Below are 50,795 nucleotides of genomic sequence, written 5' to 3'. Positions count from 1 at the left end.
ACCATCGCCCTGTTCCTTTGTTTTGGCGTCACGGCCGCCGATTTGCGGCACGCCATGCGCGAAGCCAGCCGCGCGGGCGATCGCGCCCGCGGGGCAGCGGAAGCCATTTCCAGCCAGTTCGCCACTGAAGACGATGAAAGCGAAGCGCCCGAGCAGGGGCGCGCAGTGCGCCGCCCCGGCGGCGCGGCGGCCAAGCCGGCTCCCGAAAAGCCCGCGCGCAAGACCACGGTCAAGACGAAGATCAAGAAACCCGCGCCCTCGAAACGCGAGGAACGCGAGGCGCAACCTGTCCTTCCGCTTGTGGAGGGCGGCGATTTTGAACTGCCCCGCCTGGATTATCTGACCCGGCCCGCCGCGCGCAGCCATTCGGTCGACGAGCGATCCCTGAGCCAGAACGCCGAGCTGCTGGAGAACGTGCTGTCCGATTTCGGCGTGGACGGCCAGGTGGGCGAGGTGCGCCCCGGCCCGGTCGTGACGCTTTACGAGTTCGAGCCCGCGCCGGGCGTCAAATCCTCCCGCGTTATCAATCTGGCCGACGACGTGGCCCGCTCCATGAGCGCTACTTCCGCACGGATCGCCGTTATTCCCGGGCGCAACGCCATCGGCATCGAGTTGCCCAACCGCAAGCGCGAAACGGTCTTCCTGCGCGCGCTGATGGCGTCCAGCGAATATGAGAAAACCAAGTGCGACCTTCCGCTGGCGCTGGGCGAGACCATCGAAGGCGAACCGTTTGTCGCTGATCTGGCGCGCATGCCGCATTTGCTGATCGCGGGCACCACCGGGTCGGGCAAGTCGGTCGGGATCAACTCCATGATCCTGTCCCTGCTGTACCGCCTGTCGCCGGAACAGTGCCGTTTCATCATGATCGACCCCAAGATGCTGGAGCTGTCTGTCTATGACGGCATCCCGCATCTCCTCTCGCCGGTCGTAACGGACCCGAAGAAGGCCGTGACCGCGCTGAAATGGACGGTGCGGGAGATGGAAAACCGCTACCGCAAGATGGCCAAGCTGGGCGTGCGCAGCATTGATGGATTCAATGCCCGCGTGGCCGAGGCGATGGAGAGCGGCGAGACGCTGGAGCGTACGGTTCAGACCGGCTATGACCGCGAAACCGGCCAGCCGATTTACGAGACCGAGGCCATAGAACCCGAACCCATGCCTTTCATCGTCGTGGTTATCGACGAAATGGCGGACCTGATGCTGGTGGCGGGCAAGGATATCGAAGGGGCCGTACAGCGCCTGGCGCAAATGGCGAGAGCCGCGGGGATCCACATGATCACCGCCACGCAGCGCCCTTCCACCGATGTCATCACCGGCGTCATCAAGGCAAACTTCCCCTCGCGGATTTCTTTCTCCGTCAGCTCCAAGATCGATTCTCGGGTCATTCTGGGCGAACAGGGGGCGGAGCAGCTTCTGGGGCAGGGCGACTTATTGTTCATGCCGGGCGGCGGGCGCCTGCGCCGTCTGCACGGGCCGTTCGTTTCCGACCGCGAGGTGGAGCGCATTGCCAAGCACCTGAAATCACAGGCCGCGCCCGACTATCTGGAAGAAGTCACCGAGGAATCGGAGGACGGCGCCGGCGGCGGCATGTTCGGCCTGGACGAGGACACGGGCGACGAGCTTTACGATAAGGCCGTGGCGGTGGTGGCGCGCGACGGCAAGGCCTCGACCTCCTATATCCAGCGCCGCCTTTCCATCGGCTATAATCGCGCGGCGACCCTGATCGAACAGATGGAAGAGCAGGGCGTCATCGGACCGGCAGATCACGCCGGACGCCGCGAAATCTTTGTCGGCGATCACGCCGCCGATTAACAAAGTTTCACCCCGCGGCGCCTGTTCGCCCTGACATCACCGCCATAAGCTTCGCCTTCAACGGAATGGAGGCGGCCATGTTTGTTCGCGCAATCCTGTCCACGCTTGCCATCTCGCTGGCCGCCAGTCCGGCGGCGGCGCAGGATGAAACCCCGGTTCACAAATGGAATGTGGTCGGGTTTTCCAATCCTGAAAGCGTTTATGTGCCGGAAGGGTGGGACCGGGCCGTGGTTTCGAGCATCTCCGGTGAGGCGCTGGAGAAGGACGGCGACGGCTTCCTCTCGCTTCTCACGCTGGATGGAGAGATTGAAACGCTGCGCTGGGTCGAAGGCCTGAACGCGCCCAAGGGCATGCGCGCGCATGACGGCGTCCTTTATGTCGCCGATATCGACGAAGTGGTTTCCATCGACCTGGAGAGCGGCGAAATCATCGGCCGCGTGACCGCGTCCGGGGCCGAGTTCCTCAATGACGTCGCCGTTGCCGAAGACGGGACAATCTATGTCTCCGACATGTTGCGGGGCGGCGTCTATCGCATCGAGAGCGGCGAGGCTGAGTTCTGGGCAAGCGGAGACATCTTTACCCGGGCCAACGGCTTGCTGGCCGAGCCGGACCGGCTTCTGGTCCTGACCATACGCGCAGGCGCGGTGCTATCCGTGGATTACGAAACCGGGGACGCAAGCGTGCTCGCAGACGGGCTGGGCGCGCTGGACGGGATCGAGAAAGCCCGTGAGGGCGGATATTTCCTGAGTGATATCAGCGGCGCGCTGCACCATCTTTCCGACGATGGAGCGGTGATCACCTTTGCTGACAGCCGCGAGGCGGGCATCGGCGCCAATGATCTGGGCTATCACGCCGCCACCGGAACAATTCTTCTGGCGCGTTATGGCATGAATGCGGTCAGCGCTTACGGACCGCCCGAAGAATAGGCTAGAACACCTTTAAATTCGCGCCGATCAAGGATGCTCCATGACGATGCTGCTTTCGCTTCTCGCCGCCCTCACGCTCGCCCAGGCGGGCGCTGAAACCGCCCCGCCGCCGGGTCAGACCGATCTGGTTACCCTGGGGGAGGCGGACGCCCCGGTCATCGTGCACGCCTATATGTCGCCCACCTGCCCGCATTGCGCCGATTTCTATCGCGACGCCCTGCCGCTGATCGAGAAGGACCTGATCGAGCCGGGCAAGATGCAGCTGATCATCCGCGGCCTGCCCAGCCAGCCTGTCGGCATGTCCGTCGCCGGAATGATGGTGATCGAATGCGCGCCGGATTCCCGCGCCGCGGCCGACCGTATCTTCAACCAGCAGCATGAATGGATCGAACAGGCCAAGGCCGGCGACCCCAAGCCCTTCCTTGAGGAAACGGCCGCCGAGGCGGGCCTGTCCGCCGAAGAAACCGAAATCTGCATGACCGACCAGGCGCTGGCCGAAAGCCTTTATAATGGCGGCGGCGCGGCGGCCGACGCCTATGGCTTTACCGGCGTGCCGAGCTTCCTGGTCAATGGCGAGCCGGTGGGCGGCGACAAGCTGACGACCATTGATGACTGGCGCGCTGTGGTCGAGGCGGCCTCGGACGAGTGAACCGCATCTGAACGCGGCGGCCACGAATCGGTCATTCCCGATTCGTATATTCCCCGGTGAAATCACTGCGAGGTATCGCCATGCTTATCAAAGCCCTTCTGGCCGCCACGGTCCTGAGCGCCGCGCCCGCCGCGGCCGGTCTGGACGCCGCCGCTGAAACACCTGAAGCCGCGCCGCACCAAACCGCGGCGGACGCCCTGCCCGAACCCTCGGGCGAGGTGGATTCGGAAGTTGTCGAGCGCGTGAACGCCTATCTGGATAATCTGAACGCGGTTCAGGGCCGCTTCGTGCAGATCAATCCGGACGGATCCGCCTATGAGGGCGAAATCTATCTGGACCGCCCGGGCAAGGCGCGTTTCGACTATGACAATTATCCGCTTCTGATCGTGGCCGACGGCATGACCGTGGCGCAGCGGGATGAGGAGCTGGAGACCACGGATCGCGTCTCGCTGAAGTCCACGCCGCTTTATTATCTGCTGAAATCGGATGTGAACCTGACCGAGGACGCGCAGGTCGAAGCCGCCGGGACGTCCGGGGATTCCACCTTTGTGACTCTCAGCGATCCCGAAGGTGAATTCGAGGGCGTGCTGACCTTGTATTTCAGCAGCCCCTCCCTGGAATTGCGCGAATGGATCGCCACCGACGCGCTGGGACAGGAGACCCGCTTCGCCCTGACCGATGTCCGCCGCGCCTCCAGTCTCGACCCGCGCCTGTTTACACTGGACGGGGATCAGGCGGACGACCGGCGTGGGCGGCGCTAAGTCACTGAAATGACGATGCCTTAAATCATATTCCGCGGAACGGGGGCGGGTGATTCGTTCGCCCCATGTGGCCCGGATGATACAGGCAACAGACATTTCAGAATTTTCATTTGATTTTCTATTGCGCTGTTGTTCTAATGCAACGGCTGAACCATGTGGAGGCAAACAAGGCCGGATCGTCCCCCCCGTAACTCGGCCTTGATCGCTTCATGCCCCCGCGCCGGATTCCCCTCCTGCGGGAAGATGGACAGCACTGGTGTCGCGCCCCGGCTCTCCCCCTGGAGACCGGGGCGCTTTTTTTCGGCCCTATCCATGCTAGGACGGGCGGACCAACCCGCCCCGCCCGTTACCATTTCAGCCAGCGGAAACTCATCGTGCCCGATTTCAAAGTCGCTTCCTGGAACATCAATTCTGTCCGCCTGCGCGCGCCCAGCGTGCAGAAATACGCCGCCGAATCCCCGGCGGACGTTCTGATGCTGCAGGAGATCAAGTGCCGGAACGGCGAGTTTCCCGAGAAGGCGCTGAAAGACGCCGGCTTTCCTCACTTGATGGTGCGTGGCCAGAAAGGCTGGCACGGCGTCGCCATTGCTTCGAAACACCCGATCGAGGAACTGGATTGCGACCCGTTCTGCCGCAATGACGAGGCGCGACACGCCGGCGCGCGCATCAACGGCATCGAGTTTCACAATTTCTATGTTCCGGCCGGCGGCGACGAGCCGGATCCCGAGATCAATCCGCGTTTCGCGCACAAGCTGGATTTCCTTGAGCGCATGACCGCCTATTTCGCCAAACGGAAGGCGGAAAACCCGGATACGCCCATCGTGATCGGCGGCGACCTGAACATTGCCCCGCATGAAAACGACGTCTGGTCGCACAAGCAGCTCCTGAAAGTCGTCTCCCATACCCCGGTCGAGACAGAGGGCATGGCGAAGCTTCAGGATTCGTTCGATTTCATTGACGTCGCACGGGCGGTCTATCCCGAAGACGAAAAGCTCTATTCCTGGTGGAGCTACCGGAATCGGGACTGGAAGAAATCAAACCGCGGCCGCCGCCTCGACCATCTCTGGGTCACGCCCGCGCTGAAAGACGCCGCCACAGCGCATGGCCGCGACGCCCTGGTCATCCACCGCCATGCCCGGGACTGGGAAAAGCCCTCGGACCACGCGCCGGTCCAGCTGACGATGAAACTCTAGGGCACCAAGTTGTTCATCAACGCTGCCATGTGGTTTCTCTATATGCTTGCTGGCTCTCTATTCTTTTATGGGGTTTGGCGTCAGCTAGAATCAGAGATACACGATGGGTTGACATGGTCCTTGGGGTTTCCGCCGCTTAAATTGATTTTGTCTAGATTGGCGCTTCTTGTTGGCGCGGGGGTTGCGGTTTGGATTTTATTCAGAACTCAAATCTCGGAGAAAATTCAAGGTGGGCTACTAGCGTTAATAGGCGGCCTATTTTTCTTTGTTCATGGCCTTACCTACCCGAAGCTCCATCGAGAATATCAAGCAGCTCGAAGACGTTGGAAAGACTCTCAGGGCGACAGCCTATAGCCGCCGCTTTCGGTCAATAGCAGGCGCGCATTGCCGGGATCGGGTTCGATCTTCTGGCGCAGGCGATAGATATGGGTCTCCAGCGTGTGTGTGGTGACCCCGGCATTATAGCCCCAGACCTCGTGCAACAGCTCTTCCCGCGGCACTGCTTTGGCGCCGGCGCGGTAGAGATATTTCAGGATCGAGGTTTCTTTTTCCGTCAGGCGGATGCGCTTGTCCGCCTCGGTCACCAGCATCTTTACGGCGGGACGAAATTCGTACGGCCCCACCCTGAAGACCGCGTCTTCGCTCTGTTCATGGCTGCGCAGATGCGCCCGGACCCGGGCCAGCAGGACCCCGAACTTGAACGGTTTGGCGATATAGTCATTGGCGCCGGACTCAAGCCCCAGAATCTGGTCCGCGTCAGAGGTCTCGCCTGTCAGCATCAGGATCGGCGCGCTGACCTCCGCCTTGCGCATCAGGCGGCAGACCTCCCGCCCGTCCATGTCCGGCAGGTTTACGTCCAGAATGACCAGGTCAGGGCGCGTGTCCCGCGCAATGGCAAGACCTTCACTGCCGTCCGCGCCTTCCAGCGTGTCGAATTCCTCGTGCAGCTGGAATTGCTCGGCCAGCGCCTCGCGCATATCCTCGTCGTCTTCGACGATCAGGATGGTTTTTTTGGGTGTCATTGATTCGCGATCATGCCGCCGGAGACGCGTTCCGGCAATTGCTTGTAACCTGTTTCGGAAATCAGCGGGGTCAACACGGCGTGAGACTTCAGGCCTTCAGCGATAACCGTTTTGTGATCGGCGAACGCGAAACCCGCTGCGCGCTGGGCAAGGGCGGCGTTATCGCGGCCGAAGACAAACGTGAAGGCGATGGCGCGACGCCGCTGGGCGTCTGGCGCCTGCGCCGGGTTCTGTATCGCGCCGACCGGCTGGAGCGGCCTCAAACGGCGCTGCCCTGCCGCGCGACCCGGGCCGATGACGGCTGGTGCGACGCGGCCTCCGACCCGGCCTATAATCGCCCGATCCGCCTGCCCTATCCGGCCAGCGCGGAGACTTTGACAAGAGAAGACCCGCTCTACGACATTATCGTGGTGCTGGCGCATAACGACGCCCCGCCTCAACCAGAGCGGGGCAGCGCCATTTTCTTTCATCTGGAAAAAGAGAGTTACAAGCCGACGCTGGGCTGCGTCGCCATTGCCCGCGATGACATGTTTGAGGTTCTTCGCCGGGCCGATGCGGCCACGACGCTGGAAGTCTTCAAGGCCTAGGGCCGCTCCCCGAACAGGGCGGAGCCGACGCGCACGCTGGTCGCGCCATAGCGGATCGCGGTCTCGTAATCTCCGCTCATGCCCATTGAGAGTTTATCCAGACCGTTTCGTCTGGCGATCTTCGCCAGAAGCGCAAAATGCATGGCCGGCGCCTCGCCCACCGGCGGAATGCACATCAGTCCCTCCACCGGCAAGCCGTGCGTCTCGCGCACCGTCTCCAGGAAAGCATCGGCGTCTGCGGGCGATATCCCGGCTTTCTGGTCTTCCTCGCCGGTATTGATCTGCACATACAGGCGCGGCATCCGGCCCTGCTTGTCGGCTTCTTTCACAATCGTTTTCGCCAACTTCTCCCGATCCAGCGTCTCGATCACATCGAACAGGGCCACCGCATCGCCCGTCTTGTTGGATTGCAGCGGCCCGACCAGCCGCAATTCCAGATCCGGGTAGTCCGCCCGGCGGTCAGCCCAGCGTTCCTGCGCTTCCTGAACGCGGTTCTCGCCGAACAGGCGATGGCCGTATTCCAGCGCGGCCGCGATGCGCGGCTCCGGTTGCTTCTTGGAGATGGCGACAAGACTGGTATCGTTCATGGCGCGGCCGGCGCTTTTAGCGGCCTCATCCATACGGGCGCGAACGGCGTCGAAATTTTCAGCGATTGAAGGATCGGTCATGCAGGCGAGATATGGTCCGGCGGATGCGCTGGCAAGCCTGACCGCCCGTATGAAAGGCGCAGGAACAGCGCCGGCGCTGTTCCTGTTCACCGATCCGCAACGCACGCCCGACCCGGCGGCGGCGGCCCGCGCCCTGCCACCGGGCAGCGGGGTCATTTATCGTCATTTCGGCAAGGCGGGGCGGGCGGAGGAGGCCGCCGCGCTGGCCGAGACCGCGCGGGATCATGGATTGACCCTGTTGATTGCAGCCGATCCGGAACTGGCAAACACGGTCGGGGCGACCGGGGTTCACTGGCCGGAATGGGCCTTGCCGCGCGCACGGCGGGTTGTAACGAACCGGTTTGCGGTCAATAGCGCCGCCGCGCATACGCCCCTAGCCCTCAGGCGCGCCGCTGCGGCGGGCATGGATTTCGCCTTCATTTCGCCGGTGTTTGAGACGCGCAGCGCCAGCGCGCGCAGATCGCTGGGGGTTTTTCGCGTGCGCGCGCTTGCCAGGGAATCGTCGATCCCGCTCTACGCGCTCGGGGGATTGAATCCGCACAACGCCAAGCGGCTGGAAAATTCCGGATTGTCGGGGATCGGGGCGATGGACGCCCTGAACGAAGCCTAGAAGCGCAGGGCCGTTTCGACCTTCACCTGCGGCGCGTCTTCCTCGCGCTGGTTCAGGATCGGGTTTTCGTCGCGGGAGACATAGCCCAGCTCGCCGCCAACCCGCATGCGCGGAGTGATGCTGAAGAACGCCCCGGCGCGCACGCCGTCCAGCCGCTGTTCCGCATCAATAGCTTCACGGGAATCCAGTCCGAAGCGGAAATCCCAGCGCGAGCCCGTAGACCAGATCACTTCCGACCCGGAGCCCCGCAGCGCGCGGCCCGTCACGTCGTAGGCGTCGGAATCCTGAGTGAAATTCTGATACCAGGGAAGGCCGGAGTCCGGCGACGCCGCCGTGTCTTCCGCCGCCGCAACCACCGCCGATTCCTCATTTTCCTGCGCATGCGCAACGCCTGCGGCCCCGAAAAGGGCGGCGGCCAGCGCAGCGGAGGATATGAAGCGCGACATGGTCATGACGGTTAGACAATAAACTCCCTTCGAACGCTCATCATATAGTCAAACGCATCTGGATTTACAGAGTCATTTCAATGACATTTCAGATTCGCGCGTCAGCTGTGGCGAAAATGCCGCGACTCGCGCCTCAGGCGCGCTATGCACAAAAGCCATGCGGCCCCGCTGGCGTATGATTGTTGAGATGCTATACAGCCTCTCTGCCATGCGATTTCAACCGTGATCGGGAGATCATACCTCCATGAACAAGACTGCCCGCCACATTCTACTCGCCGCCGCCGGAGCCATTCTGGTCTCCGGGTGCGCGCTCAACCCGTTCAACGGCGACGATGAAAGCGAAGCCGCGGCCTCCAATACGCGGGGCGGTCTGTTCGGCGGCGGTAATGACGAAGCCTCCATCGGCGTCAACGCCTATCTGTGGCGCGCCAGCCTGGACACGCTGGACTTCATGCCGCTCAGCGAAGTCGATCCGTTCGGCGGCGTCATCATCACGGAGTGGTACTCCAACCCCGACCAGCCGCAGGAACGCTTCAAGGCGACGGTCTATATTCTCGACCGCACGCTGCGCGCCGACGCGCTGAAGGTTTCCATCTTCAAGCAGGCCCGTCAGGGCGGCGCCTGGGTGGATGCCGATGTCGACCCCGCCACGCCGCGCCAGATCGAGAACGCTATCCTGACGCGCGCGCGCCAGTTGCGCATTTCCCGCTTCGAATAGACGATCTGACCCCCAAAGGCTGACCCGGCCGAAAATTTCCGGAGGCTCTTTCCGTTGAGCCGGTACGATCCATCCAAGTCCGAACCCAAATGGCAGGCCGCGTGGGAAAAGCGCGGCCTGTTTAACGCCAAGCCCCCCGCGGAGGCCGGCGGCGCCGACAGCTATTACGTGCTGGAGATGTTTCCCTATCCGTCCGGGCGCATCCATGTCGGTCATTCGCGCAACTACACGATGGGCGACGTTGTGGCGCGCTATAAATCGGCGCGCGGGTTCAATGTGTTGCACCCGATGGGCTGGGACGCGTTCGGCCTGCCGGCGGAAAACGCCGCCCGCGACCGCAAGGTGCATCCGCGCGACTGGACCTGGAAGAATATCGAGGTAATGCGCGGCCAGCTGCAGAAGCTGGGCCTTGCCATCGACTGGGACCGCGAATTCGCCACCTGCGACCCCGAATATTACCGCCACCAGCAGGAACTTTTCCTGGCGTTTCTCGAAAAGGGTCTCGCCTATCGCCGCACCGCCAAGGTGAACTGGGACCCGGTGGACCACACGGTTCTGGCCAATGAACAGGTCGTCGACGGCAAGGGCTGGCGCTCCGGCGCCCCGGTCGAGACGCGCGAGCTGGAGCAGTGGTTCTTCAAGATCACCGAATATGCGGACGACCTTCTGGACGCGATCGACACGCTGGACCGCTGGCCGGACAAGGTCCGCACCATGCAGGCCAACTGGATCGGCCGCTCCCGCGGCGCGCATGTCGATTTTCCGCTGAGCGGCAATGCGCCGGACGGCGCGCCGGAAGCCCTGCGCGTCTTCACCACGCGCCCCGATACGATGTTCGGCGCCAGCTTCCTGGCTTTGGCCCCCGATCACCCGCTGACGCGCGAGATCGCCAGAACAAATCCGAAAGTCGCCGAATTCGCGAAAGAATGCGCCGCCCTTGGCACTTCGGAAGAAGCGATCGAACGTGCGGAGAAAAAGGGCGTCGATCTTGGCCTGACCGTGCGTCACCCGTTCGATCCGGACTGGGAGCTGCCGGTCTGGACGGCGAATTTCGTCCTCTCGACCTACGGCACCGGCGCGATCTTCGGTTCGCCCGCCGGCGACCAGCGCGATCTGGACTTTGCGCGCAAGTATGACCTGCCCGTAACGCCGGTCGTGCTCCCCCCCGACGCGAATGCAGAAACCCATGAAATCACGGACGAAGCCTATACCGGCCACGGTGTGATTTATAATTCACGTTTTCTCGATGGCCTTTCCACGGAAGCGGCCATAGAGAAAGCCATTGAAAAGCTTGAGGGTCTGGGCCTCGGCGAAGGCGCGACGACCTATCGTCTGCGCGACTGGGGCGTCTCCCGTCAGCGCTACTGGGGGTGCCCGATTCCGGTCATACGCTGTGAGTCCTGCGGCGTGGTCCCGGTGCCGAAGAAAGATTTGCCGGTCGAGCTTCCCGAAGATGTAAATTTTGATTCCCCGTCAAACCCGCTGGAACGGCATCCGACCTGGAAGCACACGGCCTGTCCGCAATGCGGCGGCGAGGCGCTGCGTGAAACCGATACCCTGGACACATTCGTGGACAGCGCCTGGTATTTTGCGCGCTTTTGCTCGCCCAAGGCCGAAGACACGCCGGTCGAGCGTGAAAAGGCCGATTACTGGCTTCCGGTCGATCAATATGTCGGCGGCGTGGAGCACGCCGTCCTGCACCTTCTCTATGCCCGCTTCTTCACCCGCGCGATGCGCGATTGCGGCTATCTGGGACTGGAAAGCGGCGAGCCGTTTGCCGGGCTGTTCACCCAGGGCATGGTCACGCATGAGACCTATCGAGCCGGCGACGGTCGCTGGCTGACGCCTGACGAGGTAGAGCGCCGCGAAGGCGGATGGGTCGAGACCGCCAGTGGCGAGACCGTGACTGCCGGCGCTATCGAAAAGATGTCCAAATCGAAGAAGAATGTCGTCGATCTGGACGAATTCGTCGACGCCTATGGCGCGGACGTCGCCCGCTGGTTCGTGCTGTCTGACTCACCGCCGGAACGCGATGTCGAATATACCGAACAGGGCGTTGAAGGCGCGGCGCGTTTCATCCAGCGCGTCTGGGCGCTGGCCGACGCGACCCCGGAGGACGCGCCCGGTCCGCTGACCGTGGCCGAAGACGCAGAGGGAGACGCGCTGGAGATCCGCCGCGCGGCCCACAAGGCCGCCGCCGCCGTGACCGAGGCGATCGAGACTTTCCGTTTCAACGTCGCCGTCGCCCAGCTCTATGAATTTGTGAACACTTTGCGGAAGATTGGCGGTGATCATGGCGAGGCGCGCGCCGAGGCGCTGGGCATCCTGATCCGCCTGATCGCGCCGTTCGCGCCGCACCTGGCGGAAGAATGCTGGGCGCGCGCAGGCGGCCAAGGCCTGGCCAGCGAGGCGGCCTGGCCGGAACATGATCCGGCGCTTGCCGCCGAGGACGTGATTGTCATGCCGGTGCAGGTGAATGGCAAAAGGCGCTCGGAAATCGAAGCGCCTAAAGGGCTGGCGCGGGAAGAGGCCGAAAAGCGCGCCATGGCCGATCCGAAGATCGCGCGCACGCTGGAAGGCCTCACAGTCAGAAAAGTGATCGTCGTGCCGGATAAAATCGTTAATATCGTCGCATCATGACTCGGATAGCCGTTATTCTCGCTTCTCTCGCCGCCCTCGGCCTTTCGGCCTGCGGTTTCCAGCCGCTCTATGCCGAACGCACAGGCGTCGCCTCCGGCCTTTCCGGCATCGCGGTTTCGACCGGCGAAGGCCGGCCCGCCTATTCGCTGAACCTCGCGCTTCGCGATTCCCTCGGCAATTGGGACGCCGACCCGCGTTATCGTCTGGAAACCCGGATCGACATGCAGCGCCGCGCGCAGAGCGTGACCATCGCCGATATCGCGACGCGCTATGAAATCCTCATGGATGTCGATTACGCCCTATTCGACGCCCGCACGGGCGAACGCCTGACCCGCGGCAATGTCATCGGCGATTCCGCCTTTGATGTGCCGTCCGACCCCTATGGCGCCATTCGCGCCGAACAGGACAGCGAGGAGCGCGCCGCCCGCGACGCCGCCAGCCTGATCACCATGGAGCTGGCGCGCTGGTTCCGGGAGAATGAGGCGCCGTGAAGCTCTCCGGCGCAGCCGCCGAGCGTTTTCTGAAAAAGCCTGATGACGGCGTGGTCGCCGTCCTGCTCTTTGGCCCGGATAATGGCCTGGTGCGGGAGCGCGCGCAGGATCTCGCCAAACTCTGGGGCGGCGCGTCAGATGACCCCTTTGCCGTGGCCACCCTCACCGAATCCGACCTGAAATCCGATCCGGCCAAACTGGCGGACGAGGCCGCGGCCATGTCTCTCACCGGCGGCGCCCGGCTAGTTCGCGTACGCCTGACCACCGAGGCCGGCGCCGGGTCCGTGAGCGACCTGATCGCCGACGCCGACAAGGGCGCGGCGCAAATTGAAGCAAAAATCATCGTCGAAGCGGGCGATCTGACGCCCCGGTCGAAAATCCGCAAGGCTTTCGAAGCCGCCAAGACATCGGCGGCCATCGGCTGTTATTCGGACAGCGCGGCTGACGCCCTCAGCCTTGCCGAAACCGCGCTTCAGAAGGAAGGCCTGTCGCTGTCCCGCGATGCCCGCGAGCCCCTGTCCCGCACCCTTTCCCAGGATCGCGGCCTCGCGCGGCAGGAAATAGAAAAGCTGATACTTTACAAAGGCTTGAAAGACACGCGCCCTGACGGAGAGGATGAGGTTACAGCCGCCGATATCGCCGCCACGCTGGGCGCCATGCAGGATTCCAGCATGGACGACATCATTGAATCCGCCGCCCTGGGCGATGCCCGGTCGGCCGATGCGGCGCTGCGGCGGGCGCTGGCCGCGGGCGGCTCGCCCGTGGGCGTCATTCGCGCCGCCTCCCGGCATATCTCCCGTTTGCATCAGGCCCGGGCCATGATGGATGGCGGGCGCAGCGCGGGCGACGCCATGAAGGCGCTTCGGCCGCCGGTCTTCTTCATGCGCCAACGCGCCTTCGGACAGGCGCTCAATAACTGGCGCAGCGATGCGCTGGAGCGCGCAGCGCAAGCGGTCTATGCGGCCGAGAAACAGGCCAAGACCAGCGGTCTTCCCGATGACGCGGTGGCGGGAGAGCTGGTCCTGGCGATTGCCAAGCTGGCGCGCTTCAGGCGGTGAGCCGGCGGCACAGATCGTCCAGCTGTTCCAGCGATTTATAGCTGAGGCGCAATTCGCCCGCTTCGCCCTTGTGGCGAATATCCACCGAAAGGCCCAGCGCCGAGGCAATATCGGCTTCCAGCGCCGCGGTATCGGCGTCCTTGCTTTTAGTTGCCGGCTTTTTCTTCTTCGCGGTCTCCGGTTTTCGCGCCAGGTCCTCGACCGCGCGAACCGAAAGCCCTTCCTTCACAACGCGGCGGGCCAGCGCTTCCGGATTATCGGCATTGGCCAGCGCGCGGGCATGGCCCGCGCTCAACGCCCCGTCGGACAGCAGCTTGCGAACCGGCGCCGGAAGCTTCAGCAGGCGCAGCATGTTGGCGACATGAGCGCGTGATTTGCCCACCACATCGGCCACTTCCGCCTGCGTGCGGGAGAAATCCTTCATCAGGCGGTCATAGGCGTCCGCCTCTTCCAGCGGATTGAGGTCCGCCCGCTGGACGTTCTCGATGATCGCAATTTCCAGCGTTTCGGCGTCGGTCAGGCGCCGGATGACCGCTGGAACCTCATGCAGGCCCGCCTTCTGAGCCGCGCGCCAGCGCCGCTCGCCCGCGACAATCTCGAATTCCTCGTCCTCGGTCGGCCGCAGCAGCAACGGCTGCAGCACCCCGCGCTCCTTGATCGAGGCGGACAGGTCCGCCAGATCCTCGGCGTCAAAGGTGCGGCGGGGCTGCGCCGGGTTGGGCCGTATCAGCTCAATCGGAATCTGCCGCGCGCCCTCGAGAATCTCGCGGCTTTCTTTCGGCAATTCCTCACGTTCGGCTTCCGGCTCGCTCAACAGCGCCGAGAGGCCCCGGCCGAGACCGCGCGTGCGTTGTTTCTCGCTCATGCCGCCTCCGCTTCGCTGGGCTGCCGGCGCAACAGCTCGCGCGCCATGCGCAAATAGGCGCGGCTGCCGGCGCATTCATAATCATAGACAATGGCCGGTTTGCCGAAGGACGGCGCTTCGGACACGCGGACATTGCGCGGAATTACCGTCTCGAAGACCTTTTCGCCGAAATAGTCGCGCACATCGTCCGCCACCTGGTCGGACAGGCGGTTGCGGCGGTCATGCATGGTCAGCACCACGCCCTCGATTTCCAGATCCGGATTCAGGCTGGACCGCACCAGCTCGATCGTCCGCATCAGCTGGGTCAGCCCCTCCAGCGCGAAAAACTCGCATTGCAGCGGCACCAGAACGGAATCGGCGGCCGTCATCGCGTTCACGGTCAGCAGGTTCAGCGAAGGCGGGCAGTCGATCAGGATGAAATCATAGCGTTCGGCTTCTTCCCGGGCGACCATGCGGTCGCGCCGGTCTATTGCATGCTTCAAACGGTAGGAACGCCGCGGTGTGGAGGCCAGCTCCAGCTCCGCTCCGGAAAGCTCTACGTCAGAGGGCAAAAGGTCGAGATCCGGGATGGAGGATGGCTGAATCGCCTTTTCCAGATCGTATTCGGAAACGACCACGTCATAGGCGGTGATCTTGCGCTTGGCTTTTTCCAGGCCCAGCCCGGTCGAGGCGTTGCCCTGCGGGTCCAGGTCGATCAGCAGAACCTTGCGGCCCGAAGCTGCCAGCGCCGTGCCCAGATTAATGGCCGTAGTGGTTTTCCCCACCCCGCCCTTCTGGTTCGCGATGGCGATGACCTTTGTCCCGTCACTCACGGCGCAGCTCCGTTACGACCAAAATCGCCCCGTCTCCGGTGATACTCGGGATAGGCTTCGCGTCAAAGCGCCAATCCCTGCTGGCGGCCTGCATTTCCTCGCGCCAGCCTTTTCCCTTGGGGAAAACTCCGATCGTGCCGTCGCCCCAGAATGCGAACGCCGCTTCCAGCAAGTCCGGCATTGGCGCGAAGGCGCGGGCCGTCACCACATCGAAACGCTCGGCCGGGACCTGCTGCCAACGCTTTGCGTGCACGCTGGCCCGCGCGCCCGTTTCCCTCACAGCCTCTCTCAGGAAAGCGGATTTTTTGCCATTGGTTTCAACAAGATGGGTCTCTCCCGCCATGGCCGCCGCTTGCATGATTCCAACAGCGATCCCGGGAAACCCGGCCCCGGCGCCGATATCGATCCAGCGCCCCGGCTCAGGCGCGCACTGAAATACCTGAATGGAATCAAGGGCATGGCGGATCCAAAAATCATCCAGCGTTGACCGGCCCACCAGATTCACCCGGCTATTCCAGCGCGTCAGCGCTTCATGCCACGCCTCAAAAGCGTTCAGCGTCTCATCTGAAACGCCGGCTTTCTCCGCAAAGATCTGTTTCTGATCCAAAGTCCCGCTCAGGCCTGCTTGCGGTCATCGCCGCGCTTGCGGACATGCGCCAGCAACGCCGTCAATGCACCCGGCGTCACGCCTTCAATACGCCCCGCCTGACCCAGCGTTACAGGACGCGCGCGCTCCAGCTTCTCGCGAACCTCATTGGACAGGCCGCCGACACGCCCATAATCCAGATCGGCCGGAATTTGCAGCGACTCGTCACGCTTGAGAGCCACGATGTCGGCCTCCTGGCGCTCCATGTATCCGGCATAGACCGACTCGATCTCGATCTGCTCCGCCACATCGGACCGCCATTCGGCGATTTCAGGCCAGACCCGCGCCAGATCGCTTAGCGCGACATCGGGATAAGCCAGCAGGTCCAGCAGATTGCGGCGCTGCCCGTCCTGATTGACGCCCAGCCCGTGCCGCCGCGCCTGATTGGGTGTCAGCGATTTTTCCTTCGCGAAAGCCCGCGCGGCTTCAAGCGCGGTTTGTTTCACGTGAAACATGCGCGCCCGCTCTTGCCCGACACAGCCGATCGCTTCGCCCAGTCCCGTCAGCCGCTGGTCTGCATTATCAGCGCGCAGGCGCAGCCGGTATTCGGCGCGGGAGGTGAACATACGATAGGGCTCGGTAACGCCGCGGGTGACCAGATCATCGATCATCACCCCCAGATAGGCTTCCGAGCGGTCAAAGATGACCGCGTCACCGCCAGACGCCTTGCGCGCCGCGTTCAATCCGGCCGCGAGGCCTTGCGCGCCGGCCTCTTCATACCCGGTCGTGCCGTTGATCTGCCCGGCCAGGAACAGACCCGCCAAACGCTTCACCTCCAACGAGGGGTAAAGCTCGCGCGGATCGACATAGTCATACTCGATGGCATAGCCGTGGCGCTTTACTTTTGCATTCTCGAGCCCCGGAATCGTTCTCAGGAAGGCGCCCTGAACATCTTCGGGCAGCGAGGTGGAAATGCCGTTCGGATAGACGGTGTCATCATCCAGTCCTTCCGGCTCCAGAAAGATCTGGTGGCGCGAGCGATCGGCAAATTTGACGACCTTGTCTTCGATCGAGGGGCAATAGCGCGGCCCGCGGCCCGCGACGCTGCCGCTATAAACCGCTGATTTTCCTATGTTTTCATCGATAATGCGATGTGTTTCCGCATTCGTATAGGTAATCCCGCAAGCAATCTGCGGCACGGTGATCCGTTCGGTCATAAAGGAGAACGGAACCGGATCCGCGTCGGCTTCCTGACGCTCCAGACTGTCCCAGTCTATGGTGGATCCATCCAGCCGCGCGGGCGTGCCGGTTTTAAGGCGGCCCATATCCAAGCCCAGCGCATATAGCCGCTCGCCCAGCGTTACCGCCGGCTTCTCGCCCGCCCGGCCCGCAGGAATCCGCCGCTCGCCGATATGGATCATGCCGCGGAGGAACGTTCCGGTGGTCAGGACAACCGCGCCCGAGCGATATTCCGCCCCGCTCTCGCAGATCACGCCGGCCGTGCGGCCGCCCTCAACGATCAAGTCGTCCACCGCGTCGGCGATCACGGTCAGATTCTCTGTCCCGGCGATCTCCTTCTGCATGGCGCTGCGGTAAAGGGCGCGGTCCGACTGGGTGCGCGGGCCGCGCACGGCCGGGCCTTTGGAGCGGTTCAAAAGCCGGAACTGTATGCCCGATACATCCGCCACCCGCCCCATGAGTCCGTCCAGCGCATCGATCTCGCGCACCAGATGGCCTTTGCCGAGCCCGCCAATGGCCGGGTTGCAGGACATTTCACCGATTGTCTCAAGCTTGTGCGTCAGCAAAAGCGTCGCCGCGCCCATCCGCGCAGACGCCGCCGCAGCTTCGCAGCCGGCATGGCCGCCGCCGATTATTATGACGTCGTATGAATTAGGCGCGCTCATCAGGCGCTTGATATACGTCGAGGGGTTTTCCGCGCAAGGCAAAGGCGCCGCGCAATCTTCAGTCCCGCGCCAGCTTGCCGGCCGGTGTTTCACGTGAAACGCTCGGCCGATCCATCAACAGGGGTAAATCATGGTCCAGACCGCTCTTGCTTTTCTTGCCCTCGCAGCCTCCGGTACCGCCGCGCAGGCAATACAGAATCCGGCCTTCCATCCCGGTCCCCTGTTCCCCCAATACAGCCAGGTCGCAACCGTGGAGACGGCGCGACCGCTTCCCGACAACGCCGCCTTCAAAGTGGCCTTCGATATTGCCGAACGCGCGGACCCTGGCGAGCTTAATCGCGCGCTGGTCAGCGCAACGCGATTTATCGATATGCATGTCGAGAACGGCGTCCCTGAAGCGAATATCCAGCTCGCGCTCGTCATTCATGGCGGCGCGGTGAAAGATTTGACCCGTACGGATGTTTACGAGGCCGGGGCCGGCGAACCCAATGCTAACGCCGAGCTTGTCGCCGCTCTGCTGGATTATGGCGTCAGCATTGAGGTTTGCGGCCAGAGCGCGGCGGCTCAGGGCGTTTCGGCCAATGATCTGCTTCCCGGCGTTGAAATGGCTCTATCGGCAATGACGGCCCACGCATTGCTGCAACAGGACGGATATACGCTCAATCCGTTTTGACGGCCCTTTTGTTTCACGTGAAACATTCTGGACTGCCTCAGACCGGATGTTTCACGTGAAACACTCTATTTCCCGATACAAAAGCGGCCGAAGATCTCGCCCAGAACGTCTTCCACGTCCACGCGCCCGGTAATCTCTTCCAGTGCGCGCGCGGCAAGCCTCAAATCTTCCCCAGCCAGTTCCGGCGCATCCGAGAGACGCATCCGTCCGCGCTCAAGTGCCTCAAGCGCCCGCAGCACGCCGCGCCTGTGCCGTTGCCGCGTCAGACTTGGCGCGCCGGCGCCGCCCAGAACGCTTGTCACCCGCCGGGTCAGGTCCGCCTCCAGCGCCTCGACCCCCTCGCCCGTCAGGGCGGATATGTGGATTGACTCGTCCTGGCGCGCGGGGGCCGCGTCGCACTTGTTCCAGACCAGTATGTCATCGGACTTCAAGCGTGATCGGACGGCCTCTGCCGTTTGCGGATCCGCCGCATCGGCCACGCCTATGCGCAAATCGGCATTCTCCGCGCGCTCCAGCGCCCGCCGCACGCCTTCAGCTTCAATCCGGTCCGCGGTTTCGCGCAGCCCCGCCGTATCGGCGACGATGACAGGATAGCCGCCGAGATTGAGATGAACTTCGACAATATCGCGCGTCGTGCCGGGAATTTCGGTGACAATCGCCGCCTCCCGCCGCGAAAGCCGGTTGAGCAAGCTTGATTTCCCGGCATTGGGCGGACCAATCAGCGCAATGCGGTAGCCGTCCCGCACCCGTTCGCCGCGATGGGCGTCGTCCAGGTGCGCCTTGAGTGCGTTGACCAACGCGTCCAGCTCCGGCCCGGCCCGGCCGGCGAGCGCGTCCGGAACGTCGCTCTCGTCAGGAAAATCGATTTCCGCTTCGACCTGCGCCGTCACGGCCAGCAACCGGTCCCGCCAGTCGGAATAGATGTCCTTCAATGCGCCGGACATCTGACGCAGCGCCTGATCGCGTTGAGCCGCGGTCTCCGCATTGACCAGGTCGGCCAGTCCTTCGGCCTCCGTCAGGTCCATCTTCCCGTGCTCGAAAGCCCGGCGCGTGAATTCCCCCGGCCCGGCCTGCCGCAAGCCAATGGCTTCAAAGGCTTCCGCCATCGCCTCGATTACCGCCGGGCCGCCATGCACGTGAAACTCGGCGACATCTTCTCCGGTAAAACTCCCGGGCGCGGGAAACCAGAGCGTCAGCCCCCGATCAATCAGCCCGGCCTGACCTTCAATTCTGGTCAACCGCGCGGCGCGCGGCGCGCCCCGTTCTCCGGTCAGACGCTCCAGCGCCGGCCCGGCTTCCGGGCCGCTGACACGCATCACGGCAACACCGGCGCGGCCGGGCGCCGTGGCCAGAGCATAGATCGTGGGCCGCGTCACTTCCTGGAAGAGGCTCCGCCGGAAGCGGCCCGCATGAGATCCAGGAACTGGTCCGACATCTGCCCGCCAAAACTCATCCAGTGCCGCATCAGAGCTTCCGGCTCCATCATTTCCATATTGGCGCCCATGCGTTTGCTCATCTCTTCGACCAGTTGCTTGTTCAGCGGCTCCACATCGGGCAGACCGAAGAAACTGCGGGCCTCCTGGGGCGTACAGTCGATATCGACAGTGACTTTCATCGCGGCGCCATCCTTTCGCGCTAGTGCTCGGCAGACCTTATGTAGCCTGTTCGGCGGGAGAATGAACCATATGCGCGCTGCCTGCCTCATCGCCATCACGATATTTATCGCCGCCTGCGGCCGTCCTTCGGACCCGCGCATATCGCTTGGAGCGGCGGCCGATGATGCGGGCGGCCCGGCCTTTTTTGCATGCCTGCGCGAAAATAACGTTACCCTGCTGGCGGCTCATCGAGGCGGGCCATCGTCCGCATATCCCGAAAATGCGCTGGAAACTTTCGCCGCGGTCACGGCCAGCGCGCCCGTTCTGCTGGAAATTGATATTCGGCAAGGCCCCGATGAGACGCTTTATCTTCTCCATGACGCCACGCTGGACCGGACGACCACCGGCGCCGGACCATTGCAGCGTGTTTCACGTGAAACACTCGACGCCATAAAGCTCCGTGACAACGACGGGCGCGCGACCGGCTTTTCCGTCCCGGCCTTGTCTGATGCTTTGGACTGGGCGGACGGAACCGCCATCCTGGAGCTGGACATAAAGGATACGCCGCTGGAACCCGTTCTTGAAGCGATCGCCCAAGCCGGCGCGCGTGAGGAGGTTGTCATCATCGCAGACGATCTGGAAGAGGCGCGCAGAATCCACGCGCTGGACTCCGCGCTTATGATTTCCGCCCCGATATATAGTCAGAGCGATCTGGACGACGTGCTCGAATATGGACCCCCCGCGAGCAATCTCCTGGCCTGGACCGGAACCCGCGCGCCAGACTTCACGCTTTGGAAAAATATAAAAAGCCACGATATTTCAATCATTTACGGCGCATTAGGACGTTTCGACGCCGCGCAATTGCAACGCGCGCGCAACGCCGGCGCGAGCCTCATTGTGACCGATCACTGGCGCCGCGCGGCGCGAACGCTCTATGGCGCAGACATGCAGCCCGATTCTTTTTCCTGCGCCGCGCCCTAGTCCGCCGCTGCGGCTTTCCATCCCTCGCGCGCCGTCAGACGCTCCCAGTAATCCATGATCGCCGGGGTCGCCGTCGGCTCCAGCTTGCCGATCAGCTTGAGCAGGAACAGCATATAGCCGACCGATATGTCCGCCGCCGTGAAGCGGTCCGCGGCCAGCCAGTCATGGCCCTTCAGCCCGTGATCGATCACGCCCAGGCATTTGCGCGTTTCCGCTTCCGCCCATTTTGCGATGCCCGGAACCCGCTGCTCCTCCGGCAGAAGCGCGGTGTGTCCCAGTAGCATCGACACATAGATATTCATGCCGGATTCGCCGAAATGCAGATATTGCAGATAATCCGGATAGGCCGCATCCTCCGCCATAGGCGCAAGCTCGGTTGGTCCGTAACGCCTTGTAATATATTGTAAAATTGCAATAGACTCGACCATCACGACATCGCCGTCCTTGATGGCGGGCACTTTCTGGAGCGGCGTGATCTTCCGATAGTCCTCGCCGCCAACATCGCCGCGCGTGAACTCCACACGGTGAAGGTCATAATCCAGGCCCATCTCCTCCAGAAGCCAGCGGACGCGGATCGAGCGGGTGCGGGGCGCATGGAAAATCGTGATTGTCATGACGGCGAACCTTTCTTGGTGCTGGCCTTGGCATCGCCTATAGGACGCTCCGCGCCGCCGGTTCAAGTCGGACCGGTTCGATACCGATGACCAGAAGAGGCCGGAAACCCGTGGAAACGACAACAGACCAGACCGACATCGAAGAGGATGACGGCCAGTCCTGGTATTACCGGATCGAGCTTGAGCCCGGAGACATGACCCCCGGAAAACCGCGCATGACCCTGGCCATGCTGCGCGAAACCCTGAAACGGATTGATCTTTCCGGCGCGCGCTGCCTCGATATCGGAACCCAGGAAGCCGCCGGCGCGGTGTCGATGATGCGCCTCGGCGCCGAAGAAGTCGTCGCCTATGACCGGTTGGACCTGGCAGACCGGATCAGCGCCGTCTCCCGGGCCTATGAAACGCCCGTCACCTATCTGGGCGGGCATTTCTTTCAGGACCTCAAGCGCGTGATGGGCGATCGCAATGTCGCCCCGGTGTTTGATTTCGTGAATTTTGCCGGCGTGCTTTATCACATGATGGATCCGCTGGCCGGCATCGCCATGGCGCGGTCCTTCCTGCGCGAAAATGGCGTCATGCTGATCGAGACTTCGGTCTCCGTGACCAATAATTTCAATATGAAATTCAATTACCGCGGCCAGCTTTATCCCGGCTCGAACTATTTCCAGGTCAGCGCCCGCACCCTCGATTACTGGGTGCGCATGTTCCGCATGCGGATTGAGGACGTCATATGGCGCGGCGCGGATGATGTCTGCCGCGTCGTCCTTGTCTGCCGGGCCACGAATGAGCCCGTCATCGGCTATGAGGATACCTGGGCGCTCAAACGCTTTCACGAGATGGACGCCGCCGCCTACGGTCTGGATTACGACGCCCTGAAAAGCAGCGCGGCCGGTCCGGCCTTCGATCTGTTCGACCACGACCGGCACGACAAGCAGAACCTTGTCGACCGCGAGGCGCGCTCAGCGATGATTTTCGGAACGATCAAGCGAACCGGCGCCTATCAGCATGACCCGGCGCTGGAGGAGTTGCGGCTGGATCACGCCTGGTAGCGCGCGCCAGCCGCCGAAAGGCCCCCGCCCTTATCAGGTATTCATGCTCTCGAAGAAATCGTCGTTGGTCTTCGAGCTCTTGAGCTTGTCGATGAGGAATTCGATGGCGTCCATCGTGCCCATCGGATTGAGGATCCGCCGCAGGATATACATCTTCTGCAGGTGCTCCTTGGGAACCAGGAGCTCCTCTTTCCGGGTCCCGGACTTGGTCAGGTCGATGGCCGGGAAGACTCGCTTGTCCGCGACCTTGCGGTCCAGAACCAGCTCGGAGTTGCCGGTGCCTTTGAACTCTTCGAAGATCACCTCGTCCATGCGCGAACCGGTATCGATCAGCGCCGTGGCGATGATGGTCAGCGAGCCGCCTTCCTCGATGTTCCGCGCCGCGCCGAAGAAGCGTTTCGGACGCTGCAGGGCGTTGGCGTCCACGCCGCCCGTCAGCACCTTGCCGGAGCTCGGAACCACGGTGTTATAGGCGCGGCCAAGGCGCGTGATGGAGTCCAGAAGGATCACCACGTCGCGGCCATGCTCGACCAGGCGCTTGGCCTTCTCGATCACCATTTCGGCGACCGCCACGTGCCGCGTCGCCGGCTCGTCAAAGGTGGAGGACACGACCTCGCCCTTCACCGTGCGCTGCATGTCGGTCACTTCTTCCGGCCGCTCGTCGATCAGCAGCACGATCAGGAAGCATTCGGGGTGATTTTCCGCGATGGATTTGGCGATGTTCTGCAGCATCACCGTCTTACCGGTGCGCGGCGGGGCCACGACCAGGCAACGCTGACCCTTGCCCAGCGGCGCGGCGATATCAATCACGCGCGCGGACTTGTCCTTCACCGTCGGATCGTTGGATTCCAGATGGAATCGCTCATCCGGGTAAAGCGGCGTCAGATTGTCGAAATTGACCTTGTGACGGGCCTTTTCCGGCTCTTGGAAATTGATCTTGTGGATCTTGAGCAGCGCGAAATAGCGTTCGCCGTCGCGCGGCGAGCGGATGGACCCTTCCACCGTGTCACCGGTGCGAAGCGCAAAACGCCGGATCTGCGCCGGGGAGACATAGATATCGTCCGGTCCGGGAAGATAATTGGCTTCCGGCGAGCGCAGGAAGCCGAAGCCGTCCTGCAGCACTTCCAGAACGCCCTCGCCATGGATGTGGACATCGCGTTCGGCCAGTTCCTTCAGGATGGCGAACATCATGTCCTGCCGGCGCATATTGGAGGCGTTCTCGACCTCCAGACGCTCGGCGAATGTCAGCAGCTCGGTGGGAGATTTCTCTTTCAGCTCGTTGAGCTGGATCATCTCCGGAAGATCCGCGTCGCGAATCTTCTTCGGCCGGTCTATCGGCTCGTCTTCACCGTCAAAATCCTCGTCTTCATCGTCCCCGTCGAAGTCGTCTTCGTCATCCAGGACGGAGTCGTCGGTATCGTCTTTGCTCATTGTCTCTTGAGGCTAGCTGTCTTTGGAGTCAGCGCATCGGGACCCGTCGGGCCGCCGATTATTATTATGAGGGCGGCCTTCTTCACGAACCGGATTGTTCGCAGACCGTCTGTTTTTTTCAGATTGTGGGCAGGGATTCGATTATCCCCCGCACCGATTGGAACGCCATCATAAAGGCTAGGGCTTTGCTCAAACCACGACTTGGCGTCTGCGTCAAGACGTTAGCGAAGCCAGACCACCGCAACCAGCACGATAGCAATTGTCATAAGCGCCGGAATCTCGTTCAGCATGCGCCAGCGCCGCTCGCTCAGCGGCCGTTCGCCGCGCGCGAATTTCTTCTGCGCGCCGGCATAGAAACCATGAACGCCCGACATGGCGAGAACCAGAAGGAATTTCGCGCTCCACCAGGGCGAGGCAAAAATGGACCAGCCATTCGCCCGCTCCGCATTGGCGAAGATCAGCAGAATCCCGAACGTCCAGGTCGCGATCATCGCCGGGTTGATGATCACTTTCAGCAGCTTTCGCTCCTGCGTCAGAAGCGAGGATTCCAGCTCCCCACCTTTTTGCGCCGTATGGTGATACACAAAAAGGCGCGGCAGATAGAGCATCCCCGCCATCCAGAAAATCACGCTGATAATGTGCAGCGCCCGAAGCGGGTCGTAGAACAGGCCGGTCCAACTCATGCGCTCATCCTACACGGACAATGGCCGGCGTCAGCCGGGCAAATGCGCGCGCCGCCCGGCGGTTTAAGGCCGGCTTCGCCTTCCAGTGCGCGAAGCGTCAGGGCAGATAGCGCCTCTATAAATTCTGCGTCGTCGCCCAGCGCCGGCACGCGATGATAGGCCTTGGCGCCGTGCTCTTCGGCCAGTTCGCGATATTCCACGTCCAGCTCCACCAGCGTCTCGATATGTTCGGACACAAATGCAATCGGCGTAAGGATGATCGCCTTGCCATCCGCCGCAGCGCGCGCAACTTCATCATCGGTTGACGGGCCAATCCATTCCAGCGGCCCGACACGGCTTTGGTAGCAGATCGCCCAGTCCCGTATTTCCGGCAGTTTTCCGGCAATCGCGTGAACCGTCTGTTCAACCTGCCAGGGATAGGGATCGCCCTTGTCGACCGTCTTCCTGGGCAGGCCGTGCGCGGAAAACAGAAGCCGGGCATTTTCCGGTTGTCTCGCCTTCTCGAAGGTCTCCCGGATCAGTCTCACATGCGCGTCGATAAAGGCGTCTTCCGCGGGATAACAACAAACGCGGCGGTCCGCCGGCCCTTTATAAACGCGGTCCCATTCGCCAAACGCGGTTTCGGTCGTGGTGATTGAAAAATGCGGATACAGCGGCAGCAACACCACCTCGTCCGCCTCCCACTCCCTGACCGCCCTGGCCGCCTCCGCCACAAACGGCTTCCAGTAACGCATCCCTATGAAGCATTTGTACGTGGCGCCGGGATCCTCCGCCGCCAGACGCGCTTCCAGCGCCGCGGCCTGTTTTTCGGTTTCGGGGCGCAGCGGCGATCCACCGCCCATCATGGCGTAATTCTTTTTTGCAGACGGCGCGCGAAGCGTGGAGATCAGCCCCGCCAGCGCCGTGCGCGCGATCCAGGGCAGATCGGTGATCGCTCTGTCCCGAAACAGATTGAACAGGAAGGGCCGCACGGTCTCCGGATTATCCGGCCCGCCCAGATTGAACAGGACAATCGCGACCTTCTTTTTACCGGCCATGCCCGGTCACCCGATCCACCAGCCGCGCCATGTGCTCAATCGGGGTTTGCGGCGTTATGCCGTGGCCCAGATTGAAAATATGCGGTCCGCCGGAAAATGTTTCGATGATCTCGTCAATGCTACGATCCATGTCCGCGCCCCCGGCCAGAAGCAGCGCAGAATCCAGATTTCCCTGTACCGGTTTGATGTTCTGAAGATGATCGCGCGCCCATCCCAGAGCCATGCCCTGGTCTATCGCCACAACATCAACCCCGGTTTCGCGCGCATATTTCTCGGCCAGCGGACCTGCGCCGCGGGGGAATCCGATGATCGGCTGCGTTATCCCTCGCGCCCGCAGGCCATCCACAATAGTTTTCGCCGGCCGGATCACCACGCGATCAAACAATGCCTCGGGCAGTCCCGAGGCCCAGGAATCGAAAATTTTCAGGATGTCGGCCCCGGACTCCGCCTGCATGGCCAGATAATCAATGCTCGCCTCGGCCAGCTTGTCGATCAGCGCGTCGAAACTTTCCGGATCCCGCCACGCCCAGACCCGCGCCGTCCACTGGTCCTTGGACCCGGCCCCTTCCGCCATATAGGTCGCCACGGTCCAGGGCGCTCCGGCAAAACCGATCAGCGCCTTGTCGGCCGCCAACGCCTCGCGCACGCGCGCCAAGGACTCGCCCACCGCGGACAATCGCTTGCCCATATCGGCCGGATCCAGCTTCGCCACATCGTCCGCGCCCGTCAGGGGCGTCATTTTCGGGCCTTCGCCCTTCACGAAATGCACGCCGCAATCCATCGCGTAGGGGATCAGCAGGATATCCGCGAATATGATCGCCGCATCCAGATCGAAGCGCCGCATCGGCTGCAGGGTCGCCTCCGCCGCCATTTCCGGGTTCAGGCAGAAATCGACAAAGCTTTTCGATTTCGCTCTCAGCTCCCGATACTCGGGAAGATAGCGTCCCGCCTGGCGCATTACCCAGATCGGAGGGCGTTCGGTCGTCTGGCCCTTTGCGGCCCGGATCATCAAAGTTTCGCTCATGAATGCCGACATAGAGGGCGCATCCCTTCTCGGCAATTCTCACAGACTGAAATCCACCTCTCCTTTCCTCCTTAAAGAATTTAAAAGAATGGAATTGGTGGAAGAGGTCCGGTGCGAGTCCGGCGCCGAATCCGGCGCCCAGAGGATTCTCACAGATCCATCAAACGTCGCAGAACTGACAGAGTCAGAAAATTCACAGCGTGTGAATCACAGGCAAAACCGGAAATCGCCTTTCCATTGAAAGAGCAAACTTCCATCCCGGGCTGTGAATACGGTCGGGGACAGTTTTACCGGCGCCCGGACTTCACGATTCTCTCCGCCGCGCCTTATCCCTGTGTGCGACTCCTTGAATCTTGGGGCGCAGCGTTCTTGAGTATGTTCGTAAACGAGCTGCGGATCGCGCCGCCGGCCCCGGGCAGACCTGGCTTTAACGTTTTATTAACAGTCTCCATCCCCAAGGCGTCCATGACCGATCCAAAGAACCAGTTTTCGATCTATTTCCATGTCCACCTGGTTTCGGACTCGACCGGCGAGACGCTGATGGCCGTCATGCGCGCCAGTGTCGCCCAGTTTCGCGGGGTTTCCCCGATAGAACATCTCTATGCGCTGGTCCGTTCGCCCCGCCAGCTGGACCGCGTGATGCAGGAGATCGAGGATGCGCCCGGCATCGTCATGTACACGCTTGTGAATAATGAGCTGCGGGCGCAGCTGGAGGCGCGCTGCGCCCAGCTTGGCCTGCCGGCGATTCCCATTCTCGACCCGGCCCTGACCTCCATGGGCCGCTATCTCGGCATAGAGATGTCGTCCCGCGTCGGCGCCCAGCGCACGCTGGACGCGGAATATTACAGCCGGATCGAGGCGCTGAATTACGCCATGGCGCATGATGACGGCGCCAACACCCATGAGTTCGAGGATGCGGATGTCGTGCTGGTCGGCGTCAGCCGGACCTCCAAGACGCCGACCTGCATCTATCTGGCGCAGCGGGGCATCAAGGCCGCAAACATTCCAATCGTTCCCGGCGCTGCCCTGCCGGACGATGTCCTGAATCTCAAGAAACCGCTGGTCGTGGGGCTTACCGCGGCGCCCGAACGGCTGGTCCAGATTCGCCGCAACCGCCTGCTCAGCCTGCATGAGGACCGGTCCACCGATTATGTCGACGAGCATCTGGTGAAGGACGAAACGATCCAGGCCAAGCGCCTGTTCGCCCGCAAGGGATGGTCGATGATCGACGTGACCCGCCGCTCGATCGAGGAAAGCGCCGCCAAGATTCTCAATCTTCTGGCCGACAAGCGCGGCGAGCACACATTGTGAATAACACCTCTGTCATCCTGGCCTCGGGCAGTGCAATCCGGGCGCAGATACTCACCGCCGCCGGTGTCGAGTTCCGGATCGAACGCCCGCAGGTCGATGAAGACGTGCTTAAACGCCGGCATGACGCGCTGGCCGATGGCGCGCTCGCTCTCAAGTTGGCGGAGGAGAAAGCCGCCGAGGTCTCACGCCGCCACGCCGAGCTTTGTCTGGGGGCCGATCAGATCCTGACATTTGAAGGGCGGCGCTATGACAAGGCCGGGACCATGGCCGAGGCGCGCGGCAGGTTGCGGGCCATGCGCGGAAAGCCGCACGAGCTGATTTGCGGCGCGGCGCTGGCAAAGGACGGCGACATTGTCTGGACGCACCTCGCCCGGTCTCACATTCAAATGCGGGATTATTCGGAGGAATTTCTGGACGCCTATCTGGCGGAAGCCGGGGAGGGTATTCTGAAAAGCGTCGCCTGTTACCAGTTTGAGGGGCTTGGCGCGCAACTTTTTGAAAGCGCCGATGCGGACTATTATTCCGTTCTCGGCCTGCCGCTATTGCCTGTTCTTGACGGGCTGCGCGGCCAGGGCGCGCTGAAAACATGACGCGCTGGGCCGCGGTCGCCGGCTGGCCGGTCGATCATTCCCTTTCTCCTTGTCTTCATGGCGCCTGGCTTGAAACCGCTGGCGTAAAGGGCCGCTATGATCGGCTTCCCGCGCCGGAGGACGGGGCGAAAAAGATTCTGAAGACCGCGCTGGCAGACCCCGATTGCGCCGGCCTGAATGTGACCCTGCCGCACAAGGGCCTCGCCCTGCGCCTTGCCGACCGGAAGACGGATGCGGCGAAATCCATCGGCGCGGCCAATCTTCTCTATCGCGATGACGGGAAATGGGTGGCGGACAATACGGACGCGGAGGGATTTCTCTATGGTCTCCGCCGCCAGGCGCCCGAATTCCAGCCGGAACGCGCCGCCGCGCTGGTTCTGGGGGCGGGGGGCGCGGCCCGGGCGGCGGTTTATGCGCTGACTCAGGCGGGCGCCCGGGTCACCATCGCCAACCGGACGGAAAAAAAGGCCAAGCGCCTTGCAAAGGATTTCAAGGCCGGCGTTGCGGCCTGGCCGCCGGATGTTCGCGAGGCCGACCTTCTGGTCAACGCCACTTCCATTGGTCTCGACGGCGCCTCGGCCCCGCCTGTGGATTTTTCCGCCAGCCGCAATGCGCTGATTGTCTATGATCTTGTCTATCGCCCGCTCGAGACGCCGCTTCTGAAGACCGCAAAATCCTCCGGCCGCCGGAGCGTGGACGGCCTCGACATGTTGATCGGGCAGGCGCGGCCCTCCTTTAAGGCTTTCTTCGGGGTAACGCCGCCAGACTTGGACGCACGGCAAATTTTGCTGGAGGCGATGGAGCGGACATGAAGATCGTCGGCCTGACCGGGTCGATCGGCATGGGCAAGACCACCACCGCGAACATGTTCGCCGATGAGGGCGTGCCTGTTTTCGGGGCCGATGCCGCCGTCCATGCGCTCTATGCACGGGGCGGGGACGCCGTCGAACCGATCCGGGGAATATTCCCTGACGCGGTCCGGGACGGCGCGGTAGACCGCAGCGCCCTGGCGGCGCACCTCCATGAAAACCCGCAAGATTTCGAGCGGCTCGAAGAGATCGTGCATCCGCTGGTACAGGCCGCGCGTGCGCAATTTCTGGAAAATTCAAAAGAATCCGGCGCTGATATCGTCATCCTCGACATCCCGCTTCTTTACGAGACAGGCGGCGAGGAACAGCTGGACGCGGTGATCGTGGTCAGCGCGCCGGCGGCGGTGCAAAGAGAGCGTGTCTTGCAGCGGCCCGGCATGACCGAAGAAAAATTCACCGCCATACTGTCGCGTCAGACGCCTGATTCGGAAAAGCGGAAACGGGCGGATTTCGTCATAGAGACCGGGGCGGGTCTCGAAGCGGCGCGGCGTCAGGTTCACGAGGTTCTGGCTGCGCTGAGAGGCGGACACTAGCGGGGAAGGGGCGCGCGAGCACCATGCGGGAAATCGTTTTCGATACCGAAACAACCGGGCTCAGCCCGGCGGACGGCGACCGGATTACCGAGATCGGCTGTGTCGAGGTGATCGATTTCGTTCCCACGGGCCGCGAATATCACTGCTACGTCAATCCGCAGCGCTCCCTGCCGCCCAAGGTCACAGAGATTACCGGGCTGACCGATGAATTTCTGGCCGACAAGCCGCTCTTCGCGGACGTGGTCGAGGATTTCATGGAATTCGTGGGCGACGCCCGCATGGTCGCGCACAATGCGGAGTTCGATAAGGGTTTCGTGAATGCGGAGCTGAACCGGCACGGCCGCTCCGTCCTGCCGCATGAGCGGTTCCACTGCACGCTGGTCATGGCGCGGAAGAAATTCCCGGGTGTCCGCAATTCGCTGGATTCGCTCTGCGACCGGTTCCGCATCTCGCTGGAAACGCGCGACGTTCATGGCGCGCTGGTCGACGCCCGCCTGCTCGCGAAGGTCTATCTGGAGCTGAATGGCGGGCGCGAGCGCCGGCTGGATATTTTCGAGAAGACCGGCGGCGGCGATTCCGGACTGGTCGCCAAGGCCCCGCCGCGGCCCGAGGCTCTTCCGAGCCTTGTTACCGAGCGCGAGCGCGCCGCCCATTCCGCCTTTATCGAGGAAATGGGCGAAAACGCGCTCTGGTCGCTCTATAATGTCTGAAAGCTAGAAGTCTCTAGCTCTCTTCGCCATTGGCCTGTTCGGCGCCGCCGGTTCCATCGCCATTTTCCGCGGCGCCCTGTTGCGCCAGCCGCTGACGGTACAGCGCGGCAAAATCGATCGGCTCCAGCATCAGCGGCGGGAAGCCGCCATCACGCACCAGCTGCGCCACGATATTGCGCGCGAACGGGAACAGCATGCGCGGCGCTTCGATCAGCAGGAAGGGCTGAAGCTGGTCTTGCGGCACGCCGACGAAACGGAACAGACCCGCATAGACAAGCTCGCAGATAAAGGCGACTTCGCCTTCGCGCTCGGCCTTACCCTCGATGCGCAGGGCGACCTCGTTCAGGTCTTCCTCGATATTGCGCACGCCGACATCGACGTTCAGGCTGATCTGCGGCTGGTTCTGGCCGGAGCGCAGAGAGCGCGGGGCCAGCGGATTTTCGAAGGAGGCATCCTTGATATATTGCGCCAGGATCTGGACCTGGGGCTCGTCTTGCGCCGCTTCCGGCTGCTGGTCGGTCTGGGACATGTCTGGTTTCACCACGTCTTGTCGCGCGTCCGGCTGACGCGAAAAGGGCGTCAATTTCCGGGTGGCGCGGATGATTTCGCGAAAGCGCGCCGGGTAGCATGGCTCTGCGTTTCCAGCAACAGACGGGCTGACGTTGCCGCCATAGCCCTTATATAGTGTCCAGCTGTTCGCAACGCGTTTGAATCGAAGGCTCTTGATGCTGTTTCAGATCATCATATTCGCCGCCATCGCCGGTTTCTTCATCTACCGGCTATACTCCGTTCTGGGCCGCCGCACCGGGCATGAACCCGTTCCGGGCAAGGAAGCGAAAGAACCCACGCTGCGCGACGCGAATGTCCGCAGCGAGGGGCCGCGTCCGGCCTTCACCGGCCCGGGCGCCGCCGGGATGGAGGCGATCCGCCGGGCCGATTCCGGCTTCGATCCGGACGAGTTCGTTGAAGGCGCGCGGGGCGCTTACGAGATGATCGTGCAGGCCTTTGCCGAAGGCGACCGCGGCACGCTGAAACGCTTCACCGCCGGCCCGGTCTATGACCGGTATGACGCGGCCATCGCTGAACGCGAAGAAAACAATCAAAGCCAGACCACCGACATTGTCCGCCTCGCCAAGGCGGAAATCGAGGATGCGGAGCTGGACGGCAAGACGGCCCGCGTTTCCGTGCGGTTCGAGGCCGACCTCACCACCATCATCCGCGATGCGGATGGCGAAATTATCGAGGGCGACCCCTCCCGCATCCGCACCGCGCAGGAAATCTGGACGTTTGAGCGCAATACCGGCGCCCGCGATCCAAACTGGGTCCTGGGCCGGGTCCGCCGCGCCTGACGCAAACGATATCTCGACCCGCGGGCGCTGAAGGAGCGAAAGACCGCATGATCCGCCGCAGCCTTCTCGCCTCGCTATGTTTCCTGATGGCCGCCTGCGGCCGCGACGACGCGCCCGAACCAGAGCAACCGGCCGAACCCGAACCCCTCGCGGTCGAGCAGGAAATTCCCGACATCTCGCTGCGCCTCACCGATTTCGAGGCGCTGGACGGCTGGGCGGAGGCGGACGCCGCCGCCGCGCTGACCGCATTCCAGCGTTCCTGCACCCAGATCGCCGCGCGTCCGGATGAAGCGCCGATGAACCCGAAGCGCGACTGGGCCGGGATCGCGGCCGACTGGCGCGCCGCCTGCGAGGCGGCCGCCGCCACGCCGGTGGAGGCCGCCGCCGCCCGCGCATTTTTCCAAACTCATTTCCTGCCGGTGAGCGTGACCGGGCCGGAGAGTGATACCGGCCTTCTCACCGGCTATTACGAACCCGAACTGGTGGTCAGCCGCGCGCGCACCTCTGAGTTTTCCGAACCCATTCTTGGCCGCCCGGAAGACCTTGTCACCGCCGATCTTGGCCTGTTCGACCCGGAACTGGTCGGTCATCGCGTTGTTGGTCAGGTCGAGACCGGCAAGCTCATTCCCTATGACCCGCGCGCGGAAATCTCCACAGATCGCGCGCCGGTGCTGGCCTGGGGCCGTCCGGCGGACGTGTTTTTCCTGCAGGTGCAGGGTTCGGGCCGTATCCGGTTTGACGGCGGCGGCCGTCAGCGCGCGGTGTTTGCCGCCCATAACGGCCTGCCCTACCGGTCCATCGGCCGTGTTCTGATCGACCGGGGCGAGCTGACGCTGTCACAGGCCTCGAAGGCCGGGATCGAACGCTGGATGGACGAGGCAGGCTATGACGCCGCCAAAGCCCTGATGAACGAAAATCCCCGCTATGTCTTTTTCGGCGCGGAGCCGGTGGATGATCCCGCCCGCGGCCCGCGCGGGGCGCAGGGCGCGCCGCTCACCCCGATGGCTAGCATGGCCGTGGACCCCGATTTCCACGCCTATGGCGCCCCCGTTCTCATAAATACCCGCATCCCGCGCCAAGCGGGCGATGCGGAAGCCGAGGCCCGCAGCCTTCTGGTTATCGCCCAGGATACGGGCGGGGCCATCGAAGGTCCGATGCGGGGCGACCTCTTCTTCGGAACCGGCGATCAGGCCGGCGATCTGGCGGGCGTGATGAAGCACCCGGCCCGATGGACCGTGCTTCTGCCCTCGCCCCTGGCCCTGAAGCTGGCCGAACCGGCGACATGACCCGCCGCCGGGATCTGACCCCGGAAGACCGCGCCGTCTGGCGCCGCGTGGCGAGGACCGTCAGCCCGCGCGAGGGCCGCAAACTTCCCGATCCCGAACCTGTTTCAAAGTCTGCAGGCGCGCCAGCCTCAAAGCCGAAGCCGCAAAGGCCCGCCGCCGCGCCGGCGCCCAAGGCTGCGCCGCCGCGCGCCCCCGGGCCGGCGGACGTTTCGGGTGAAAAACGCGTGCGCCGCGGACGAATAGAGGTGGAGGGACGGATCGACCTTCACGGCCTCAATCAGGATCAGGCCCGTGCAGACCTTCTGGACTTCATCGTCCGCGCAAGGGCGCAGGAAAAGCGCACGCTTCTGATTATCACGGGCAAAGGCAAGAGCGGCGAGGGCGTCATACGCCGCCGCTTCCCGGACTGGCTGGCCAGCCCGGATTTCTCCGCCCACGTCTCCGGATACGCCCCCGCCCATGTCCGTCACGGCGGCGGCGGCGCGTTCTACTTAAGGTTGCGACGACTAAAGTAAACTCACCACATATAGAGAGAACGCCCCATATATATGGTGTATAGGGCGTTGACTCTTGGCTGGACTCGCGGAATCGTTGTCCTGAACGCAAAGGGCCGTCAGAAGGTCAGTTCTGACGGCCCGATAAGCGTCTCCGTGCACTCAGTGGGTGAGCAACGGAGCTCCTCTAAGCATTCTGACAGTGAGTCAGGCGAATCAGGAAGTCAAGGCTCCCCACCAACTAACTGGAAAGGAGCCTGACATGGCTGACTACATCGTAGCGTACGACCTCAATAAGGTCGGTCAGAATTACAAGTGCATCACCGGGAAGCTTGAAAACTTGCCTCACTGCCACGCGCAAGGCTCTGTGTGGTTTGTTAACTACTCAGGGTCGGCAGCGGATTTGCGGGATGATCTGAAAGATTGCCTAGACAATAATGACTCGCTGTTTGTTGGCAAGGTTGGCTCTTGGGCCAGCTGGAAAATGAAGTGCGCGAATTGGCTGAATCGGTAAGTGCAAAAAGGATAGCGTGGCCGACATCAGCATGTCGGCCACGCTACTATCTCTACAGCCGGATTCCGGCTTCAGCCGCCAGACGGTCCAGCGGAACTTCCGGCCGGGCGCCGTAATGGCTGATCACTTCAGCCGCGGCGATGGAGCCGAGCGTTCCGCAATCGGCCAGATCCAGCCCGCGCGCATAGCCGGCCAGGAATCCGGCGGCGTAAAGGTCGCCCGCGCCGGTCGCGTCCACCAGCTTCTCGATGGGCCGGGCCTTCACGTGATGGGTCTCCTCGCCGGAGACGATCATCGAGCCCTTCTCCGACCGCGTCAGCGCAACAAGCTTGCAGTCCTTCCGCGCCATTTCCGCGGCGCTGTCGAAATCGGTCTCGTAGAGCGCGGCGATCTCCGCCTCGTTCGCGAACAGGATATCGACATGGTTCTTCACCAGGTGAAGGAAGGAGGCCCGGTGGCGCTCCACGCAGAACGTGTCGGACAGCGTCAGCGCAACATTGCGGTTGGCCGCTTCCGCGGCTTCGGCGGCGCGCACGAAGGCGTGCTTGGCGGCGTCCTTGTCGAACAGATAGCCTTCCATGAAGACGATCTTGGAATCCTTGATCAGCGCGGAATCCACGTCGACCTCTGAAAACTCGACGGACGCGCCCAGGAACGTGCTCATCGAACGCTCGCCGTCCGGCGTCACCGCGATCAGGCAGCGCGCCGTGGACGGCCCGCCCGAGAGCGGCCGCGTCTCGTAATGCACGCCCAGCTTGCGCAGGCCGTCGCCGAAGGACTCGCCCAGACCGTCATCGGCCGTCTTGCCGATATAGGCCGCGTCCAGCCCGAGGGAGGCGATCCCGGCGATGGTGTTGGCGGCGGAGCCGCCGGATTGTTCGGTCTTTTCGCCGAACGCGTCATACAGCTCTTCGGCGCGGTCCTGTTCGATCAGGGTCATGCCGGCCTTGGCGATATCGTGCTTGGCCAGAAAGGCGTCCTCGACCGGGGACAGGACGTCGACAATAGCGTTGCCGACGCCAATCACGTCGAAACGGGGGGTGCTCATGGGAGCAAACTCCAGAAAGATTGCGAATTCAGAAAGTGCGAATAATCGCGCCGAACAAGCCATCCTGCGCGGCCAATTGCAAGGCGGGCTTGGCGCGGCTTGCATATTCCGGTAGCGACCGGACCCATGAAACGCATCGCCTACCTGCTCTCCGCCGACGTCGCCCCGGGCCGTGAGAACCGCCGCGAGGACGCCTGGGAAGTCGAATCCGAACTTTCGGCCCTCAGCCAGTCCGCCCGCCGCGCGGGCCTGACCCTGTTCCCCGAAGTCTGGGACGAGCCGACGGACTGGGCGTCCTATGACGCCGCCGTGGTGCGCGCCGTCTGGGATTACACGAAAAAACCCGAAACCTTCCTGCCTAAAATGGAAGGTATCGCGAAAGAAACCCGGCTTCTCAACCCGGTCGATACGCTGCGCCGGAACATGCAGAAAACCTATCTGATGGATCTGGCGAACAAGGGCGTTCCCTGCCTGCCGACCGTGCGCGCGGACAGCGCGGACGCCGCCAGCATAAACGCCGCTTTCGAGGATCTGGATACAGACGAAGTGGTCGTCAAACCGGTGGTCGGCGCCTGTTCATGGCGTCAGGCGCGCATCAAACAGGGCGAAAGCCTGCCCGGCGCCGATGACCTGCCGCCGGATCAATGCCTGATCCAGCCCTATATGAGCGCGGTCGCCGAAGAGGGCGAAGTCACGCTGATTTTCTATAATGGCCAGCTCAGCCACGGCCTGCTGAAGCGCCCCAAAGACGGCGATTACCGCACCCAGAGCCTGTTCGGCGCCACCGAAGTCTCGCTGCGTCCCAATTTCTCGCAGATCGAGGCCGCGCAGAACGCGCTGGAGGCATGGGGCGAGGAACTCCTCTATGCGCGCGTTGACCTGGTGCGCGGTCCGGGCGGTCAGTGGTTGGTGATGGAGCTGGAGCTGATCGAGCCCTATCTCTATCTGCCCTTCGCCGAAGACGGCGCGGACGCCGCTGCGGACCGCTTCACCAAAGCGCTGGAAGCGCGGCTGCTCTAGATCGCACGGCGCGCCGGGCGTAGAATTCTCCGTCCCATTTCCGGCTGCAGGGAAACGCCATGAAGCGCCTGATTGTCTGCCTGTTCCTCGGTCTCGCCGCTTGCGCTACCGCGCCGGAAACCGGCGCGGACGCCGCGATCACGCTCGAAGAAACCCCGTGTTTCGGCTTCTGCCCGGTCTACACGATGACCCTGCACAGCGACGGCGCCTATGTGCTTGAAGGCGGGCGCAACACCCGCCAGACCGGCCTGCATCGCGGCCAGCTTTCGCCGGAGGCCTATGCCCGCGCGGCCGCGGCGCTGGAAGAAGCCGGATTCGACGCCCGCGACCCGGACATCACCATGGGCAATCCCGCCGCCTGCCGGAATCCCCATACGGACGCGCAGACGGCCAACATCACCTGGTCTAAACGGGCCGGGAAAAAGCGCGTCACCTATTATCAGGGCTGCAACGCCCCGAAGATGCGCAAGGCGCTGGAGGAACTGCGCGCGGCTTTCGATTACGACACTCTGATCGCCAAGCCGCGCGAATAGGGGTCTATTTCTCCGGCTTCGGCGTCTTGTCTCTGTAAAGACAGATATCGGCCACATGGCAGCGCCAGCATTCGGGCTTGCGCGCCTTGCAGACATAACGGCCATGCAGGATCAGCCAGTGATGCGCGCCGTGGAGATACTTCTCCGGCGTGATCTTCATCAGCTTTTCCTCGACCTTGTCGACGGTCTTTCCCGGGGCCAGCCCGGTGCGGTTGGAGACGCGGAAGACATGGGTGTCCACCGCGATCGTGCCTTCGCCGAACGCCTCGGCCAGCACTACATTGGCGGTTTTCCGCCCCACGCCCGGCAGGGCTTCCAGCGCCGCGCGCGTCTGCGGCACCGCCCCGTCATGTTCCTCGACCAGCAGTTTCGACAGGGCGACCACGTTCTTCGCCTTGTTCCGGTAGAGGCCGATCGTCTTGATCTTCTCCTCAACCTGTTCCGGCGTCAGCTTCGCCATCTCTTCCGGCGTGCCGGCCAGCGCGAACAGGCCGGGCGTGGCCTTGTTCACGCCCACATCGGTGGCCTGCGCGGACAGCACCACCGCCACCAGAAGGGTGAACGGATCGCTATAGACCAGCTCCGTCTTCGGCTCGGGCAGGGCCTCGCCCAGCTTCTCGTAAAGCTCGGCCGCCTCGTCCTGCGTCAATCTGCGTCTTTGTCCCATGACGAAAGCCGATAGCCCGCCTATATGCCTCTCTGCAATGGCTGCACGGATGGAAACCCTGCCCGCGGCGCCGGGCCTGCCCTCCCGCCTCACGGGGCGGACCTATATGGACGCCACCCTCGCGCCCAACCGCTCCCTGCCCAATATCGGTTTCGTGGCGCTGATGGGCACGCTGGTCGCGGCCAGTTTTTTCGCCGGGATCGCTTTCGTGTCCATGGGCGCCTGGCCGGTCATCGGGTTTTTCGGGCTGGACGTGCTGCTGGTCTGGGGCGCGTTTCGTCTCTCCTACCGGCAGGGAAGATTGCGGGAACTGGTGCAGGTCACCGCGGAGGGCGCGCAATTCGCCCGCATTGCGCCCAACGGATATGCCCGCCACTGGCGCGTGGCGCCCCAGCTCGCCCGGGTGCAGGTGGACAGGCCGATGAAGCATGAAGGTCAGGTCTGCGTCACGATCTCGGGCAAGACGCTGGTCCTTGGCGCCTTTCTTTCCCCCGAGGAACGCGAGGCCTTTGGCGACGCGCTGGGCCGCGCCTTTGCGGACGCCCGGGCGGAACGCGCCTGAAACGGCGCAAGGTTCGGGTCGCCGCGCATCATTGGCGCCCGTAACTTCATCCGCGACGGCCCTTCCCGCCCTACCGGGACGGGCGCTACAAGCAAGATGATAAAGCCATGACCACGACCACCATGACGCAACCCTCCGCCGCCAACGATCTGGATCAGGCCCGCCGCGACTATGAGCGCGTGACCACGGCGCTGAAATATCTTGAGGAAAACTGGCGCGACCGGCCCTCTTTCGAGGACGCGGCGCGTCAGGCCGGGGTCAGCCCGCATCATTTCCACCGCACCTTCGCCCGCTGGACCGGCACCAGTCCCAAGCGGTTTTCAGACGCGCTGACCCACGCCTTCTCCCGCTCCCTGCTCGCGGACGGCGCCTCCATTCTGGAGGCGGCTCTGGAGTCGGGGCTCTCCGGCCCCTCGCGGCTGCATGATCTCTATATCGCGCAGGAGGCCGTGACGCCGGGCGACGCGAAGCGCCGGGGTCAGGGCCTGACATTCCGTCTCGGCCGCGCCGACACTCCGTTCGGGATCGGCGTTTTCCTGATCGCGCCGCGCGGACTTTCCGCGCTGGCCTTTGCCGATAAGGGCGCGGAGGAAGCGGCGGAAACGGACCTGACATTCCGTTACCCCGCCGCCGAATTTGTACGCGATGACGCCGCCGCCGCAGAATACGCCGCACGCATTTTTGCCGGCGAGCGCACCCCGCTCGCCCTCTATGGCTCGGATTTCCAGCGTCAGGTCTGGCGCGCGCTTCTGGCTATCCCGCCGGGCAAGGCGGTGGCCTATGGCGACATCGCCGCGGCCATCGGCAAGCCCTCGGCGGCGCGGGCGGTCGGCGCGGCGGTGGGGCGCAACCCGGTCTCCTGGCTGATTCCGTGTCACCGCGCCCTCTCGTCAGACGCCCGCCTGACCGGCTATCACTGGGGCGTCGACCGCAAGCGGGCCATGCTGGCCTTCGAAAGCTTCAGGGAGCTTCACGCCGCGTGATATCCTATTTCCTTCCGGCCTTTTTCGTTCTTTTCGCGATTTTCGTGCTGGGCCTGACTGTCGTGACCTGGTTCATGCGGCGCGGCGCCCTGCGCGACGCGGACGAGGTCTATGACAAAAGATGCGAGGATTCCCCCGCCTCACTGCGCGGGCTGGACCGGGACGGATTCCGCGCCGCCTTCATGCGCGCGCACGGCCCGCGCGGGCAGATCTTCATGGCGGCGGGCCTTGCCGGGGTTCTGGTGCTAACCCCCGCCGTCATGGCGCTTCTGGACGCGATCTGGCGCTTTTTCTGGCTGCGCGCGGAAACCCCGGCTTTCTACGCGCCGGGGGTTCTGATGTGGCAGTTCTACATGTTCTTCGGGATGATCGGCCTGTGGGCGGTCATCGTCGCGCTCGCCGCGCGCTTCTACCACCGCAAGCCCCGCGGCTCGATTGACGAGGAAATCATCCGCGAGGCCGCTGACCGCAAGACCCGGGACGCTTGAGGATGGGCTTTCTGCACACCATGGTCCGTATCCGCGACGTGGACGAGTCGCTGCGCTTCTATTGCGAGGGCCTCGGCCTGAAAGAGGTGCGGCGCTCGGACAGCGAGGCCGGGCGCTTCACCCTGATCTTCCTTGCCCATCCGGACGATATCGCGGCCTCGGGCCTGAAGGGCGACGAATATCCGCTGCCCGAAGGTCTGCCGATGATCGAGATGACCCATAACTGGGATCCGGAAGACTATGAGGGCGGACGCAATTTCGGCCACGTCGCCTATCGCGTGGCGGATGTCTACGCCCTCTGCGACCATCTTCAGTCCATGGGCTACGCGATCAACCGGCCGCCGCGCGACGGCTATATGGCCTTTGTCCGCTCGCCGGACGGCATATCGGTCGAACTGCTCCAGCGCGGCGAAAAACTGCCGCCGAAAGAGCCCTGGTCCTCGATGGAAAATACCGGAAGCTGGTAACGCGGCGAGCCCTAATCGGTATCGAACCGAGTCGCGCCGTCCTCGGGCAATTCGTAATAATCGCCCTGTGACTCCAGGAAGATGTGCTCGCCGGTTTTTAACCCCGTGGGCCGTTCCAGCGCGCCGGCCGCGATGGCGATGCGATCCTTGTGTTCATCCAGCCCATCCGCATGCCAGAACAGTGACGACCCGCAGACCCCGCAGAAGCCGCGCCGTGCGAAGTCGGACGCCCGGTACCATCGAAGCGAATCCTCGGCGTCCAGTATCTCGAGATCATCCAGCGCGGAATTCACGCTTGCCCAATAGTGTCCGGACCATTGTCGGCACTGGCCGCAATGGCAGGCGCTGACATCCTTCAGCGGCCCCGCGACGTCGAACTTCACCGCGCCGCACAGGCACTGACCCCGGTGCATCTCGCTCATTGTTTCAATCCCAACACATCCTGCATATCGTAAAGCCCGGGTTTCTGTCCGGCCGCCCAAAGCGCCGCTTTCAGCGCGCCTTCGGCGAAAATGGACCGGTCCAGGGCGGTATGACCCAGTAATACCCGCTCGGTCTCAGACGTGAATGTGATTTCATGTTCACCAACTATGCCACCCGCGCGGCTGACCTGGAAGCCGATCTTGCCTTCCTTGCGCGGGCCTGTCTGACCATAGCGCGCATATTCAGCCAGCGCGTCCAGGCTGGCGTTCCGGCCGCGGGCCGCCGCCCGGCCCAGCATCAGCGCGGTGCCGGAGGGCGCATCGGCCTTGCGGCGATGATGGGTCTCCGAAATCTCGATGTCCCAGTCCTCGCCCAGCGCCTTCGCCGCAGTCTCCGCCAGCGCCGTCAGCAGGTTCACGCCCAGAGAAAAATTCCCGGCCGCCACGATGGCCCGGTCCTGCGCGGCGGCTTCCATCGTCTTGCTCTGCTCGCGGTCATACCCGGTCGTACCGGTGATGAAGGCGCAACCTTCCGGCAGGACGCCCAGCATCTTGATCGCCGCGTCCGGCGCGGAGAAATCGATTACCGCCTGCGCGTCTGTGAACGCCGATTCATCGCTGACCGTGGCGATGCCCAGCCGGTCCAGCCCGCCGATCCGGCCCAGATCCTCGCCTTCGCTTTCCGATCCCGGGCGCACGGACCCGCCGATCAGCGTTATATTCTTCATGGCATGGGCGGCGCGGATGACTTCCCGGCCCATGCGCCCGCCTGCGCCATTGATTGCGATCTTCAAGCTCATGGCGCGGACTGTAATCGTCTGACCCGCCGCTGCCTAGCGGGCCATCTCCATCACGATGCGTTCGGCCATCGCAGACCCGAACCACGGGACAATCGGGATCAGGATATAGAGGAAAAAGCGCGTGGTGACCGGCGCGGAAACCGGCCAGTCCGGCGATGCCCGGACGGCCTGTTCATAGGCCGCGAGCCCGCCCAGGCGCTGCGCCGCGCCCGCATCGCCGTCCAGCGCCCCGCTTCGCGCCTCCCGCATTGCCGCGTGCAGCCGGTCCAGCTCGGTCTCCTTGGCCTTGCGGATTTCCCCTCGCACCGCTGTCAGCGGCCCGATCAGAGAGGACAGCGCACCGCCAATTGCGACGACCGCAGTCAGTACGGCCCCGATGCTGCCCACGCCGTGTACGAAGAACAGCATGATAATCGCCGCCATCAGAAACCAGGTCAGCGCCCCGCGCAGCGCCAGCCGCCCGAACACGAAACTCCGCTCGGGGCGCAGCGTATCGTGGCGATAGCCCTCCCGCGCGGCGCGGCGCATCACCCCGTCGGACAGTTGTGAACTGACAAAGGCGCGGAACAGCAGGCCAATGGAAAGCGGAATAAAGATCGTGAACCATATCCGGGACGCGGTCAGCAGCGCGGCCAGATCCTCGCCGTCCGCCTCCAGCATCACCCAGGCCAGGCCCAATCCGGCCACAACGCCGGCCCAGAACGCCGCCGTCTCGCTCCAGTGCGCCGTATCGGCGTCCTCCATGACCCGGTCCAGCGCCTCGCCTTCGCCCAGCGCCTCGATCAGGGCGGCGTGCTCCTCGTGCGGGGCCAGCCGGCCGTAATAGAGAAGCGCCGTCCCCGCCGAAATCACCAGCGAAAGCACAAGGCCCGACCACGCCGGAACGCTCAACAGATAGGGAGAGCCCGCGTCCAGAATGGAAAGCCCGTCCGCCACCAGCGTTGCGGTGATAAACAGGCCATAGATCACCGCCACCATCACGGCGAAACCCCGCGCCGGGCCCATCCGCATCGTCTCGAACAGCCATGTCTCGGCGGGCCGCCGCACCCGCTTCGCCTTGTCTTTGCTCATCGTTTCACGCCTCGTCGCCGCGCCCGGCCATTGCCCGTTCGGCGGGCAGGATCACGCGTTGATAGGTTACCGCAATCGCCATCAGAACCGCCCCCAGACCAAGGAAGGACAGGCCCCGCCACATGCCTTGCAGCCCGGCCATGTCCAGCAGGAACACCTTGAACGTTACCAGCGTGAACACGCCCAGCGCCGCATAGCGCAAGACCGGCGTCCGGCGGATCACGCCCGCCGCCATGGCCAGCGCCGCGCCGGCCAGCCACACGGCGGAATAGGCCCACCCTTCCGCATCGCTGACGGCGCCGGAGGAAAGGTCGGGCGCATGGAAGGCGCGCCGGGTCTCAAGGGTTATCCAGGCAAAGAATAATACCGTCGTCAGGAAGGCGGCCGGATTGCCCGCCGCAAATCCCCGCCGCCGCCAGACCACGGTCAGGGCCGCCGCAAGAACGGCCGGAAGGCCATAACCGATCGCCAGCGCGTTGAAGACAGGCGGACCGAAAATCTCCGTCCCGTTGCCGCCCATCCACGGATTGAGCAGGAGAAGCCGCACCAGAAGCACATGGATCACCGCCAGGCTGACCAGCCCCCCTTCCGCCGCGCGTTGCACCAGCGTCAGATCGCCCTTGATCCGCAGCCGCAGCGCCAGCGGAACAGCCAGCCACAAACCGGACTGTATCCCGGCTTCAACCAGCGAATAACCGGCGGTCATGGATCCGCCGTTCAGCACAAGCCTGATGACAATCGCCCCGGTCACCACGGCCAGCGTCATCACCGCGCCTTCCAGCGTCCGCACGACCGCGCTCTCGCGCGCCATGCCGCCGCCTCGCAGAAGCCGCGCCGCGCCCTCCAGCGCCCCCAGCGCCGCCACATAGGACAGAACCAGCCCGCCCGCGGCGATCCACCCGCCGCCCCAATTGACCAGATAGTCTCCCCCGACAGTCAGCTGCAGCACCGTCAGCAGGGTCATGACAATGATCGTCCAGATCAGGGCCGGCATGGCCCAGCGCCGCCACAGCCACGCCGCCGCCGCCGCTTCCGCCGCAATGGCGGCCGCCAGCCACGCATCGCTGAGAACCAGCGCCAGCCCGGCCAGCGCCGCCGCCGATGCGCCAAGGGCATAGGCCGCCGGCGCGGCGGGCCGCTCTTCCGCCTCGTCCCGTCTGACAAAGATTTCCGTTATGGCGCACTCCACCGCCGCTACGGCGAACAGCAGCACGCTCCACATCCAGACGGGCGCCAGCCCGTCCAGCTTCACCGCCATCAGGATCAGGACGCCCACCGGCGCCGCGGCGGCGGCAATCGCCATTGGCCCCGCGCGGCGCAGCCGCGAAAGCGCCAGGTACCCGCCCGCGCCGAACAGCGCCATGAAGAAAATTGCCGCGGTCAGGAACGGGGTGAAGCTTCGTTGCCCGCCATCGGTTGACTCGCTCAGGGCCTCGCCCTCGGCAATGCTCGCCGCCGCCATCCAGTCCGGCCACATGTAAAGCGCGGTTCCCGCGGTCAGGACCGTGATCAGGGGGAACAGGGCAAATCCCTCCCGCCGCCAGGCCGCGCCCATTCCCGCCGTACAGATGACGCCAAGCGCGGCAATCGCCGGGGCGGCGAAATCCCATGAAAGGATCAGCATCAGGCTCAACAGACAGGCCGCGATCAGACAGGCATGGGCCGCCAGCACCGAAACCGGGGATATGTCCACCCACACCCCCGTCAGGTCCGGATCTTCGACAGCCTCGCCTCCATCGCCCTCCCGCCACGCAAAGGCGATCGCCGTCAGGACCAAAGCCGGCAGGTAAATCGCCAGCGCCAGCGCCTGAGAAGGGTCGAACGCGCCCGCCAGCCACAGAAGCGGCCATCCCGCGCCGCCGGCCAGGGACAGCCAGACTGTCCAGCGCCATCGCGCATAACGCGCCACCGCCAGGCTTCCCGCGGTCACCACGAAGACATAGAGGAACAGACCCGCCGCGTTGGGGGACTCCGCGCCGATCAGCAGCGGCGCGGCTAACCCGCCCGCAATGCCGAACCCGGCGATGACCGGCCCGTGCAGCCACGCCAGGAACAGCGCCAGCGCCGCGATGACCGCCAGCAGGCCGAACGCCACTGGCCCGGGGATCAGCGCAAACGCCGCATGGGCGGCATAGACATCGCCGTAAAGCGTGATCAGGCCCGCGCCCGCCAGCACCGGCGGGGCGAGGCTGCGCGCCGCGCCCGCAATATCGGGCTTGCGGCGCAGATATTCGCTGCCCGCCAGCATCGCCGCGCCGGCCGCCGCGGCCAGCGCAACGCGCGCCCACGGCCCCAGAAGCCCCTGATCAAAGGCGTATTTGGCAATGAACAGCCCGCCCAGCGCCAGCGCCGCCCCGGCCAGCCAGACCAGCCAGTTTCCCGCCAGGCTGGATTCAATTTTCGCAAAGAATGACGGTTCTTTGCCGGGTTGCGCGTCATCGCGCTTCGCGGCGCGCCCGGTTTCTGCGGCCCACTGTGCTCCTGCTCCGGCTTTGGCATCGGTGGGCTCGGGAGCTTTATCTTCCTGTGGCGCAGGGGCTTCGTCCCCGGCTCCGGCGGCCTCTCCCTTGGGTTGTCCGGCCGGCGGGAAAGGCTGCCGCGCCGGCTGGAATCCGGGCGGGCTGGCCGGCGTTTTCCGGTCGGAAGAAAGGCCCAGCTCCTTTTCGATGAGGGCAATCCGCCTCATGGCCGATAGCAGCATCACGAAGCCCGCCCACGCGATCGCGCAGGTCGCCACAAACAGCAAAACAAGAAATCCGACCAACCGCCCTGTCTCCCCTCAAAGCGTAACGCCTGTCTTGAGGGCAGAGCATATACGGACGGGGCGCGGGCGCGACCCCGCTCCGGAAATTTTTATAAAGGCCGGAAGGGTTTACGCGTCCGGGCGGCCGTCGGGGGAGGTCACGTCCTCGAAGAAGCGTTTCACCTTGCCCATGAAGCCGTGGCTTTCCGGGTGGCAGTCGCCGTCATTGCAGCTCACCTCGCGGAATTCCTCCAGCAGGGCGCGCTGCTCCGGGTTCAGGCGGCGCGGCGTTTCCACGAACAGCTCCACCATCATGTCGCCGCGCTGGGCGCTGCGCAGCTGGCTCATGCCCTCGCCGCGAAGACGCATCTGCTTGCCGGTCTGGGATCCTTCGGGGATTTTCACCCGCTTGCGGCCGCCATCAATGGTCGGGGCCTCGATCTCCCCGCCCAGCGCCGCGGTCGCCATGGGCACGCAGGCGCGGCAATAGAGATTCGGCCCGTCGCGTTCGAACAGATCATGCGGGCGCACGGACACGAACAGATAGAGATCGCCTTGCGGCCCGCCGCGCGCCCCGGCGTCGCCTTCGCCGGAAAGGCGGATGCGCGTGCCGTCTTCAACCCCGGCCGGAATATTCACCATCAGATGGCGTTTCTCGCGGACCAGCCCGATGCCGTCGCAATCGACGCACGGGTTTTTCACATAGCGGCCCTGCCCGCCGCAGGTGGGGCAGGCGCGCTCCATCGTGAAGAAGCCTTGCGTGGCGCGCACGCGTCCCGCGCCGGCGCAGGTCGGGCAGGTCTCGGGCTCGGTGCCCGCTTCCGCGCCGCTGCCGTTACAGCCGCCGCATTGCACGGCGGAGGCGACAGCGACTTGCGCTTCCTTGCCCTTGAAGGCGTCTTCCAGCGTAATTTCCACATCGGCGCGAATGTCCGCGCCCCGGGCCGGGCCGTTGCGCCCGGCATGTCCGCTCCGGCGTCCGCCGCGGCCGAAAATGTCTGCTCCGAAAACCTGTTCGAAAATATCGGCGAAATCGGCCGCCCCGGCCTGTCCGCCGCCGCCAAACCCGCCATTTCCGTTCACGCCGTCATGGCCGAACCGGTCATAGGCGGCGCGCTTCTGCGGATCTGACAGGACCGCATAAGCCTCGTTCACTTCCTTGAACTTGGTCTCGGCGTCCGGACAACCGCCATTCTGGTCGGGATGAAATTTCATCGCCAGCTTGCGGTAGGATGATTTCAGGACCGCCGCATCGGCGCCCCGGTCACAGCCCAGAATTTCGTAATAGTCGCGGCGTGCGCTCATAGCCCGCGCCCTTCCTTTTTCCCCCGGTGAAACGCCCGCCCCGGGGTCGATCCGGGGCGGGCGGTCAGGTCCATGCTCAGCGCGTTTTACGCGCTTTTCTTGTCGTCGTTCTCGTCGACTTCCTCGAACTCGGCGTCCACGACATCCTCGTCGCCGCCGGCCTCGCTGGAAGCCTGTTCGCCCCCGCCTTCGGCGTCAGCGCCTTGCGCGCCGTCGCCATACACGGCCTCGCCGATCTTCATGGAAGCCTGCGCCAAGGTCTGCATCTTGGCCTGAATGGCCTCCAGATCGTCGCCCTCGGCGGCGGTCTTCAGCTCGCCCACGGCGGATTCGACGGCCGATTTCGTCTCGGCCGGCACTTTGTCGCCGTGCTCTTCCAGCTGTTTCTCGCTCTGATGGATCAGCGACTCGGACTGGTTCTTGGCTTCCACCAGCTCGCGGCGCTTCTTGTCTTCCTCGGCGTGCGATTCCGCATCGCTCACCATGTTCTCGATCTCGTCGTCGGAAAGACCGCCAGAGGCCTGGATGCGGATCTGCTGCTCCTTGCCGGTGGCCTTGTCTTTCGCGGAGACGTTGACGATGCCGTTGGCGTCGATGTCGAACGTGACCTCGATCTGCGGAACCCCGCGCGGGGCGCCCGGAATGCCGACCAGATCGAACTGGCCCAGAACCTTGTTGTCGGCCGCCATCTCGCGCTCACCCTGGAAGACGCGGATCGTTACCGCGGTCTGGTTGTCCTCGGCGGTGGAGAAGGTCTGCGACTTCTTGGTCGGGATCGTGGTGTTGCGGTCGATCAGGCGCGTGAACACCCCGCCCAGCGTCTCGATGCCGAGCGACAGCGGCGTCACGTCCAGCAGCAGCACGTCTTTCACGTCGCCCTGCAGAACGCCGGCCTGGATGGCCGCGCCCATGGCGACAACCTCGTCCGGGTTCACGCCCTTGTGCGGATCCATGCCGAAGAAGTTCTTCACCGTCTCCTGCACTTTGGGCATGCGGGTCATGCCGCCGACCAGCACAACATCGTCGATGTCGTTCTGCTTGATGCCGGCGTCTTTCAGCGCCGATTCCATCGGACCGATCGTGCGCTTGATCAGGTCCTCTACCAGGCTCTCCAGCTTGGAGCGCGACAGCTTGATGTTCAGGTGTTTCGGGCCGGAGGAATCGGCCGTGATGAAGGGCAGGTTCACCTCATAGGAGGAGGCGGAGCTGAGCTCCTTCTTCGCCTTTTCGGATTCTTCCTTCAGGCGCTGCAGGGCCAGCTTGTCCTTGCGCAGGTCGATGCCCTGCTCTTTTTTGAACTCGTCGGCCAGGTAATCGACAATCCGCATGTCGAAATCTTCGCCGCCAAGGAAGGTGTCGCCGTTGGTGGCCTTCACCTCGAACACGCCGTCGCCGATTTCCAGCACGGAAATATCGAACGTGCCGCCGCCAAGGTCATAGACCGCGATGGTCTTGCCTTCGTTCTTGTCCAGGCCATAGGCCAGCGCGGCCGCTGTCGGCTCGTTGATGATGCGCAGCACTTCCAGACCGGCGATCTTGCCGGCGTCCTTGGTGGCCTGACGCTGGGAGTCGTCAAAATAGGCCGGGACGGTGATCACCGCCTTCTCGACGGTCTCGCCCAGATAGCTCTCGGCGGTTTCCTTCATCTTCTGCAGGATGAAGGCGGAGATTTCGGACGGGGAGTATTTCTTCTCGCGGCCCTGCACCCACGCATCGCCATTCTGCCCTTCGGTGATCTCGTAAGGAACAAGGTCCTTGTCCTTTTTCACCGTGGGGTCGCTCATCCGGCGGCCGATCAGGCGCTTGATGGCGTAATAGGTGTGGTCCGGGTTGGTGACGGCCTGCCGGCGGGCGGGCTGGCCGATCAGGCGTTCGCCGTCCTCGTTGAACGCGACCACGGACGGGGTCGTCCGCGCGCCTTCGGAATTTTCGAGAACCTTGGGCTTTCCGCCTTCCATGACAGCGACCACGGAATTGGTCGTGCCAAGGTCAATGCCAATCACTTTGCTCATGTGTCGTTTTCCTCTTCGCGGCCGGCCGCGCGCTTACGGAACAAACATACAGGCCCAACTTGGCGCCCTGTTCCAGCGAGCAACCTCCTTCACGTTCTTCGTGCGTCGACTTTAGCTCGTTTAATCATGACCTTGCTTCAAGGCCATGACCTTTCGGAAAGGCGATATGGGGAGAGTCTCTGCCCTTGCAAGGCGCCGGGCCGCAACGAAACGGGCCTGTCCGGGACTCCGCGGCGGGCCGGGCTTGAGGCGCCGCCCGCGCGCCGGTATCACTGCCCGTCCAAAGGGCCGCCAATGCGGCGCTGGAGGGGGAGCCGCGTAAGAGCCCATGCTGTTTCACGAGCCGGCGTTTCTGCTGGCCTTCCTCCCCGCCTGTCTGCTCGTCTTTCATGTATTGCGCCGCTACACGTTCGGCGGCGCCCTCATATCGCTGCTGGCCTTTTCCCTGCTTTTCTATGCGTGGTGGAAGCCGCCCTATCTGATCCTGCTGATTGTCTCGATCGCGCTCAATTACGGCGCGGCGCGCCTGATCATAAAGTCGGACGGCAAGGCGCGGCGAAACTGGCTGATACTGGGCGTTGCGTTCAATCTGGGACTGATCGGGGTTTTCAAATACCTGCCGCTGATCGGCGAGACGATGGGTTTCGTGGGCGGGGCGTTCAATATCGCCGCCGCCGGGCCGCCCTACAGCTTGCCCGAACTGATCCTGCCCATCGGCATTTCCTTCTACACGTTCCAGCAGATCGCCTTTCTGGCGGACGTCCATGCCGGAATCACCAAACTGCCGCCGCTGCGCCGCTATGGCCTGTTCGTCTCGTTCTTCCCGCAACTGATCGCCGGCCCCATCGTCCACCACGCGGAGATGATGCCCCAGCTCCGGCGGGAAAATTATTCCGTCGACCTGACCAAGGTGACGGAGGGGATGTTCTTCTTCGCCGCGGGCCTGTTCAAGAAGGTCGTGATCGCGGACGGCATCGCCATCTACGCCAACCGCTTCTTCACTCTGGATCTGGGCGAAACCGCGGTCAGCACGGCCGACGCATGGCTGGGCGCGCTGGCCTACTCGCTGCAGCTCTATTTCGATTTCTCGGGCTATTCGGACATGGCCATCGGCCTGGCCCTGATGTTCGGCGTGCGCCTGCCGATCAATTTCGCCTCGCCCTACAAGGCGGACTCGATCATCGATTTCTGGCGGCGCTGGCACATCACCCTGTCGCGCTTCCTGCGCGACTATCTCTATATCCCGCTGGGCGGGAACCGGCGCGGGCGGCCGCGGCGCTATATCAATCTGTTCATCACCATGCTGCTGGGCGGCTTGTGGCACGGCGCGGGCTGGACCTTCGTGTTCTGGGGCGGCCTGCACGGCGTGTTCCTCGCCCTCAATCACGGCTGGAACGCGCTCCTCAAAGGGCTGGGCCTGAAGGCGGTCACCGATAACGCCGCCGGATACTGGATCGGCCGGCTGGCGACCTTCGCGCTGGTGGTGATCGCCTGGGTGCCGTTCCGGGCCGAAAGCATCGCCTTCACCACTGCTGCCTGGCGCGCCATGTTCGGCCTTGCGGGCGAGGACTCGGGCAAGGCGCTCTATGCTTTTGACGGCGGCTGGCCCAAGCCGCTGGAATGGCTGGCCGCCCCGGTTGATTTCAACCTGCTGACCGTGCCGCCGGTATTATGGATATTTCTGGCGCTCGTCATTGCGTGGTTCGCGCCCAACACCCAGCAATTTGCCCGCTGGTGCGGCTATCGCAGCGACGGCGCGGGGCGCAACGGTCTCAGCCTCGCATCGCCCCTGCGCAGCGCGGTCTTTGTCTCGGCCTTCGCCCTGTTCGTGTTCGCCGCCGCCAGCCGGCTGATCAATGCGGGGGCCAAGATCGAATTCCTCTATTTCCAGTTCTAGGGACGGAAAACTTGACCTTCTGGCGTTTCCTTCTCTGTCTCCTGATCATCCCCGCCGCGGCGCTGGCGGTGGCGGCGCCGCGCTATGTCGCCGACCCTTATGGCGTGTTCAATCCGCCCGAAGGGGTGATCAGCGGCAACCGCCCGAACCTGCGCTTCATCAAGCATCTCAAGCTGTCGCAGTCCTGCCGCGCGGGCGAGGGCTATGTTCTCGGCACCTCGCGCGCCACCGGCTATGACGTCGAGACGCTGGAGGACATCTACGGCTTCCCCTTCTTCAACTACAC

Annotated in this window: 55 protein-coding genes; 31 read left to right on the top strand and 24 right to left on the bottom strand. The window is 63.6% G+C overall.

What is annotated here, in order from left to right:
* The 5 genes from H2040_RS06775 to H2040_RS06755 all read left to right on the top strand — a co-directional run.
* The coding region (locus tag H2040_RS06775) for a DNA translocase FtsK (RefSeq protein WP_287156216.1) at positions 1 to 1,812 on the top strand (1,812 nt) is incomplete at its 5' end.
* Between the two features lie 77 nt (positions 1,813 to 1,889).
* Positions 1,890 to 2,738 carry a hypothetical protein gene (locus H2040_RS06770; RefSeq protein ID WP_287156209.1) on the top strand — a complete coding sequence of 283 codons (849 nt, stop codon included), beginning with the start codon at positions 1,890 to 1,892 and terminating at the stop codon, positions 2,736 to 2,738.
* A 40-nt stretch (positions 2,739 to 2,778) separates the two neighbouring features.
* Positions 2,779 to 3,387 carry a thioredoxin domain-containing protein gene (locus H2040_RS06765; protein ID WP_287156208.1) on the top strand — a complete coding sequence of 203 codons (609 nt, stop codon included), beginning with the start codon at positions 2,779 to 2,781 and terminating at the stop codon, positions 3,385 to 3,387.
* 80 nt (positions 3,388 to 3,467) lie between these two features.
* Positions 3,468 to 4,148, top strand: a complete 681-nt coding sequence (locus H2040_RS06760) for a LolA family protein (protein ID WP_287156206.1) — start codon at positions 3,468 to 3,470, stop codon at positions 4,146 to 4,148.
* Between the two features lie 374 nt (positions 4,149 to 4,522).
* Positions 4,523 to 5,341 carry an exodeoxyribonuclease III gene (locus H2040_RS06755; protein WP_022696869.1) on the top strand — a complete coding sequence of 273 codons (819 nt, stop codon included), beginning with the start codon at positions 4,523 to 4,525 and terminating at the stop codon, positions 5,339 to 5,341.
* A 335-nt stretch (positions 5,342 to 5,676) separates the two neighbouring features.
* Here H2040_RS06755 and H2040_RS06750 read toward each other — a convergent pair whose 3' ends face one another.
* The gene (locus H2040_RS06750) at positions 5,677 to 6,363 is read right to left on the bottom strand and encodes a response regulator transcription factor (RefSeq protein WP_287156203.1); all 687 of its coding nucleotides are present in this window, start codon (positions 6,361 to 6,363) and stop codon (positions 5,677 to 5,679) included.
* Between the two features lie 80 nt (positions 6,364 to 6,443).
* Between H2040_RS06750 and H2040_RS06745 the strand changes: the two genes are divergently transcribed.
* Positions 6,444 to 6,950: a L,D-transpeptidase family protein gene (locus H2040_RS06745; RefSeq protein WP_287156201.1), complete on the top strand. Its 507-nt coding sequence runs from the start codon at positions 6,444 to 6,446 to the stop codon at positions 6,948 to 6,950.
* Here the strand turns inward: H2040_RS06745 and H2040_RS06740 are convergent.
* A complete protein-coding gene (locus H2040_RS06740) occupies positions 6,947 to 7,618 on the bottom strand; it encodes a YggS family pyridoxal phosphate-dependent enzyme (protein WP_287156199.1) in 672 nt (223 codons plus the stop codon). The genes H2040_RS06745 and H2040_RS06740 overlap by 4 nt on opposite strands.
* On the opposite strand from H2040_RS06740, the gene H2040_RS06735 reads away from it, so the two are divergent.
* Complete coding sequence (locus tag H2040_RS06735) at positions 7,617 to 8,228, top strand: thiamine phosphate synthase (RefSeq protein ID WP_287156196.1); 612 nt, start codon at positions 7,617 to 7,619, stop codon at positions 8,226 to 8,228. The two genes, H2040_RS06740 and H2040_RS06735, sit on opposite strands and share 2 nt — an antisense overlap.
* On the opposite strand, the gene H2040_RS06730 is transcribed toward H2040_RS06735, so the two are convergent.
* Positions 8,225 to 8,674 (bottom strand): NtrZ family periplasmic regulatory protein, encoded by a 450-nt coding sequence (locus tag H2040_RS06730; RefSeq protein WP_152485797.1) that lies wholly within the window; start codon positions 8,672 to 8,674, stop codon positions 8,225 to 8,227. The two genes, H2040_RS06735 and H2040_RS06730, sit on opposite strands and share 4 nt — an antisense overlap.
* A gap of 244 nt (positions 8,675 to 8,918) precedes the next feature.
* Between H2040_RS06730 and H2040_RS06725 the strand changes: the two genes are divergently transcribed.
* Genes H2040_RS06725 through holA form a run of 4 tightly spaced genes read left to right on the top strand, consistent with a single transcriptional unit; the run spans position 8,919 to position 13,581 of the window.
* Positions 8,919 to 9,392, top strand: coding sequence for a DUF3576 domain-containing protein (locus tag H2040_RS06725; protein ID WP_287156194.1), 474 nt, complete (start codon positions 8,919 to 8,921; stop codon positions 9,390 to 9,392).
* Positions 9,393 to 9,446: 54 nt separating this feature from the next.
* Positions 9,447 to 12,032 carry a leucine--tRNA ligase gene (gene leuS / locus H2040_RS06720; RefSeq protein WP_287156193.1) on the top strand — a complete coding sequence of 862 codons (2,586 nt, stop codon included), beginning with the start codon at positions 9,447 to 9,449 and terminating at the stop codon, positions 12,030 to 12,032.
* On the top strand, positions 12,029 to 12,523 hold the full coding sequence (gene lptE / locus H2040_RS06715; protein WP_287156192.1) for an LPS assembly lipoprotein LptE: 495 nt from the start codon (positions 12,029 to 12,031) through the stop codon (positions 12,521 to 12,523). Before leuS ends, lptE begins: the two co-directional genes overlap by 4 nt.
* Positions 12,520 to 13,581: a DNA polymerase III subunit delta gene (gene holA / locus H2040_RS06710; RefSeq protein WP_287156191.1), complete on the top strand. Its 1,062-nt coding sequence runs from the start codon at positions 12,520 to 12,522 to the stop codon at positions 13,579 to 13,581. Before lptE ends, holA begins: the two co-directional genes overlap by 4 nt.
* Here the strand turns inward: holA and H2040_RS06705 are convergent.
* Genes H2040_RS06705 through H2040_RS06685 form a run of 5 tightly spaced genes read right to left on the bottom strand, consistent with a single transcriptional unit; the run spans position 13,571 to position 18,175 of the window.
* Complete coding sequence (locus tag H2040_RS06705; RefSeq protein ID WP_287156190.1) at positions 13,571 to 14,446, bottom strand: ParB/RepB/Spo0J family partition protein; 876 nt, start codon at positions 14,444 to 14,446, stop codon at positions 13,571 to 13,573. The two genes, holA and H2040_RS06705, sit on opposite strands and share 11 nt — an antisense overlap.
* Positions 14,443 to 15,258, bottom strand: coding sequence for a ParA family protein (locus H2040_RS06700; RefSeq protein WP_022696858.1), 816 nt, complete (start codon positions 15,256 to 15,258; stop codon positions 14,443 to 14,445). Before H2040_RS06700 ends, H2040_RS06705 begins: the two co-directional genes overlap by 4 nt.
* On the bottom strand, positions 15,251 to 15,865 hold the full coding sequence (rsmG, locus tag H2040_RS06695; protein WP_287156188.1) for a 16S rRNA (guanine(527)-N(7))-methyltransferase RsmG: 615 nt from the start codon (positions 15,863 to 15,865) through the stop codon (positions 15,251 to 15,253). Before rsmG ends, H2040_RS06700 begins: the two co-directional genes overlap by 8 nt.
* An 8-nt stretch (positions 15,866 to 15,873) precedes the next feature.
* Positions 15,874 to 17,748 carry a tRNA uridine-5-carboxymethylaminomethyl(34) synthesis enzyme MnmG gene (mnmG, locus tag H2040_RS06690; protein WP_287156186.1) on the bottom strand — a complete coding sequence of 625 codons (1,875 nt, stop codon included), beginning with the start codon at positions 17,746 to 17,748 and terminating at the stop codon, positions 15,874 to 15,876.
* 58 nt (positions 17,749 to 17,806) lie between these two features.
* Positions 17,807 to 18,175 (bottom strand): hypothetical protein, encoded by a 369-nt coding sequence (locus H2040_RS06685; protein WP_287156218.1) that lies wholly within the window; start codon positions 18,173 to 18,175, stop codon positions 17,807 to 17,809.
* On the opposite strand from H2040_RS06685, the gene H2040_RS06680 reads away from it, so the two are divergent.
* On the top strand, positions 18,119 to 18,421 hold the full coding sequence (locus H2040_RS06680) for a DsrE family protein (RefSeq protein WP_287156217.1): 303 nt from the start codon (positions 18,119 to 18,121) through the stop codon (positions 18,419 to 18,421). The two genes, H2040_RS06685 and H2040_RS06680, sit on opposite strands and share 57 nt — an antisense overlap.
* A gap of 65 nt (positions 18,422 to 18,486) precedes the next feature.
* Here H2040_RS06680 and mnmE read toward each other — a convergent pair whose 3' ends face one another.
* Together mnmE and H2040_RS06670 are read right to left on the bottom strand one after the other, a co-directional pair.
* Positions 18,487 to 19,797 (bottom strand): tRNA uridine-5-carboxymethylaminomethyl(34) synthesis GTPase MnmE, encoded by a 1,311-nt coding sequence (gene mnmE / locus H2040_RS06675; protein ID WP_287156185.1) that lies wholly within the window; start codon positions 19,795 to 19,797, stop codon positions 18,487 to 18,489.
* The gene (locus H2040_RS06670; protein ID WP_022696853.1) at positions 19,794 to 20,036 is read right to left on the bottom strand and encodes a DUF6489 family protein; all 243 of its coding nucleotides are present in this window, start codon (positions 20,034 to 20,036) and stop codon (positions 19,794 to 19,796) included. The genes mnmE and H2040_RS06670 overlap by 4 nt, the downstream gene beginning before the upstream one ends.
* 70 nt (positions 20,037 to 20,106) lie before the next feature.
* Here H2040_RS06670 and H2040_RS06665 point away from each other — a divergent pair, with 70 nt between their 5' ends.
* Entirely contained in the window at positions 20,107 to 20,997 is an 891-nt protein-coding gene (locus H2040_RS06665; RefSeq protein WP_287156183.1) for a glycerophosphodiester phosphodiesterase family protein, read from the top strand.
* On the opposite strand, the gene H2040_RS06660 is transcribed toward H2040_RS06665, so the two are convergent.
* Positions 20,994 to 21,611 (bottom strand): glutathione S-transferase family protein, encoded by a 618-nt coding sequence (locus H2040_RS06660; protein ID WP_287156182.1) that lies wholly within the window; start codon positions 21,609 to 21,611, stop codon positions 20,994 to 20,996. The genes H2040_RS06665 and H2040_RS06660 overlap by 4 nt on opposite strands.
* Before the next feature lie 110 nt (positions 21,612 to 21,721).
* Here H2040_RS06660 and H2040_RS06655 point away from each other — a divergent pair, with 110 nt between their 5' ends.
* Entirely contained in the window at positions 21,722 to 22,660 is a 939-nt protein-coding gene (locus H2040_RS06655; protein ID WP_287156181.1) for a class I SAM-dependent methyltransferase, read from the top strand.
* 33 nt (positions 22,661 to 22,693) lie between these two features.
* On the opposite strand, the gene rho is transcribed toward H2040_RS06655, so the two are convergent.
* From rho to hemE, 4 genes are all read right to left on the bottom strand, one after another.
* Positions 22,694 to 23,953, bottom strand: coding sequence for a transcription termination factor Rho (gene rho, locus H2040_RS06650; protein ID WP_033310417.1), 1,260 nt, complete (start codon positions 23,951 to 23,953; stop codon positions 22,694 to 22,696).
* Positions 23,954 to 24,312: 359 nt separating this feature from the next.
* Complete coding sequence (locus H2040_RS06645) at positions 24,313 to 24,774, bottom strand: CopD family protein (protein WP_287156179.1); 462 nt, start codon at positions 24,772 to 24,774, stop codon at positions 24,313 to 24,315.
* A complete protein-coding gene (gene hemH, locus H2040_RS06640) occupies positions 24,771 to 25,811 on the bottom strand; it encodes a ferrochelatase (protein ID WP_287156178.1) in 1,041 nt (346 codons plus the stop codon). Before hemH ends, H2040_RS06645 begins: the two co-directional genes overlap by 4 nt.
* A complete protein-coding gene (gene hemE / locus H2040_RS06635) occupies positions 25,801 to 26,835 on the bottom strand; it encodes a uroporphyrinogen decarboxylase (RefSeq protein WP_287156172.1) in 1,035 nt (344 codons plus the stop codon). Before hemE ends, hemH begins: the two co-directional genes overlap by 11 nt.
* Before the next feature lie 465 nt (positions 26,836 to 27,300).
* Here hemE and H2040_RS06630 point away from each other — a divergent pair, with 465 nt between their 5' ends.
* Genes H2040_RS06630 through dnaQ form a run of 5 tightly spaced genes read left to right on the top strand, consistent with a single transcriptional unit; the run spans position 27,301 to position 30,848 of the window.
* Positions 27,301 to 28,146, top strand: coding sequence for a pyruvate, water dikinase regulatory protein (locus H2040_RS06630; RefSeq protein WP_287156168.1), 846 nt, complete (start codon positions 27,301 to 27,303; stop codon positions 28,144 to 28,146).
* A complete protein-coding gene (locus H2040_RS06625) occupies positions 28,143 to 28,736 on the top strand; it encodes a Maf family protein (protein ID WP_287156166.1) in 594 nt (197 codons plus the stop codon). The genes H2040_RS06630 and H2040_RS06625 overlap by 4 nt, the downstream gene beginning before the upstream one ends.
* Positions 28,733 to 29,548, top strand: a complete 816-nt coding sequence (gene aroE, locus H2040_RS06620) for a shikimate dehydrogenase (protein WP_287156162.1) — start codon at positions 28,733 to 28,735, stop codon at positions 29,546 to 29,548. The genes H2040_RS06625 and aroE overlap by 4 nt, the downstream gene beginning before the upstream one ends.
* Entirely contained in the window at positions 29,545 to 30,138 is a 594-nt protein-coding gene (gene coaE, locus H2040_RS06615) for a dephospho-CoA kinase (protein WP_287156160.1), read from the top strand. Before aroE ends, coaE begins: the two co-directional genes overlap by 4 nt.
* A 23-nt stretch (positions 30,139 to 30,161) precedes the next feature.
* Entirely contained in the window at positions 30,162 to 30,848 is a 687-nt protein-coding gene (gene dnaQ, locus H2040_RS06610; protein WP_287156157.1) for a DNA polymerase III subunit epsilon, read from the top strand.
* A 13-nt stretch (positions 30,849 to 30,861) separates the two neighbouring features.
* On the opposite strand, the gene secB is transcribed toward dnaQ, so the two are convergent.
* Entirely contained in the window at positions 30,862 to 31,377 is a 516-nt protein-coding gene (secB, locus tag H2040_RS06605) for a protein-export chaperone SecB (protein ID WP_022696840.1), read from the bottom strand.
* A 196-nt stretch (positions 31,378 to 31,573) separates the two neighbouring features.
* Here secB and H2040_RS06600 point away from each other — a divergent pair, with 196 nt between their 5' ends.
* The 4 genes from H2040_RS06600 (at position 31,574) to H2040_RS06585 (ending at position 34,491) form a co-directional block, all read left to right on the top strand.
* Positions 31,574 to 32,197, top strand: a complete 624-nt coding sequence (locus H2040_RS06600; protein WP_022696839.1) for a Tim44/TimA family putative adaptor protein — start codon at positions 31,574 to 31,576, stop codon at positions 32,195 to 32,197.
* 47 nt (positions 32,198 to 32,244) lie between these two features.
* On the top strand, positions 32,245 to 33,483 hold the full coding sequence (gene mltA, locus H2040_RS06595) for a murein transglycosylase A (protein WP_287156150.1): 1,239 nt from the start codon (positions 32,245 to 32,247) through the stop codon (positions 33,481 to 33,483).
* Positions 33,480 to 33,998, top strand: coding sequence for a Smr/MutS family protein (locus tag H2040_RS06590; protein ID WP_287156148.1), 519 nt, complete (start codon positions 33,480 to 33,482; stop codon positions 33,996 to 33,998). The genes mltA and H2040_RS06590 overlap by 4 nt, the downstream gene beginning before the upstream one ends.
* A 241-nt stretch (positions 33,999 to 34,239) precedes the next feature.
* Positions 34,240 to 34,491 carry a hypothetical protein gene (locus H2040_RS06585; protein ID WP_287156145.1) on the top strand — a complete coding sequence of 84 codons (252 nt, stop codon included), beginning with the start codon at positions 34,240 to 34,242 and terminating at the stop codon, positions 34,489 to 34,491.
* A 52-nt stretch (positions 34,492 to 34,543) separates the two neighbouring features.
* On the opposite strand, the gene H2040_RS06580 is transcribed toward H2040_RS06585, so the two are convergent.
* A complete protein-coding gene (locus H2040_RS06580) occupies positions 34,544 to 35,539 on the bottom strand; it encodes an adenosine kinase (protein WP_022696837.1) in 996 nt (331 codons plus the stop codon).
* A 126-nt stretch (positions 35,540 to 35,665) separates the two neighbouring features.
* On the opposite strand from H2040_RS06580, the gene H2040_RS06575 reads away from it, so the two are divergent.
* Both H2040_RS06575 and H2040_RS06570 read left to right on the top strand, forming a co-directional pair.
* A complete protein-coding gene (locus tag H2040_RS06575) occupies positions 35,666 to 36,559 on the top strand; it encodes an ATP-grasp domain-containing protein (protein WP_287156143.1) in 894 nt (297 codons plus the stop codon).
* 59 nt (positions 36,560 to 36,618) lie between these two features.
* Complete coding sequence (locus H2040_RS06570; RefSeq protein WP_287156142.1) at positions 36,619 to 37,092, top strand: DUF6438 domain-containing protein; 474 nt, start codon at positions 36,619 to 36,621, stop codon at positions 37,090 to 37,092.
* A gap of 4 nt (positions 37,093 to 37,096) precedes the next feature.
* Here the strand turns inward: H2040_RS06570 and nth are convergent, their stop codons facing one another.
* Positions 37,097 to 37,759, bottom strand: a complete 663-nt coding sequence (gene nth, locus H2040_RS06565; protein WP_287156140.1) for an endonuclease III — start codon at positions 37,757 to 37,759, stop codon at positions 37,097 to 37,099.
* Between the two features lie 37 nt (positions 37,760 to 37,796).
* Between nth and H2040_RS06560 the strand changes: the two genes are divergently transcribed.
* The 4 genes from H2040_RS06560 (at position 37,797) to H2040_RS06545 (ending at position 40,259) form a co-directional block, all read left to right on the top strand.
* Positions 37,797 to 38,321 carry a DUF2244 domain-containing protein gene (locus tag H2040_RS06560; RefSeq protein ID WP_287156137.1) on the top strand — a complete coding sequence of 175 codons (525 nt, stop codon included), beginning with the start codon at positions 37,797 to 37,799 and terminating at the stop codon, positions 38,319 to 38,321.
* A 107-nt stretch (positions 38,322 to 38,428) separates the two neighbouring features.
* Positions 38,429 to 39,304, top strand: coding sequence for a methylated-DNA--[protein]-cysteine S-methyltransferase (locus H2040_RS06555; protein ID WP_287156135.1), 876 nt, complete (start codon positions 38,429 to 38,431; stop codon positions 39,302 to 39,304).
* Positions 39,301 to 39,792: a hypothetical protein gene (locus tag H2040_RS06550; RefSeq protein ID WP_022696831.1), complete on the top strand. Its 492-nt coding sequence runs from the start codon at positions 39,301 to 39,303 to the stop codon at positions 39,790 to 39,792. The genes H2040_RS06555 and H2040_RS06550 overlap by 4 nt, the downstream gene beginning before the upstream one ends.
* Before the next feature lie 2 nt (positions 39,793 to 39,794).
* Positions 39,795 to 40,259: a VOC family protein gene (locus H2040_RS06545; RefSeq protein WP_287156134.1), complete on the top strand. Its 465-nt coding sequence runs from the start codon at positions 39,795 to 39,797 to the stop codon at positions 40,257 to 40,259.
* A gap of 11 nt (positions 40,260 to 40,270) precedes the next feature.
* On the opposite strand, the gene H2040_RS06540 is transcribed toward H2040_RS06545, so the two are convergent.
* The 6 genes from H2040_RS06540 to dnaK all read right to left on the bottom strand — a co-directional run bounded on the left by H2040_RS06540 (position 40,271) and on the right by dnaK (position 48,612).
* On the bottom strand, positions 40,271 to 40,681 hold the full coding sequence (locus H2040_RS06540) for a GFA family protein (RefSeq protein ID WP_287156133.1): 411 nt from the start codon (positions 40,679 to 40,681) through the stop codon (positions 40,271 to 40,273).
* Positions 40,678 to 41,481, bottom strand: coding sequence for a 4-hydroxy-tetrahydrodipicolinate reductase (gene dapB, locus H2040_RS06535; protein WP_022696828.1), 804 nt, complete (start codon positions 41,479 to 41,481; stop codon positions 40,678 to 40,680). Before dapB ends, H2040_RS06540 begins: the two co-directional genes overlap by 4 nt.
* 33 nt (positions 41,482 to 41,514) lie before the next feature.
* A complete protein-coding gene (locus tag H2040_RS06530) occupies positions 41,515 to 42,552 on the bottom strand; it encodes a hypothetical protein (protein ID WP_287156127.1) in 1,038 nt (345 codons plus the stop codon).
* Between the two features lie 4 nt (positions 42,553 to 42,556).
* Positions 42,557 to 45,316, bottom strand: coding sequence for a DUF2339 domain-containing protein (locus tag H2040_RS06525; RefSeq protein WP_287156126.1), 2,760 nt, complete (start codon positions 45,314 to 45,316; stop codon positions 42,557 to 42,559).
* Between the two features lie 108 nt (positions 45,317 to 45,424).
* A complete protein-coding gene (dnaJ, locus tag H2040_RS06520; RefSeq protein ID WP_287156125.1) occupies positions 45,425 to 46,600 on the bottom strand; it encodes a molecular chaperone DnaJ in 1,176 nt (391 codons plus the stop codon).
* 86 nt (positions 46,601 to 46,686) lie between these two features.
* Positions 46,687 to 48,612, bottom strand: a complete 1,926-nt coding sequence (dnaK, locus tag H2040_RS06515; protein ID WP_287156122.1) for a molecular chaperone DnaK — start codon at positions 48,610 to 48,612, stop codon at positions 46,687 to 46,689.
* 328 nt (positions 48,613 to 48,940) lie between these two features.
* Here dnaK and H2040_RS06510 point away from each other — a divergent pair, with 328 nt between their 5' ends.
* Both H2040_RS06510 and H2040_RS06505 read left to right on the top strand, forming a co-directional pair.
* A complete protein-coding gene (locus H2040_RS06510) occupies positions 48,941 to 50,509 on the top strand; it encodes an MBOAT family O-acyltransferase (RefSeq protein WP_287156120.1) in 1,569 nt (522 codons plus the stop codon).
* 11 nt (positions 50,510 to 50,520) lie between these two features.
* A partial coding sequence (locus H2040_RS06505; RefSeq protein WP_287156118.1) for a hypothetical protein occupies positions 50,521 to 50,795 on the top strand: 275 nt, incomplete at its 3' end.

The organism is Euryhalocaulis sp. (assembly GCF_013911995.1).
In the GTDB taxonomy this organism is placed as follows: domain Bacteria; phylum Pseudomonadota; class Alphaproteobacteria; order Caulobacterales; family Maricaulaceae; genus Euryhalocaulis; species Euryhalocaulis caribicus.
Note: the sequence above shows the minus strand (reverse complement) of the source record. Positions and strands in the feature narration are given on the sequence as shown.

Excerpts from the sequence above, each read along its gene's own strand:
- aroE (WP_287156162.1), top strand. The coding sequence starts at position 28,733 with ATGACGCGCTGGGCCGCGGTCGCCGGCTGGCCGGTCGATCATTCCCTT.
- H2040_RS06580 (WP_022696837.1), bottom strand. The coding sequence starts at position 35,539 with ATGAGCACCCCCCGTTTCGACGTGATTGGCGTCGGCAACGCTATTGTC.
- hemH (WP_287156178.1), bottom strand. The coding sequence starts at position 25,811 with ATGGCCGGTAAAAAGAAGGTCGCGATTGTCCTGTTCAATCTGGGCGGG.
- H2040_RS06705 (WP_287156190.1), bottom strand. The coding sequence starts at position 14,446 with ATGAGCGAGAAACAACGCACGCGCGGTCTCGGCCGGGGCCTCTCGGCG.
- H2040_RS06725 (WP_287156194.1), top strand. The coding sequence starts at position 8,919 with ATGAACAAGACTGCCCGCCACATTCTACTCGCCGCCGCCGGAGCCATT.
- H2040_RS06590 (WP_287156148.1), top strand. The coding sequence starts at position 33,480 with ATGACCCGCCGCCGGGATCTGACCCCGGAAGACCGCGCCGTCTGGCGC.
- H2040_RS06730 (WP_152485797.1), bottom strand. The coding sequence starts at position 8,674 with ATGTCGCGCTTCATATCCTCCGCTGCGCTGGCCGCCGCCCTTTTCGGG.
- H2040_RS06645 (WP_287156179.1), bottom strand. The coding sequence starts at position 24,774 with ATGAGTTGGACCGGCCTGTTCTACGACCCGCTTCGGGCGCTGCACATT.
- H2040_RS06630 (WP_287156168.1), top strand. The coding sequence starts at position 27,301 with ATGACCGATCCAAAGAACCAGTTTTCGATCTATTTCCATGTCCACCTG.
- hemE (WP_287156172.1), bottom strand. The coding sequence starts at position 26,835 with ATGAGCGAAACTTTGATGATCCGGGCCGCAAAGGGCCAGACGACCGAA.
- H2040_RS06545 (WP_287156134.1), top strand. The coding sequence starts at position 39,795 with ATGGGCTTTCTGCACACCATGGTCCGTATCCGCGACGTGGACGAGTCG.
- H2040_RS06680 (WP_287156217.1), top strand. The coding sequence starts at position 18,119 with ATGCATGTCGAGAACGGCGTCCCTGAAGCGAATATCCAGCTCGCGCTC.
- H2040_RS06765 (WP_287156208.1), top strand. The coding sequence starts at position 2,779 with ATGACGATGCTGCTTTCGCTTCTCGCCGCCCTCACGCTCGCCCAGGCG.
- dnaJ (WP_287156125.1), bottom strand. The coding sequence starts at position 46,600 with ATGAGCGCACGCCGCGACTATTACGAAATTCTGGGCTGTGACCGGGGC.
- H2040_RS06570 (WP_287156142.1), top strand. The coding sequence starts at position 36,619 with ATGAAGCGCCTGATTGTCTGCCTGTTCCTCGGTCTCGCCGCTTGCGCT.
- H2040_RS06540 (WP_287156133.1), bottom strand. The coding sequence starts at position 40,681 with ATGAGCGAGATGCACCGGGGTCAGTGCCTGTGCGGCGCGGTGAAGTTC.
- H2040_RS06665 (WP_287156183.1), top strand. The coding sequence starts at position 20,107 with ATGCGCGCTGCCTGCCTCATCGCCATCACGATATTTATCGCCGCCTGC.
- mnmG (WP_287156186.1), bottom strand. The coding sequence starts at position 17,748 with ATGAGCGCGCCTAATTCATACGACGTCATAATAATCGGCGGCGGCCAT.
- dnaK (WP_287156122.1), bottom strand. The coding sequence starts at position 48,612 with ATGAGCAAAGTGATTGGCATTGACCTTGGCACGACCAATTCCGTGGTC.
- H2040_RS06600 (WP_022696839.1), top strand. The coding sequence starts at position 31,574 with ATGCTGTTTCAGATCATCATATTCGCCGCCATCGCCGGTTTCTTCATC.
- mltA (WP_287156150.1), top strand. The coding sequence starts at position 32,245 with ATGATCCGCCGCAGCCTTCTCGCCTCGCTATGTTTCCTGATGGCCGCC.
- nth (WP_287156140.1), bottom strand. The coding sequence starts at position 37,759 with ATGGGACAAAGACGCAGATTGACGCAGGACGAGGCGGCCGAGCTTTAC.
- H2040_RS06740 (WP_287156199.1), bottom strand. The coding sequence starts at position 7,618 with ATGACCGATCCTTCAATCGCTGAAAATTTCGACGCCGTTCGCGCCCGT.
- H2040_RS06660 (WP_287156182.1), bottom strand. The coding sequence starts at position 21,611 with ATGACAATCACGATTTTCCATGCGCCCCGCACCCGCTCGATCCGCGTC.
- secB (WP_022696840.1), bottom strand. The coding sequence starts at position 31,377 with ATGTCCCAGACCGACCAGCAGCCGGAAGCGGCGCAAGACGAGCCCCAG.
- lptE (WP_287156192.1), top strand. The coding sequence starts at position 12,029 with ATGACTCGGATAGCCGTTATTCTCGCTTCTCTCGCCGCCCTCGGCCTT.
- dapB (WP_022696828.1), bottom strand. The coding sequence starts at position 41,481 with ATGAGCTTGAAGATCGCAATCAATGGCGCAGGCGGGCGCATGGGCCGG.
- H2040_RS06575 (WP_287156143.1), top strand. The coding sequence starts at position 35,666 with ATGAAACGCATCGCCTACCTGCTCTCCGCCGACGTCGCCCCGGGCCGT.
- dnaQ (WP_287156157.1), top strand. The coding sequence starts at position 30,162 with ATGCGGGAAATCGTTTTCGATACCGAAACAACCGGGCTCAGCCCGGCG.
- H2040_RS06585 (WP_287156145.1), top strand. The coding sequence starts at position 34,240 with ATGGCTGACTACATCGTAGCGTACGACCTCAATAAGGTCGGTCAGAAT.
- H2040_RS06770 (WP_287156209.1), top strand. The coding sequence starts at position 1,890 with ATGTTTGTTCGCGCAATCCTGTCCACGCTTGCCATCTCGCTGGCCGCC.
- H2040_RS06510 (WP_287156120.1), top strand. The coding sequence starts at position 48,941 with ATGCTGTTTCACGAGCCGGCGTTTCTGCTGGCCTTCCTCCCCGCCTGT.
- H2040_RS06685 (WP_287156218.1), bottom strand. The coding sequence starts at position 18,175 with ATGAATGACGAGCGCGAGCTGGATATTCGCTTCAGGGACGCCGTTCTC.
- H2040_RS06530 (WP_287156127.1), bottom strand. The coding sequence starts at position 42,552 with ATGAGCAAAGACAAGGCGAAGCGGGTGCGGCGGCCCGCCGAGACATGG.
- H2040_RS06760 (WP_287156206.1), top strand. The coding sequence starts at position 3,468 with ATGCTTATCAAAGCCCTTCTGGCCGCCACGGTCCTGAGCGCCGCGCCC.
- H2040_RS06555 (WP_287156135.1), top strand. The coding sequence starts at position 38,429 with ATGACCACGACCACCATGACGCAACCCTCCGCCGCCAACGATCTGGAT.
- rho (WP_033310417.1), bottom strand. The coding sequence starts at position 23,953 with ATGATCCAGCTCAACGAGCTGAAAGAGAAATCTCCCACCGAGCTGCTG.
- H2040_RS06560 (WP_287156137.1), top strand. The coding sequence starts at position 37,797 with ATGGCTGCACGGATGGAAACCCTGCCCGCGGCGCCGGGCCTGCCCTCC.
- H2040_RS06735 (WP_287156196.1), top strand. The coding sequence starts at position 7,617 with ATGCAGGCGAGATATGGTCCGGCGGATGCGCTGGCAAGCCTGACCGCC.
- coaE (WP_287156160.1), top strand. The coding sequence starts at position 29,545 with ATGAAGATCGTCGGCCTGACCGGGTCGATCGGCATGGGCAAGACCACC.
- H2040_RS06670 (WP_022696853.1), bottom strand. The coding sequence starts at position 20,036 with ATGAAAGTCACTGTCGATATCGACTGTACGCCCCAGGAGGCCCGCAGT.
- H2040_RS06750 (WP_287156203.1), bottom strand. The coding sequence starts at position 6,363 with ATGACACCCAAAAAAACCATCCTGATCGTCGAAGACGACGAGGATATG.